Here is a 56,856-nt window from a genome sequence, read left to right on the forward strand (position 1 = left end):
CGCTGCGCGTCGGCGATGAATCGACGCGAACCTCGCGCATTGCGGACGTGCAGGTGAAATCAGGCTCGACCGGCACGCTGTGCTTCGTCTCGGTCGAGCACAGCATCTCCTCGCCGCGCGGCATCGCCGTCCGCGAGCGGCAGGACATCGTCTATCGCGAGATGACGACGACGCCCGCGCCGGCAAAGGCCCCGCCTCCGCCGCCGAAGGCGCAGCATCGCGAAACGCATGTCTCCGACCCCGTGCTGCTGTTTCGATATTCCGCGCTGACCTTCAATGGCCACCGCATCCATTACGACCGCGACTACGTCACCAAAGTCGAGGGGTATCCGGGCCTGATCTTCCACGGCCCGTTGCAGGCAACGTTCATCATCGAGATGGCGGCGAAGCTGCGCGGCGGCAAGGCGCCGAAGAAGTTCACCTATCGCGGGGTGCAGCCGCTGTTCGAGGGTAGCGAGTTCTCGATCAACGCCAACGAGACCGAGGCCGGCATGGAGCTGTGGACCGCGAACGCGGAGGGACAGCCGACGATGAAGGGGACGGCGGTGTGGTAGGTTTGTCATTCCGGGGCATCGCGCAGCGATGAACCCGGAATCTCGAGATTCCGGGTTCGATGCTTCGCATCGCCCCGGAATGACGCCACGACAATAAGCATTCGGGGACGGAAACCATGGCGAAGAACGGCAAGAGCGGCAGCAAATCCGTCACCGTCAAGCAGGCGACGCTCGACCTGCTGCGCTCCTTCGGCATCAAGAAGGTGTTCGGCAACCCAGGCTCGACCGAGCTGCCGTTCCTGAGCGACTGGCCCGACGATATCGACTACGTGCTGGCGCTTCAGGAAGCCTCCGCGGTCGGCATGGCCGATGGTTATGCGCAGGCGACGCGCAATGCCGGCTTCGTCAATCTGCATTCGGCCGCCGGCGTCGGCAACGCGCTCGGCAACATCTATACCGCACATCGCAACCAGACGCCGCTGGTGATCACCGCGGGCCAGCAAGCGCGCTCGATCCTCCCGTTGCAGGCGTTCCTGTATGCGGAGCGTGCGTCCGAATTCCCGCGGCCCTATGTGAAGTACAGCGTGGAGCCGGCGCGGCCCGAGGACGTGCCGGCCGCGATCGCGCGTGCCTATTACACCGCGATGCAGCCGCCATGCGGCCCGACCTTCGTCTCGATCCCGGTCGACGACTGGGCGCATGCCGCAGCTCCTGTCGAATCCCGCAAGGTCAGCCGCGAGATCGGGCCCGAGGCTGATGCGATGAAGGCGCTGGTCACAGCGCTCGGTTCGGCCAAACACCCTGCCCTCGTCGTCGGCCCCGGCGTCGATCGCGCCGGCGCGGTCGACCTGATGGTGCGCGTGGCCGAGAAGGCCAGGGCCAGTGTCTGGGTCAGCCCGTTTTCGGCGCGCTGCTCGTTCCCGGAACGTCATCCCCAGTTCGCGGGCTTCCTGCATGCCTCGCCGGCGCAATTGTCGGACGCGCTGCGCGAGCACGACCTCGTCATCGTGATCGGCGCGCCGGTGTTCACCTTCCACGTCGAAGGCCACGCCGCGATCTTCGACGGCGGCGCGACGATTTTCCAGATCACCGATGACCCGGATGCCGCAGCGGTGACGCCGGTCGGAACCAGCATCATCGCGACGATGAAGCCGGCGCTCACGGCGCTGCTCGATCTCCTGCCCGAGAGCAAGCGCGCGGCACCGGAGGGGCGTACGCTGCCGCCGGCCCCGCAAGCCGGCGATCCGCTGCCGGTCGAATTCCTGCTGCATTCGCTGTCGCAGGCGATGCCGGAAGGCGCGTCGCTGGTCGAGGAAATCCCCTCGCATCGACCGGCGATGCAAAAGTTCATGCCGATGCGCGGTCAGGACAGTTTTTACACCATGGCGAGCGGCGGCCTCGGTTACTCGCTGCCGGCCGCGGTCGGCATGGCGTTGGGCAAGCCGAACAGCCGCACGGTGTGCCTGATCGGCGACGGCTCGGCGATGTATTCGATCCAGGCGCTGTGGACCGCCGCGCAGCGCAAGCTGCCGCTCACCATCGTCGTCATCAACAATTCCGGCTACGGCGCGATGCGCTCGTTCAGCCAGGTGATGCAGGTGAGGAATGTGCCGGGACTCGAACTGCCGGGGATCGATTTCGTCCGGCTCGCCGAAGGCATGGGTTGCCATGCGGTGCGGGTGAGCAAGGCGGCGGAGCTGGGCGAGGCGCTCAAGCGCGGGATGGCGCACGAAGGCACGAGCCTCGTCGAGGTGATCGTGGATTCGGCGGTGCCGGTGTTGTACGGGCAGAAGCATTGACGACGTCGTCCCGGCGAAGGCCGGGACCCATAGCGCGCAATTCATCGATTGTGCGCGGCGCCAATCCCGAACAACCAATCTTCACCAAACGTCTCCCTGAGGTTATGGGTCCCGGCCTTCGCCGGGACGACACCAGGTTTTTGGCCAATGCCGCCGCGCAAATCTAAGACGCCAGGAATCCGCCATCGGCTGCCAGCACATGCCCGACGACATAGGACGACGCGTCGGACGATAGCCACACCACCGCCTCGGCCACCTCCTCCGGGCTCCCCATCCGCCGCAGCGGCAAACCCGCGCTGACGGTTGCGACATCGCCGACACCGGCGCGCAGCATCATGTCCGTGACGACGCGGCCGGGGGCGATGGCGTTGATGCGGATGCCGCGCGGCGCGTTCTCCATCGCAGCCGAACGTGTCAGCGAGATCGCCGCAGCTTTGGATGCCGAGTAGAGCGAGAACCCGGGATTGGGATTGCGCACGCCGCTGACGGAGGCGTTGACGACGATGCTGCCGCGGCCTTTCGCGAGCATGACCGGCAATTGATGGCGCAGGCACAGGAACAGCGCGCGGACATTAGTGTCGAACACGCTGTCATAGACATCCATGCCCTGCTCCCCCAGCGGGGCGCGGCGCTCCTGGAAGCCGGCATTGTTGAAGGCGACGTCGAGCCTGCCGCATCGCTCGACCGCCGTGGCAACGAGGCGTGCGACGTCGTCCTCGCGCGTGATATCGGTCTTGATCGCGATGGCGTCCGCACCGAGTTCGCGGCACGCCGCGGCGGTGGCGTCGATCTCGGCTTCGCGTCGGCCCGCCAGGACAATCGCCTCCGCGCCTTCGGACGCCATTCGCAACGCCGTGGCACGGCCGATGCCGCTGCCGCCACCCGTCACCAGGCAGACCTTGCCCCTCATCCGCGCTCCCGCCGGCAAAGTTCCGCACATGGCTCGCTCCAAAACGCTTGCGCGCGCCGTTGCGCGCATATAGTTGTATGATACAACTATATGCGGAGAGTCAAGCATGACCGGGCTTTCGCTGATCGACGACATCCGCGCGGCCTCGCGCCTGATGGTGCGCGAGCTCGGCTTCATGGATGCGACCGTGGCGGCATCGGACTATCCGCCGTCGGCCGTGCATACGATCCTGGAGATCGGTATTCGTGGGCCGATGAATTCGGGCGAGCTCAGCGATTTCCTGCGGCTGGAGAAATCGAGCGTCAGCCGCCTGGTGCGCAAGCTGGTCGACTGCGGCGAGTTGCGGGAGACGCCCGATGACGCCGACGCACGCAGCAAGGTGCTGTCGCTGACGGCGAAGGGCCGCCGCACGCTGGAGGCGCTGCACGCGTTCGGACGGCAGCAGGTGAGTGGCGCACTCGCGGCGCTGACGGAGGCCGAGCAGCGCACGGTGCGGGAAGGGATGATGCTTTATGCGCGGGCATTGCGGCAGAGCCGGGTGGAGGACGAGGTGGAGTCGGCGGCGTGACCACCAGCGTCGTCCCGGCGAAGGCCGGGACCCATACCCACAGGCGGATGTGGTCACGAGGACTCGGAGTTTACGGCCGAGCCAAACAACTACTCCCTGGGATTATGGGTCCCGGCCTTCGCCGGGACGACAGCGAGTGTTGGCGCCCGCCTTCCCTACGTCCCGAAGTCGTCCCGCATCCTGGCCTGGATCTTGGCCATGCCGCCGATCCAGCGGTCGTAATTCTCGGTCTTCTTGCGCATGTAGCCGAGCACCTGCGGGTGCGGCAGGATCAAAAACGTCTCCTGCGCGAGGCCGGCGAGCACGTCCTTGGCAACCTGCTCGGGCGAGAGGTCACCGTCGCCGGATTGCGGGCCCTTGGGAATCGAACGCAGCATGTTGGTGTCGACGCCCTGCGGACAGAGGATCGAGACACGGATGTTGTGTGCCTTATGTGAGATCGCGAGATTTTCGGCAAAGCCGACCGCGGCATGCTTGGTGGTGGAATAAGCCGGACTGCCGACCTGCGACAGCAGTCCCGCGGCCGAGATCGTGTTGAGGAAATAACCGCCGCCACGCGCCTTCATGCGCGGGATCAGATGCCGCGCCGCATAGACGTGCGCCATGACGTGAATAGCCCAGCTGCGCTGCCACGGCTCATCCGAGGCACCGCCGGCATTGACCGACATCGGATCGAAACCGCCGCCGATGCCGGCATTGGAGCAGAACAATTCGATTGGGCCGAACTGCCGCTCGGTCTCATCGATGACGTGGGAAATATCCTTTTCCTGCGCGACATCGCATTTGAACGCCGCGCCATCCACTGTGGCAGCGACCGCCCGCGCGTTGTCCGCGTCCATGTCGGCGACGACCACCTTGGCCGCACCCGCCTTGTGAAACGCCTCGCACAGCGCCTTGCCGATGCCGTTGGCGCCGCCCGTGACGACCACGACCTTGCCGGTCACCTGCATGCGACGTCTCCTCTTATACCGCTACGCTTATTCCGCTTCGCGGAGCTTGCTCAGCTCAACACGAGGTCGAGCACCGCGGTATAATGGCATGCCGCGCCGGCCAAGACAAAGCCGTGCCAGATCGCATTCTGGAAGCGCAGCCGCCGCCAGGCATGGAAGATCACGCCAAAGCTGTAGAGCAGGCCGCCGGCAAGGATGAAGCCCAGCACCAGCGCAGGCAGCGCCTTGACCACGGAATCGTAGAGCATGATGCCGCTCCAGCCCATGGCGAGATAGATGCCGACCGCAACGCGGTCGAACCGGCCGGGGTAGAGAAGTTTCAGCACGATGCCAAGCATCGCCACGCACCAGACGCCGGTGAGCAGCACCAGCGCGAAGCCGCTGTCCTTCACCTCCAGGATGAACGGCGTGTAGGTCGCCGCGATCAGGAGATAGATCGCCGAATGGTCGAATCGCCGCAGCAGCCATTTGGCCGGTGAGATCGGCCACAGATTATAGGTCGCCGACAACACCAGCATCGAGAGCAGGCCGGCGACGTAGATCGCGACGCCGACGATGTCGGTCGCGTCGGCATAGAGCACCGTCAGCACCACCAGCACGGTCGCGGCAATGATGCCGCAGAGCACGCCGATCGCGTGGATCACGCCGTCGGCGATTAACTCGGCGCGGTCGTAGTGCCAGCCGATCGCGTCGGCGGCGGCGTGGACGGAGGAGGATGCGAGCTGTTTCAGGTGGAAGACGGTCATGGCAATCCGCAAAGTGAGACAATACCCTCTTGTATGGGTGTTTCGGGATCGGCGCGTCGTTCAAACGGCTGATTTGCCGACAAAGACGGTGGAAGTATGAAGCTTGATTTTCCTCAGGCAGTTGCCACTTTTGTGACTAGTCCTTTTTGCGTATCCGCCCCCGCCCGGGATTCCCAACGTTCATATGGCATTTAGTTTCCAGGATATGTTCGAGGAGGCGCGCCTGTCGGCTCGGGCGCTGATCGACTACGGCGAGCATTTCTTCAATCCGACGGTACGATTGGGGGTCACCGGCCTGTCGCGGGCCGGGAAGACGGTGTTCATCACCGCGCTGATCCACGGTCTGACGCGCGGTGGGCGGTTTCCGGTGTTCGAGGCCTATTCATCCGGGCGGATCGCACGGGCGCATCTGGCGCCGCAGCCGGACGACGCCGTCCCCAGATTTGCCTATGAGAGCCATCTGCGCGCGCTGATCGAGGAGCGGCGCTGGCCGAGCTCGACTGTCGACATCAGCGAGCTCAGGCTCGTCATCGACTACCAGCGCCAGAACGGCGCCGACCGCACGCTGACGCTCGACATCGTCGACTATCCCGGCGAGTGGCTGCTCGACCTGCCGCTGCTTCAGAAGAGTTTTGAGCAATGGTCGGCCGAAAGCCTGGCGTTGTCGCGCGAGGCGCCGCGCGTCCATCTTGCCGCGGATTGGCACGCGCATCTCGCAACGCTCAAGCCCAAGGCGCGCGAGGACGAGCAGGCGACGCTCACGGCCGCAAAGCTGTTCAGGGGCTATTTGCAAGGCTGCCGCGACGAGCGGTTTGCGATGAGCCTCTTGCCACCCGGCCGCTTCCTGATGCCGGGCAATCTGGCCGACACACCGGCACTGACCTTTGCGCCGCTCGACGTTCCCGCGGGCGGCCAGGCGCCGGAGGGATCGCTGTGGGCCATGATGGTGCGCCGCTATGAGGCCTACAAGGACGTCGTGGTGCGGCCGTTCTTCCGTGATCATTTTGCCCGGCTCGATCGCCAGATCGTGCTGGCCGACGCGCTCGCCGCGTTCAACGCCGGCCCCGAAGCGCTGCATGATCTCGAAGCCGCACTCGCGGGCATTCTCGACTGCTTCAACATCGGCCGCAGCACGTTCCTCAGCGGCCTGTTTCGGCCGCGCATCGACCGCGTGCTGTTCGCGGCGACCAAGGCCGATCATTTGCATCATTTCAGCCACGACCGGCTCGAGGCCGTGCTGCGCCGCGCGGTGACCCGCGCCGTTGCCCGCGCGGAAACTACCGGCGCGGAAATCGACGTCGTCGCGCTCGCCGCCGTCCGCGCCACGCGCGAGGCGCAGGTCGCGCATGGCCGTGACAAATTGCCGTCAATTTTGGGAACACCGGCCGCGGGCGAAAGCGCCGGCAGCGAGTTCTTCGACGGCAATACCGAGGTCGCTACCTTTCCGGGCGATCTGCCGCTGGATCCCGAGCCGCTGTTCAACGGCACCGATGCGTTCCGCGGGCTCTCGACCGAGGCCGCCGAGAAGAGCGATTTTCGATTCCTGCGCTTCCGTCCGCCAAAGCTCGAACGCGAGGGGAGCGACCAGCCGGCGCTGCCTCACATCCGCCTCGACCGCGCCTTGCAGTTCCTGATCGGAGACAAATTGTCATGAACGACCGATCGAAGCCACGGCGGCCGGCGACGTTCCGGCTCGACGACCCCGGCGTCGTCGTCACCGAGGCCGACGAGACGACCCGGCTCGGCCGCACCACCATCCAGATCACGCCGGAGCCCGATCCACTGACGTTGCCGGTGCCGATCGCAGCGATGCTTCCGGCGCGGCGCGGCTTTCCCTGGGGCACATTGTTCTGGTCCGGCGTTGCCGGGCTGACGCTGCTCGGGGTCGGGCTCGGCGTCGTTCGTCTGATCGAGGATCTGTTTGCGCGCAGCGAAAGCCTCGGCTTCGTCGGACTCGCGCTTGCCTCCGTCACCGCGCTTGCGCTCGCGGTGGTGACCGGACGCGAGGCGTTCGGACTGGCGCGGCTGGCAACGATCGAAAAGCTGCATCAGCGCGCAGCCGCCGTGCTTGCCAGCGACGACCGCAAGGAGAGCCGAATCATCGTGCAAGATCTGCTCAAGATCGCACACCAGAACCCGCAGCTCGCACGCGCCCGTGCCGCACTGGAGAGCCACGCCGGCGAGATCATCGACGGCGCCGACATGATCCGGCTCGCGGAGCGCGAATTGATGTCGCCGCTGGACATTGAGGCGCGGCGGCTGGTGTCGTCAGCCGCGCAAAAGGTCTCGATCGTCACGGCGGTGAGCCCGCGTGCCGCAATCGACGTGTTGTTCGTATTCGTGGCGTCTCTGAGATTGATACGCCAACTTGCGCGGCTCTATGGCGGCCGCCCCGGTGCGCTCGGCATGATCCGCCTGCTCCGCCACGTCATCGCCCATCTCGCCATCACCGGCGGCATGGCGGCGAGCGACAGCCTGGTGCAGCAGATGCTCGGCCACGGCATTGCGGCGAAGCTGTCGCAGCGGCTGGGCGAAGGCATGCTGAATGGATTGCTGACGGCCCGGCTGGGCCTCGCCGCGATCGACGTCACACGGCCGCTGCCATTCGCGGCCCTGCCGCCGCCAAAACTGTCGGACCTCGCGACGGATCTGCTGCGGAAGAAGGATGAGGAGGAGTAGCGTTCTGTTCGCGACGCGAGCGCTGTTCCCTCTCCTCTTGCGAGAGAGGGTGGCTCGCCGCAAGGCGGCGAGACGGGTGAGGGGTCTCTCTCCGCGCGCGCCTCTCGCAGTCGTCTTAGCCGATAGAGACCCCTCATCCGGCGCTTCGCGCCACCTTCTCCCACAAGGGGAGAAGGAAGAAGCCCGCCTTTGCTAGGCGAGCGTACGCAACTCAAACTCGCCCGCCAGCACGCGCCACTGGAACAGCGGTGAGTCCTTCGGTGGCGACAGCTCCGGGGTCCAGCCTGACAGCTTCTCCACCACGTACGTGTCCATCACGAGGCCGCGCCAGCGTCGTTCGACCTGGCCGAGTTGCTCGCGCTTGGCGGGGATGATCTCCCACAGCGGCGAACGATTGTCCGGCTCGCGTCCGACATAGATGCCGGCGTGCCCCCGGATCCGGTCCAGGCCGGGATCGCGAAAGTCCTGGAAGCGGCCGCGCTCGTTGATCTCGATCACGGGCACGCGGCCCCTGAACAGCCAGCGCATCATGGCATAGGTGCGATAGTCCGTCGTGGCGATCCAGGTCGCGCCGGTTTCGTCCAATGCGGCCTGTGCGCGCGCGGCGACCTGCTCGTAGCCGGACTCGGCACCGATCGGATCGATCTTGCCGAGCAAATTCCAGGGCGTGGCGACGTAATAGAGGAACACGACCACGACAAAAGCGATTCCCGAGACCACCGCCGTATTGGCCCAGAACAGCGACGACCTGATCATTCGCGCCGACCACTTCTCACGCGGCAGCATGGTGAGGTTGATAGCGGCGGCGGCAAAGCCGACCGGCCACATGAACATCGGCCAGGTGTCGCCGACGCGGAGGGTCAGCGATTTCGCCAGGAAATAGAGAAATGGCACCAGCACCGCGGTCGACAGCAAAATCGCGACCGGCTCGCGCGTGCGATAACCGCGCCACGCCGTCAGCACCACCCCTGTGAGCACCACCGGCAGCATGACGAAGCCGACCAGTCCGAATTGCAGGCCGATGTAATCGCCGAAGGTGCGGAGCGAGAAGCCGTAGCTGGTGGTGGCGCGCACGCCCTGGAAGCGGATCGCGGCCCAGTCGTGCTGCACGTTCCAGATCAGGACCGGCGAGAACACGGCGATTGCGATCAGGACCGCTAGATACGGATAGGGGCTGCGCAGCGAGCGCCAGCGCCAATCCGGCACCAGCAGAAAGGCGGCAACCGCCGGCGCGAACATGATCACGGTGAATTTCGACAGCATCGCCAGCCCGGCGAACAGGCCGGCCGCGAGCCACCAGCGACCGTGGCCGCCCTGCGCAAGCCGCACCAGGCACCACATCATCGCCACCGCAAGCGGGATCATGGCGACATCGGGCGCAACCTTCGCCATCAGCAGGCCGTAATAGAGCGCGGCTTCCGGCATCAGTACCGCGAGCACGACGGCGCGCACATCATGGGTGAGGCGGCGGACGATGTCGGCGAGCAGGAGCTGCGTCACCAGCATCGCGACGATGCCGCCGAAGCGCACACCGAGCGTGGTGTCGCCGAAGATCACAGTGCCGAACCGGATCAGCCAGGCGATGCCGGGGGGATGATCCAGGAAGCTGAGCGCCGTCTCCTGCGACCACGTCCAGTAATAGGCCTCGTCCGTACGCAGCTCGATGGCGGAGGCGTAGACCATGCGCAGCAGCGTCATCGCAGCAATGATCGCCGCGGCCATGACGAGCGGCCGGCGCGCCGCGCCTACGGGGGGCATCGTGATGTCGGGAGCTGTCGTCACGGCGGCGCTTTTCGCCAACCTGGGAGGGGGAGTCAATGTTGAGGGAAGAAACCTGTCATCCCGGGGCGCGACGTAGTCGCGAGCCCGGGACCCATAGCCACAGGGAGTGGCGTGGCACGAGCTGATCGCCACGAGTCGTCGCCAAACCCGGTCCGGTGGCTATGGGTCCCGGATCTGCGCGCGCCCAAGGGCGCGCTTGTCCGGGACGACGTCGAGTGAGCGGCGGCGTGCCGCGGATGTGATCCCGCAAGCGGGCCATCCCCGGAATTAAACGCGACGCTGGCTGTTCTCCTTCATGAACTGATACAACAGAATCATGGCCGCAACCGCATCCTCACGATTTTCCGAGCTTTCCCGCGCCATCAGCTTGCGCCAGCTGCGGCTGGTCTGCGGCGTCATCCTGTTCGCCTATGTCATCAGCCATTTCCTCAACCATGCGCTCGGCAACATCTCGGTCGATGCCATGGAGATCGGGGTCTACTACCACACGCTGTTCTGGCAGTTCCTGCCTGTAACGATCGTGTTCTACACGGCGGCGCTCACGCATATGGGGCTCGGCATCTATGCGCTGTATCAGCGCCGGCAGTTCCGCTGGCGGACGGTCGAGCCGCTGCAGCTCGTGCTGGGGCTCAGCATCCCTGCCCTCGTCATGGGGCATGTGATCGGCGTACGCCTCGGCCAGACGCTGTACGGACACCAGAAACTCTATCCGCAAGAACTCTATCTGTTCTTTGTCGCATCGCCAGGTCGGATCTGGACGATGACGATCCTGCTTCTCATCGCCTGGGTGCACGGCTGCATCGGCATCTATTTCTGGCTTCGCCTCAAACCGCTCTTCACGCGCGCGGCGCCCTATCTGCTCGCGGCGGCCGTGCTGATTCCGACGCTGTCGCTGCTGGGTGTCTACCAGGGTGGCCGTAGCGTCGAGATCGAGGCCGATGATGGGGAATGGCGGACGCATAATCTCACACGCCGCCAGGTCGGCACGACGGCCGAGGCCACGACGCTCGACCGCATCACCGGCGGCCTCACCGCCGGTTATCTCGGATTGCTCGCCCTGGCGCTGGCCGCACGCGGCGTACGGGCCTTGCGCGAACGACGCGGTGGCATGATCGCGCTGTCCTACGGCAACGGCAAGACGGTGCGCGTCCCAAAAGGCCTCTCCGTGCTGGAGGCGAGCCTTCGCCACAATGTGCCGCATGCCAGCGTCTGCGGCGGCCGCGCCCGCTGCTCGACCTGCCGCATCCGCATCATCGGCGATCATGATGCCCTGCCCGAGCCGTCGCAGCGCGAGGCGTTCGTGCTCACCCGTGTCGGCACCAGCGACCCCTCGATCAGGCTCGCCTGCCAGCTGCGGCCGACGTCGGATCTCTCCTTCTTCCAGCTCTTCACCGCGCATACCCTGACAGCGAGCGCGCAGGCCTCGACGCCCGCCAGAATCGGCCAGGAGCGCTATCTCGTCAGCCTGTTCGTGGACATGCGCGGCTCGACACAGCTCGCCGAGAAGCGGCTGCCGTTCGACACTGTGTTCATCGTCAACCGCTTCCTCGGCGCCGTCTCGCAGGCCGTGATTGAGAACGGCGGCCAGCCAAACCAGTTCGTCGGCGACGGCATGCTGGCGCTGTTCGGACTGAGCGCCGATCCGCAAGAAGCCTGCCGGCAGGCGCTGAAAGCAGCAGCCGGCATCGCCGTGCATATCGACGAGCTCAACGAGCTCCTGAGCCACGATCTGCGCCAGCCGATCCGCTTCGGCATCGGCATCCACGGCGGCGAGGTCATCATCGGCGACATCGGCTATCGCGATCACATCGTCTTCACGGCGCTGGGCGATGCCGTCAACGTCGCGGCCCGGCTCCAGGACATGACCAAGACACTGGCCTGCGAAGCGGTCGTGTCGGAGGAAGTCCGCCGCACCGCCGGCCTTGCCGACGATGCACTGCCGCAGCAGGAGGTCGCGATCCGCGGCCGCGACGAACCGATGGCCGTGCGCGTCGTCGCGGACGCCAGGGAGCTGTCGGCGCTGGTCGATCACGGCGAACGCGTCGCGGCGTAACACCGGCTTGCTGCAACGCAGCGGCATGGGCCTGCTGCGAAAGCACGAATTGACTTCATCCGAGTCGTTGCGACAGATGAGCGCGAGATTGCGGTGATGACCGCGATCAACGAAAAGCTCCGGGAGGAGACCACATGTTCGATCGACGCGACCTGCTCAAAGGAGCGGGCCTTGCCGCTGTTGCGACTGCACTGAACTCCACCAAAGCGCTGGCACTCGACACCGTCACCCTTCCCTTTGCCAATGGCGAACGGCCCTTGGTGAAATATCCGCAGAAGCGGCCGATGATCGGCCTGACCAGCCGCCCGCCGCAGCTCGAGACGCCGTTCGCGGTGTTCAACGACGGCCCGATCACGCCGAATAACGCGTTCTTCGTGCGCTATCACCTTTCCGACCTGCCCTACAGTCTCGACCCCGACAAGTTCACGCTCGAGGTCAAGGGCAAGGTCGACAAGCCGCTCAAGCTGTCGCTCAAGGACATAAGGAAGATGAAGGCGACCGAGATCGTCGCCGTCAACCAGTGCTCCGGCAACAGCCGCGGCTTCCTGGATCCGCGCGTGGCCGGCGGCCAGCTCGCCAACGGGGCGATGGGCAATGCGCGCTGGCGCGGCGTACCGCTGAAGGCCGTGCTGGCGATGGCGGGCGTGCAGAGCGGCGCCAAGCAGGTCACCTTCAACGGCATGGACGGTCCGATCAGCGACAAGACGCCCGATTTCGTCAAGGCACTCGATATCGATCATGCCAGCGACGGCGAGGTGATGCTGGCCTATGGCATGAACGGCGAGGACCTGCCCTTCCTCAACGGCTTTCCGCTGCGCCTGATCGTGCCCGGCTATTTCGGCACCTACTGGGTCAAGCACCTCAACGAGATCACCGTCGTCGACAATGTCTATGACGGTTTCTGGATGAAGTCGGCCTATCGCATTCCCGACACGCCCAACAATGCGGTCGAGCCCGGCACCGCACCGAAGGCGACGATCCCGATCAACCGCTTCACCATCCGTTCCTTCATCACCAGCGTCCCCGACGGCGCCAAGCTGAAAGCAGGCGGCACCACGCTGCGCGGCATCGCCTTCGACGGCGGCAAGGGTATCAAGGAGGTCGCGGTCTCCACCGATGGCGGCAAGACCTGGACCAGCACCAGGCTCGGCAAGGATCTTGGCAAATACTCGTTCCGCGAATGGACACTGCCGGTGAAGCTCGCGGCGGGCTCCCACGAGCTCAAGGTGCGCGCCACCGGCAATGGCGGCGAAACCCAGCCGGATACGCCGCGCTGGAATCCGGCGGGCTATCTTCGCAACGTCGTCGAAACCGTCCGCGTCACCGTGGCTTGAGGGGAATGATCATGCAGCGCACCGTTTTCCTCGCCATCGCACTCGCCCTCGCCGCCGTGGTGGGTGCGGCACTTGCAGCACCGGTCAACTACAAGACCCCCGATGAGGTCGCGGCGTTCAAGCCCGGGCCCAATCTCGAAGTGGTTCAGGGCAATTGCACGGCCTGCCATTCGTCCGACTACATCAACACGCAGCCGCCAATGAAGGACAAGAAAGGTTTCTGGCAGGCCGAGGTGACCAAGATGATCAAGGTCTATGGCGCCCCCATCGACGATGCCGATGTCGGCAAGATCGTCGATTATCTGGCCGCGACTTATTGACGGATGGCGCGCGGCGCGCGGACCAAGTGACCGCGAAACGGGCAAATCCGGCAAAAACGCCGCGAAGTTGAGCGGAATTCGGCGAAATGCCGATGTGGTTTGAGCTACCAAGCCAGCCACATTCCGCGTATCGTATTAGGACCGAACCGGCCGGTTGGCGGGGACTGGCGGTTCGAGATCTCGGAGGAAGACCCGCGGAGAAGTCGTGATGGCTAAAGGTACGGTCAAGTGGTTCAACCCGACGAAGGGTTATGGATTTATCCAGCCTGCGTCGGGCGGCAAGGATGTGTTCGTGCATATCTCGGCAGTGCAGAAAGCCGGTCTGTCGTCCCTGAACGAAGGACAGACGGTGGAATATGAAGAGATCGCAAACCGAGGCAAAAGCTCCGCAGAGAACCTCAAAGTATAAGCCCGCCGGCTGTTGCTAACTCCCGGATCGATCCGGGAGCCGGGCCAAGAAATTTCAGAAGACGGTCAGTGCACTCGACGACAGGCGTTGCGATTGCACACGGAGAACTATTTGCCCGCGAAGACCGCCCGTTCGACGCCCCAGCAATGACAATCGCGACGGCACTTCGTTAGTCCACCGGCAATGGTGCGTCGCGCTTGATCTCTTCCATCACCGCATAGGTTCGCGTTTCGCGCACGCCCGGCATCGACAGCAGGGTCTCGCCGAGGAAACGTCGATACGCGGTCATGTCCGCCAGCCGCGCCTTCACAAGATAGTCGAAGCCGCCGGCAACCATGTGACACTCCAGCACTTCGGGCGCGAGTTTCACCGCGCGGGCAAAACGCTCGAAATTGTCGGGCGTGGTCTTGTCGAGCAGCACTTCGACGAACACCAGGAGCCCGAGGCCGAGCCGGTGCGGGTTCAGCCGGGCGCCATAGCCCTCGATAAAACCCTCTCGCTGCAAACGCTTCAGCCGCTCGCCGATCGAGGTCGGCGACAGCCCGATGCGTTCCGCGAGCTCGACATTGGCGATTCGCCCGTCCTGCTGCAAAATCGAGAGGATTTTCCGGTCGATGCGATCTAATTCCATAATTCATAAGGCCAAATAACTCGATAGCTTCATTTTCTAAGCCGAATGAGCTAAATTGTCTATCGAGCTAAGGTCGCGTGGGCATTATCCTGGATTGGAGCCACAGGATACGCCATGCCGAACATTCCACCTCCCTTCATCGCTCCCTACGCGCCCGATGATGCCGACATCGCCGCGCGCCTTTTGCCATCTGCGCATCTCGGCGCGCCGCAGGAGGCGCGGATCGATCGCACCGCGACCCGGCTGATCGAAGCGATCCGCAAGCGCGACGACCGGCTTGGTGGGGTCGAGGACATGCTGCGGGAGTTCGCGCTCTCGACCAAGGAAGGGCTGGCCTTGATGGTGCTGGCCGAGGCGCTGCTGCGCGTGCCGGATGCGCACACCGCCGACCAGTTCATCGAGGACAAGCTCGGCGAGGGCGACTTCATCCACCACGAGACCAAGTCTACCGCCTTCCTGGTCAACGCCTCGGCCTGGGCATTAGGCCTCTCGGCGCGGGTGATCCAGCCCGGCGAGACGCCCGACGGCACCATCGGCCGGCTGGTGAAGCGGCTGGGCGCACCGGCCGTGCGCACCGCCACGCGCCAGGCGATGCGGCTGATGGGCAATCATTTCGTGCTGGGGGAGACCATCGAGCAGGCCCTGGAGCGGGCCCGGCCACGCTCCGGTGAGAGGCAGCGCTATTCTTTCGACATGCTCGGCGAAGGCGCGCGCACGGCCACTGACGCCAGGCGCTATTTCGACGCCTATGCCAGTGCGATCGAGACCATCGGCAAGACGGCCGGCAACCATCCCCTGCCCGACCGGCCCGGCATCTCCGTCAAACTCTCGGCGCTGCATCCGCGCTTTGAGGCGATCAGCCGCGACCGCGTGATGGCTGAGCTGGTGCCGCAACTGCTGGACCTGGCGCAGCGCGCCAAGGCCCATGATCTCAACTTCACCGTCGATGCCGAGGAAGCCGACCGGCTGGAATTGTCCCTCGACGTGATCGCGGCAACGCTCGCCGATCCCTCGCTTGCCGGCTGGGACGGATTTGGCCTCGCGATCCAGGCCTATCAGAAGCGCGCCGGCGCCGTGATCGACTATGTCGATGCGCTCGCCCGCGCGCACGACAGCAAGCTGATGGTGCGGCTGGTCAAGGGCGCCTATTGGGACACCGAGATCAAGCGCGCGCAGGAGCGCGGGCTCGACGGCTACCCTGTGTTCACCCGCAAGGCGATGACGGATCTGAACTACGTCGCCTGCGCCCAAAAGCTGTTGAGCCTGCGGCCACGCATCTTCCCGCAATTCGCCACCCACAACGCGCTGAGCGTCGCGACCGTGCTGGAGCTTGCCGGTGAAAACGGCGGCTTCGAATTCCAGCGCCTGCATGGCATGGGCGAGGCGCTCTATGAGCAGCTCGCCAAGGACCACCCCGACATCGCCTACCGCACCTACGCCCCGGTCGGCAGCCATCGCGACCTGCTCGCCTATCTGGTGCGGCGACTGCTGGAGAACGGTGCCAATTCCTCCTTCGTGGCGCAGGCCTCCGATTACCGCGTGCCTGTTACGGCGCTGTTGCAACGTCCGGCGGATGCCGTTGTCCGGCCGCAGCAGGCGGCCCATCCCAAGATTCCGTTGCCAGGCGATCTGTTCGCGCCGGAGCGGCGCAATTCACGCGGCGTCGAATTCGGCGCGCGAGCCGCGCTCGACCGGTTGCTGACCGACGTCAAGGCCGAGAGGATCGATCTCAAGCCGATCGCCGATGCAACGCCGGATCAGGCCAACGCGGCCGTGACGGCTGCGCGCGCGGGCTTTGCCGCCTGGAGCCGGACACCCGCAGCCACGCGCGCAGCGGCGCTGGAGCAGGCCGCGCATCTTCTGGAGAACCGCGCGCCCCATTTCATCGCGCTGCTGCAACGCGAGGGCGGCAAGACGCTCGACGATGCGCTGTCGGAGCTGCGCGAGGCCGCCGACTTCTGCCGCTATTACGCCGCGCTGGGCCGCAAGCTGTTCGGCAATGATGTGGCGATGCCGGGTCCGACCGGCGAGAGCAATGCGCTGGCCATGCGCGGCCGCGGCGTCTTCGTGGCGATCTCGCCATGGAATTTTCCGCTGGCGATCTTCCTCGGCCAGGTCACGACCGCGCTGATGGCCGGCAACAGCGTGGTGGCCAAGCCCGCGGAGCAGACCCCGTGCGTCGCGGTTGAGACGATACGGCTGCTGCACGAGGCCGGCATCCCCGCAAGCGCGCTCCACCTCGTCGTCGGCGACGGCCGCGTCGGCGCCGGGCTGACCGCGCACCCCGATATCGCCGGAATCGTCTTCACCGGCTCGACCGAGGTCGCGCGCAGCATCAACCGGGCGCTGGCGGCCAAGGACGGGCCGATCGTGCCGCTGATCGCGGAGACAGGCGGCATCAACACCATGATCGCGGATGCGACTGCGCTGCCCGAGCAGGTCGCAGACGACGTCGTCACCTCGGCGTTCCGTTCCGCCGGCCAGCGCTGCTCGGCGCTGCGGCTGCTGTTCGTGCAGGAGGACGTTGCCGACCGCATGATCGAGATGATCGCGGGCGCGGCGCGCGAGTTGAAGATCGGCGATCCGAGCGACGTCGCGACCCATATCGGCCCGGTGATCGATGTCGAGGCCAAGCAGCGCCTCGATGCGCACATCGCACGAATGAAGACCGAGGCGCGGCTGCACTTTGCCGGCAGCGCGCCGGAGGGCTGCTTCGTCGCGCCGCATATTTTCGAGCTTGGGGATGCCGGCCAGCTGACCTCGGAGGTGTTCGGCCCGATTCTCCACGTCGTGCGCTATCGTGCCGAAAATCTCGAACGCGTCCTGCAAGCCATCGAGCGCACCGGCTACGGGCTGACGCTCGGCATCCATTCCCGTATCGACGATACGATCGAGGCGATCGTCGACCGTGTCCAGATCGGCAACATCTACGTCAATCGCAACATGATCGGCGCTGTCGTCGGCGTGCAACCGTTTGGCGGCAACGGCCTGTCCGGAACCGGTCCGAAAGCCGGCGGCCCGCACTACCTCGCGCGCTTTGCGACCGAGCAGACCGTAACGATCAACACCGCAGCAGCCGGTGGCAACGCTGCCCTGCTCGCAGGAGATGAGTGAGGCGCGGCGAGGAGCGTTGCATCCCGCCGAAACATCGGTCTAATGCTGCCGTGACGTGGCCCTCGCCAATTCCAGCGCGCGGGAAACAACACGAGCGAGGGAGCGACGCCGCAATGGAAAAGGGCATTTTTGCAGGGCTCAAGGTGCTGGATTGCGCGAGCTTCATCGCAGCACCAGCCGCCGCGACCGTGCTGTCGGATTTCGGTGCCGATGTCGTCAAGATCGAGCCGCCCGGCGCCGGCGATCCCTACCGCAACCTGCCCAACATTCCGGGCTATCCGAGCAGCGAGCACAATTTCGCCTGGCTGCTTGAGGCCCGCAACAAGAAGAGCATCGCGCTCGACCTCTCAAAGCCCGAGGCGCAGGCCGTGCTCTACAAGCTGGTGGAAGAGGCCGACGTCTTCATCACAAACATGCCGCCGCCAGTGCGCGCCAAGCTCGGCATCACCTATGACCATCTCGCCCATCTCAACGACCGCCTGATCTACGCCTCCTTCACTGGCTATGGCGAAAAAGGCGAAGAGGCCAACAAGCCCGGCTTCGACAGCAACGCCTATTGGGCGCGCTCCGGCCTGATGGACCTCGTCCGCGCCGACACCGACACGACGCCGGCCCGCTCGGTCGCCGGCATGGGCGACCATCCCTGCGCGATGGCGTTCTACGGCGCCATCGTCACCGCGCTGTACCAGCGCGAGAAGACCGGCAAGGGCTCGCATGTCGCCTCCAATCTGATGGCGAACGGCGTGTGGGCCGCTAGCGTGCTGGCGCAGGCTAAACTCTGCGGCGCCAAGTTCGCCGAGCGGCGGCCGCGCGAACGCGCGTTGAATGCGGTCGCCAACCACTACCAGTGCAAGGACGGCCGCTGGCTGATCCTGTCGCTGCTGAGCGAGGAGAAGCAGTTTCCGACGCTGGCCAAGTGTCTCGGCCGCGAAGACCTCATCACCGATCCGCGTTTCGCCACCAAACCCGACCGCCACGCCCGCTCGGTCGAGCTGATCAAGATCTTTGACGAGACCTTTGCGACCAAGGATCTCGCCGAATGGCGCAAGATCCTCGACGGCAACGGGCTGGTGTTCGGCATCGTCGGCATTCTGGACGACATCCCGAACGACAAGCAGATGCTCGACAACGAAGTTCTGGTACCGTTCGAGAACGACACCATGCTCACCATCTCCAGCCCGATCTGGATCGACGGCGCCAAGAAAGTGCAGCCGCGCAAACCGCCCGGCGTCGGCGAGCACAGTGACGAGATTTTGCGTGGCGCGGGATACGACGAGGCGGCGATCAAGCAGCTGCGGTCGCAGGGGGCGGTTGAGTAAGGCGACACGCTGACGCAACCCCGTCCTTGCGAGCGCAGCGAAGCAATCCAGAATCCCACCGCGGATGCATTGCTGGATTGCTTCGCTGCGCTCGCAATGACGACATCGGAACATTGCGGTATAAAGATTGGCAAAGCCATCACGAGGTCACATGCCCAGCTACCGCCTGCACTACTTCCCCGAATCCGGCAACAGCTACAAGCTGGCGCTGATGCTGACGCTTTGCGGCGAGAGGTTCGAGCCGGTCTGGACCGACTTTGGCGGCGGCGTCACGCGCACGCCGGAATGGCGCAAGAGCGTGAACGAGATGGGCGAGATTCCCGTGCTCGAAGTCGACGGTGTGAAGATGACGCAGACCGCGCCTCTCCTGCTCAAGCTTGCCGAGCAGTTCGGGCAGTTCGGCGCCGAGACCGAGGAGGAAAAGTTCGAGCTGCTGCGCTGGCTGTTCTGGGACAACCACAAGCTCACCGGCTACATGGCGACCTACCGCTTCATGCGCGCCTTCACGCAAAACAACGATCCGCAGGTGCTGAAACATTTCCGCCGGCGGCTCGAGGATTTTCTCGGCATCCTCGATAGCCATCTCCAGCGCAATGAATTCGCGATCGGCACCAGGCCGACGGTCGCCGATATCTCGATGATGGCCTATCTGCACTATCCGAGCGACGAGCACGGCTTCGATTTCGCGGAAAGCTATCCCGCCATCCACGCCTGGCTTGGCCGCATGGCCGCACTGCCCGGATGGAAGCCGGCCTACGAGCTGCTGCCCGGCAAGCGGATGACGAACTACGCGAAGTGAGGGCGCCGACTACTTCAGCGCCAGCCAGCCGAGCGTGACCAGGATTCCGCCGATGATGACGACGACCGCGACCGCCCAGGTGCTGACGCGGACGCTGCCACTGACCTGCTTGGCTTCTTCATTCTGCGCGATCTCGCGATTGCGCTCCTTGTTGGCTTCGCTGGAGTCCGTCATCGGTCATCCAAATCGGTTGCAAGCGGCCTAACGCGTCTTGATGAAGCACATGCCGATGCGGCGCGAGGCCGCGGCAGCCTGGCAGGTCAGCCCTTTAGCACAGCTCCACGACGTAAAACTCCTGTCGGCCGATCCCGATCCCGCATTTTCCAGGGAACAATGCGCGCCCCAGCCGTCCTGATATTCGGTCCCGGCCAACTCAGTGCTGCCGCGGGTCTGCGGCCGGCTGGCAAATCCACGTGAGAAATCAGGGCGTTTGCCTGCGGCCATCGCGGTCAGGATGTCGCGGCGGCGGACCTGGTCGCCAAGAAAATGCGGGGAAGCCGGCACGATGGTGGCATTGGACGGCTTGTCCGCAAGCCAATCGACGCCCGGAAAATGAAAGCCGCCGATGCCGCGGGTCTGATGGCAGCCGGCGCAACTGACGTCATTGAGGCGGCGCTGGAAGCCCGCGACGGAGCGGACGTTCAGCATGTCCCCGCGCGCAGCAGCTTGCTTCAGCGCACCAACTACGTCGTTCTCGGAGAAGACCGGCTCGCCTTGTCCCTCTCCATTGCCCTCCCCTTGCATCATCCCGAACTCCGGCTGCAACGGAGAAGCATCGAGGCCGGCTGGCGTCGGCACGATTGCAGCCTTGGCCAGGAATTTCTCGGGGATCAGCACCGTGCCGCGATCGAACTCACGAAGATGATCGGGCGCGAGCAGCCAATCCCTGAAGTCGCGCCGGAGATCATTATCGGCAAGAATACTGTCGCGGTCGATCTGGTTCTCCAGCGTCGATTCCGCGAACGTCTTCGAGACAGCGTCGTACTTGAACACCTTGAGCAGATAATCGGAGCGGAAATCGTGCAGTGCCGATTTCGCTGCAACCGAGATCTGAATGTTGGTCTCGATGCGATCGAGCATCGCATCGTAAGGATGGAAGCTGCTGCCGATCAGCCCCTGCCAGTCGCCATTGCCGAGCCAGCGTCGCGCGACCTCGGCGCAGGTGATCGGCTTGCCGCTCGCATCCGTCTGCCGCGCATCGCGCGCCTTCATCACCAGGTTGAGCGTCATCGGCAGCCGCGTGGCTGTCCTGTCGCCGTCCGGTTTGGTCTCGAAACGTGCAAGACGATAGATCAGCCTGATCTCGCCGCAGGACTCTTCCGAGACATAGGCCCGGTCCATCCGGTTGACGATGCCGGCCAGCACGAAACGGGTGTCGCGGGATTTCAGATTGGACCGATCGAACAATTGCACGTCGAAGCCTTCGCCGACGCCGATGGTCTCGGTCGGATATGCCTCTTTCTGCCGGGCGGCGTAGCGGTCGATCTCCGCCTCGATCGCGGGGCGAATTTCCTTGAGCTGCGACAGCCACGAAAACATCAGATCGGTCGTCAGCGGAAAATCCGCGTTCCGCTCCGGCCACAACAGGCGCGAGATCGTGAGTGCATCGTGCCGGTCGAGCTCGCGCAGGAGATCGGGATCGGTGATCGCCGTGCCGCGCGCCAGCTGCGCGTTCTCCGCGGCCAACGACGACACGATGCCACCGAAAAACACGGCGACGGCAACGAGAATTCGCAACGCGCGGCTCATGTCTCAGGTAACACCGCGCAGGGACGGCTATTCAAGCAAAAAGGCGCTTCACATGGTGGTGAAGCGCCTTTTCGGAAATCGGATAGCAGCCGCTCAGCGCGAGACGATCAGCCCCTTGCTGGTGACGACCACCCAGCGGCCGTCCTGACGGCGGATCGCATCGACACGGCCGACGCCGGGGATGGGGTCGCCGGCGTAGACCTCGTAGAGGCCACCGCGGCCCTCGATCAGCGCGCCGCCGTTGGAGACGTCGCGCAGCACCCAGCCTTCGACCGTCGGCAGCCGGCCGACCTCGGGCTTGGGCGCGGCGGGAGCCGGCGCAGCTGCGGCGGTCGCAACCTGGGTCGGCGCGATCGAGCCGGTGGTCTCCCTGGCTGGCACGGCGGCTGCGGCCTGGGCGGGAGCCGCCGTCGGGGTGGCGCGGAGCTTGTCGACGGTCTCCGACAGCTTCGCGATTTTGGCCATCGGCTCGGCCTGCGCCTTCTCGAGCTTGTCGAGGCGGTCGTTGGTGCGGTTGAACTGGCCGAGACCGGTCTTGGAGGTATGTTCTACGTTCGCCTTGAGCGCGACGACATCGGCATCGATCCGGGCGACCGAGGATTCCAGCGCGCTGGTGTCGGCAACCTGGGCCGGCGCGGGGCTTGCGAAGTGCATCATCCCTGCGGTCGCGAGCGCGCCGCTGATGGCGCCGACACTGGCCGCAATCGCCACCACCGCGGCCATCGCCGACAGGCGGCGCTTGCCGCCGGCCTCGCGCGGCTCGTCCGACTTCACATGCGGGGCAAACTCTTCACGGTCCCAGGACCGCTCCGCGGGTGCCATGACGATGAGCTTGCCGAGCTTTGGCTCGGACTTGGTCTCGGCTTTGGGCTCAACCTTGGCCTCGAACTTGGGCACCTCGATCCGCGAGGCCTCGATTTTTGGCGGCTCGATCTTGACCGGGTCGGGCTTCACTGGATCAGGCTTGGGCGGCGTTTCGTGGTCGGGGGCAATCGAAGGGGCCTCGATCCCCGCAGCCTCGACGGCCTGCGGCGCGGTCGCGGCGGCTTCGACGACGCCAGTATCCTGGACGGCCTGCTCGGCCATTGGTTCGCTCACGGCTCAAATACTCCAGTCTCGGTTGACCTTTTGGTAACTTTCATTGCTTGCGAATTCCTTACCTGCGGACCCGCTTACCAAAATTTTAGGAACTCATCCGGGGCCGAATTGGGCCGGGAACGTGGAACCGGTGTGGCGCTGTGCAACAAATTGTCAGCCGATGCTGCCCTGCGGCAGGCCACGCTCCCGCCGAACGGGCTGTTTGCCCGCCCCTGTTACCCCGCTAACATGACTGTCCTGTCAGCCAGAACGGCTGCAGACGGCCCTTGGGGGTGTCATGACGATCGAGAAGTGCATCAACGAATTTGGCGTCGATGACATCATCTTCGAGGAAGGCTCGACCGGCCGCGAGCTGTACGTTGTCCTCGACGGCGAGGTCGAGATCGCCAAGATCAGCGGCGCCAGCAAGACCAGCATCATCAAACTCGGCAAGGGCGAATTCTTCGGCGAGATGGCCGTGATCGACGGCTCCGCACGTTCGGCGACCGCGATCGCGGCGGCACCGAACACCAAGGTGATGAGGGTCAACCACGCCCGCTTCGTCTATCTCGTCAGCCAGCAGCCGGCGTTTGCACTGATGGTGATGGATGCGCTGTCGAAACGCCTGCGCGCCGCCAACGCGGTCAGCTACCGGGCGGCCCAATCATGAGCGACGGCAAGCCCACGGCCTTTCCGGTCCTGATGAAGAACGACACCTGCTCGCTGATCCAGGCCGCGGACGACGTCTACCAGATCCGCTTCTCCAATCGCGCCGCCAACGTCTATCTCGTGCGCGGCTCGGCGCGGACCATCCTGATCGATACCGGGCTGTCCTCGAACTATGCGGCGATGGTCGAATGCCTGAACTTCGCCGGCTGCCCGCCGGAAAAGATCGACATGGTGGTGCTCAGCCACGAGCATCTCGACCACATCGGCGCGGCCTGGCACTTCAACGAGCGCCGCACCTTCGTCGCCGCCCATCGCCTCGCCGCCAACAAGATCATGCTGCGCGACGACTTCTCGATGCTGCGAAAGATGTTCAACGAGCCGAACGTACCTGTTAATATCGACATCTGGCTCGAGGAAGGCAATCTGATCGACCTCGGCAATTTCCGTCTCAACGTCATGCACACGCCAGGACACACGTCGGCCTGCATCACGCTGTTCGATCAGGACAAGGGGCTGCTGTTTGCCGCCGATACGCTCATGCCAGGCGGCGTGATGGGCGGCGTGTTCGGTTCGGGCAGCATCGCCGACTACATCGAATCGCTGGAGCGGCTCAAGGGATTGAACGCGAAGATCCTGCTATCAGGCCACGGCCGGCTGTCGGACACGCCGCAGGAAGACGTGCGTATCGCCATCGCGCGGTCGCACGGTCTATTGGAGGACACAGCACAATTGTTCGACGCGCTGGATGCGCGCTCGAATTTCGAGCCGATCATGCAGTCGGTGCGGGATTTGAACAAGCTGGATGATTAAATGCGCCGCGGGCGTCCGTCCGCGGGGCGAAGCACCGATGCCCCCACAACGTCGTCTTGGCGAAAGCCAGGACCCATACCGCGAGGTCCATCGGTCGTACGCAGCAGGCGTACCGAACGATGAATCTTCGCCAAACTTCTCCCTGGGGTAATGGGTCCTGGCTTTCGCCAGGACGACAGCGGGACTCCGTCACCGCCTGCTTGTAGCGGCTAGATCACCACCGGCGCATCCGGCAGCTCGTTCGGGTGCGCTCCGCTTGGCGGGAAATGCCTTGCCAACTCTCGCGACACCGCCTCGATCCCGCCGATCGCGCCGCGCTCGAACTGCCCCGACCTGAACTCGACTTCCATCGCGTGGCAGATGCTCTCCCAGCCCTCGGCGCCAACCTTCGTATCGATACCGCGGTCGGCGACGATCTCGACATCGCGGTCGGCGAGCAGGAGGTAAATCAGGACGCCGTTGTTGTGCGCGGTGTCCCAGATGCGTAGTTGCGAGAAGACGTCGAGTGCCCGCTCGCGCGCCGGCTGGTTACGAAACAGCGGGCCGCCGTCGAGCGCGCCTTCGACCACGAACCGCACCTGGCCGGAATGCATGGCTTCGCCGCGCTTGATCGCCTGCTCGATGCGGTCGAGCACGCCCTTAGGGAACACCTGCTTGGCACGCCAATGGTGCTGGAGCAGATGCCGGGTGATGCGCCTGATGCTCATGACCTACCAGCTCCCCGAAGCACCGCCGCCGCCAAAGCTGCCGCCACCGCCACTGAAGCCGCCGCTCGACGACGACCCGCTGCTCCAGCCGCCGGATGACGAACCGCTCGACCACGAGCCGCGACGCGAGGATCCCGTGCCCGATCCCGCCCCAAACAGATCGGCAATAAACGTCAGGACAGCGCCGAGCACACCGACGCCCAGTCCGATCACCGCAGAGCCGATCACGAACCAGGCGATGACACCAACGATCGCTCCGGTGATCCCCGAACCGAACAGCCGCCCGAACATGGAGCGCAGGATGCCGCCGATGACCAGCGGGCCGAACAGCAGAAAGAAGAAAAGCGGTTCGATGTCGTTCCAATCGCCGAAATTCACGCTGCGCGAGGGCGTCGGGAGCGGCTCGCCATCGATGACGCGGATCATGCGATCGACGCCCGCCGTGATGCCGCCGGCGAAATCGCCACTCCTGAATTTCGGCGTGATGGCTTCATCGATGATGCGCCGCGAGGTGACGTCGGTGAGCGCGCCCTCGAGGCCGTAACCGACCTCGATGCGCAAATGCCGGTCGTTCTTGGCCACGACGAGGATGGCGCCGTCGTCGACCTTCTTGCGCCCTATCTTCCAGGCCTCAGCAACGCGGATCGCGAACTGCTCGATCGTCTCCGGATCCGTCGTCGGCACGATCAGGACGACGAGCTGGCTGCCCTTGCGGGTCTCGAAGTCCTGCAGCTTTTGCGACAGCGCGGCGATGTCGCCGCTGGAGAGCGTACCGGTCTGATCGACCACGCGGCCGGTGAGCTGGGGTATGGCGACATCGGCTGAGGCGGGGAATACTGAGCCAAGCAATAGCGACAAAAGGACTATCGTGCACCACAACCTCGCTGTCATCGCCCGGCTCGACCGGGCGATCCAGTATTCCAGAGACGCCGGCGGGATACGGTGAAGCCGCGGCGTACTGGATTCCCCGCTTTCGCGGGGAATGACGGCGGTGGGTGGGGCTAGGCGCATGCGCAAAAAAGCGCGCACTTACTTCGACGGCGCGGGCGCCGGATTGAAATCGACCTTCGGTGCGGTCGAGATTTCCTTCTCGTTTGCGACCGTGAAGTTCGGCTTCTCCTTGTAGCCGAACATCATCGCGGTGACGTTGCTCGGGAACGAACGGATGGTGACGTTGTAGTCCCGCACCGCCTTGATGTAGCGGTTGCGCGCCACCGTGATGCGGTTCTCGGTGCCCTCGAGCTGCGACATCAAATCCTTGAACAGCGCATCCGACTTGAGCTGCGGGTAGTTCTCGGTGACCACCAGCAGCCGCGACAGCGCGCCGGAGAGCTCGCCCTGGGCGGCCTGGAATTTCTGGAATGCGGCGGGATCGTTCAGCACCTCCGGCGTCGCCTGGATGCTGCCGACCTTGGCGCGGGCATTGGTGACGCCGAGCAGCACGTCCTTCTCCTGCTGCGCAAAACCCTTCACCGAGTTGACGAGGTTGGGCACGAGATCGGCGCGGCGCTGATACTGGTTCACGACCTCGGACCAGTTGGCCTTGATCTGCTCGTCCTCGCTCTGGATCGCGTTATAGCCGCAATTGGTGAGGCTCAACGAGGCCAGCGCCGCCAGCACGGTCAGGATCTTGCGCATCAAATTTCTCCCGGTGGAATCGGGCGCAAGCTACCAGATTGCATGCGCGAGATGCCAGACATCTTGCGTCCGGGCCGAGGCCGCCAAAAGCAGCCGATGTACGCAAGCCTCTTGCTTAATCCCGGCTGTAATAGTCAACTCAAGGGAACAATAAACCGGTTCGGGAACGCCAGGGGAACGCGATGAGCTCGTTCGAGACCATCCTCGTGGAGAGGCCGGAGCCGGCGATTGCCCGGGTCGTGATGAACCGGCCCGACGCGCGCAACGCGCAGAACCTGCAAATGACCTACGATCTCAACGCCGCCTTCGATGAGGCGGTGCAGGACGATACGGTCAAGGTCATCATTCTCGCCGGCAATGGTCCGCACTTCTCCTCGGGCCATGACCTGCGACCCGGCAGCAAGAATGAAGCAGGCGTGGATTTTCCGCCGATCGGAAATTGGGGCGGCTTCGCCGAATCAAACGCCCATGGCCGCTTCGCGCGCGAGCAGGAGATCTATCTCCAGATCACGCGGCGCTGGCGCAACCTCGCCAAGCCCACGATTGCAGAGGTGCACGGCAAATGCATCGCCGGCGGGCTGATGCTGGCCTGGGCCTGCGATCTCATCGTCGCCAGCGACGACGCGCAGTTCTGCGATCCCGTGGTCACCATGGGTGTCTGCGGCGTCGAATGGTTCGTGCATCCCTGGGAGCTCGGCCCGCGCAAGGCCAAGGAATTTCTGTTCACCGCAGACAGCTGGAGCGCGCAGGAGGCGCACCAGCTCGGCATGGTCAACCGGATCGTGCCGCGCGCGGAGCTTTCATCGCGCGTGCTGGAGCTGGCGCGCCGGATCGCATCAAAACCGTCCTTTGCACTGAAGCTGACCAAGGAGGCGGTGAATCGTTCGGTTGACGTCATGGGCCAACCGGCGGCAATCGACCAGGCCTTTGCGCTGCATCAGCTCTGTCACGCGCATAATCTTCAGGAATTCGGCATGGTCGTCGATCCATCCGGCCTGCACCCCTCCGTGCGCAAGCCGCCGGCGGCCGCGGACTAGACGGGATGGATCTCAATCTCACCGACGAGCAACGGCTGCTGCGCGAAAGCGCGGAGCGTTTCGTGGCCGAAAGCTACGATGCCGATCACCGCCGCAAGATGGCGAACGACCCGCTCGGCTTCAGCCCGGCGGTGTGGACGCAATTCGCCGAACTCGGCTGGCTTGCATTGCCGATCGCGGAGGAGTTTGGCGGGCTCGGCGGCAGCGCGGTCGAGATCGGCATTTTAATGGAAGCATTCGGCCGCGGGCTGGTGTCGGAGCCGTATGTCGCGACAGTCGTGCTTGGCGCTGCGTTGATCGAGCGATGCGGCAGCACGGCGCAGAAGCAGGCAATCCTGCCGAAGATCGCGGACGGATCGTTGAAGCTCGCGCTCGCGCATTCCGAGCGCGCGGCGCGGTTCGACCTTGCCAAGGTCGCAACCACCGCCCACAAGACGGCGCAAGGCTGGCGCCTTGCCGGCAACAAGATTGCCGTGCTTGACGGCCACGCCGCCGACGAGATCATCGTCTCTGCGCATATCCATGATCATCAGGGACCGTCGGCGCGGATCGGCCTGTTTCTGGTGCCGGCGACGACGCCAAATGTTGCGATCTCCGACTACGAGCGCCTCGGCGGCGGGCGGGCCTGCAACATCGTGCTGTCGGATGCGCAACTGCCGGAGGATGCGCTGCTCGGCAATGGCCACGACGCACTGCCGGCAATCGAATGGGCTGTTGACCGCGCCATGGCCGCGGTCGGTGCCGAGGCCGTCGGCATCATGCAGGTGCTGCTGGACACCACGCTGGAGTACACCAAAATCCGAAAGCAGTTCGGCCGGCCGCTCTCGGCCAACCAGGTGATCCGCCACCGCCTCGCCGACATGGCGGTGCAGGTCGACGAGGCGCGCTCGATGGCGCTGCGCGCCGCGCTGAAGGTCGATGCCGATCCGGTCGAGCGCGCGCGGGCCGCCTCCGGCGCGAAGGCGAAGATCGGCAGATCCGCGCGCTTCGTCGGCGAGCAGGCAATCCAGCTTCACGGCGGCATGGGTGTCACCGAGGAGCTCGAGGTCGGCGCCTATTTCAAGCGGCTGGTCGCGTTCGACACGCTGTTCGGCGGCAGCGCCCACCATTATGGCCGCCACGCCCGGCTTGGCCGCACCACCGTGCCGGCCTGATACAAGGACCGCATCATGGACCTGTCGTTCAATGCCGAGGAGCGCGCCTTCCAGGACGAGGTGCGCGGCTTCATTGCCAAAAATCTCACCGAAGAGATGAAGCGCGCGACTGCGCTGACGCCGTCGGTGTTCTCCGACCCCGATATCGGCATGGCCTGGCAGCGCACGCTGCACAAGCAGGGCTGGGGCGCGCCGGGCTGGCCGGTCGAGCATGGCGGTCCCGACTGGACGCCGGCGCAGCGCTGGATTTTCGAGACCGAAAGTGCGCGGGCCGGCGTGCCCAACGTCAACGTGATGGGCGTGAAGATGGTCGGCCCCGTCATCATCGGCTTCGGCTCGCCTGAGCAGAAGAACTTCTACCTGCCGCGCATTCTCTCCGGCGAGGATTATTGGTGCCAGGGCTATTCCGAGCCGGGCTCCGGCTCCGATCTCTCCTCGCTGAAGACGCGCGCGGTGCGCGATGGCGACGACTACATCATCAACGGCACCAAGATCTGGACCACGCATGCCCACCACGCCAACCGCATGTTCGCGCTGGTGCGCACCAGCGACGGCCCGCGGCAGCAGGATGGCATCAGCTTCATCCTGATCGACATGAAGACACCGGGCATCACGACCCGCCCCATCCTCACCATCGGCGGCGACCACGAGGTCAACCAGGTATTCTTCGACGACGTGCGGGTGCCCGTGGCCAACCGCGTCGGCGAGGAAGGCAAGGGCTGGACCTACGGCAAATATCTGCTCGAATTCGAACGCGGCTCCGGCATCGCCTCCGCAAAATTGCGCGAGGGGCTGAAGGCGATCGCGGATCTCGCCGAGTCCGACCTGACGGGGCGCGCGATCGACAGCCTCGATATCGCGACGCGCATCTCCGAGGTCGAGGTCGACATCGACGCGCTGGAGATGACCGAGCTGCGCGTGCTGTCGGCATTGCAGACCGGACAGAATCCCGGTGCGGTGTCGTCGATCCTGAAGCTGCGCAATAGCGAGATCCGGCAGGCCGTGACGCGGCTCGGCGCCGACGTGATCGGCCACGACGCCCTCGCGGTCGAGCCGATGCGCCCGCTCTACAGGCTCAACCATGAGCCGCCGATGCCGGAGGAGATGCTGACGGTGGTACCGGAATATCTCAACGGCCGCGCCTATACGATCTTCGGCGGCACCTCGGAGATCCAGCGCGATATTATCGCGAAGATGATGCTGGGGATTTAAGGGGCACTGGCGCTACACACTCGCTGTCGTCCCGGCCTGGTGCGCAATTGCGCACAGGGGGCCGGGACCCATACGTCGTGACGAAGTGGTAGCGCGAAGCTGGTCACCACCAGCCGTCGCCAAATTGGACTCGGTGGCTATGGGTCCGGGCCCCCCGTGCGCAATTGCGCACTAGGCCGGGACGACAGCGGAAATCGCCGCCACAGCGCGGGCTACGCTTACCCTACCTTCGCGTCCCTGATCGCCTGCCAGATCTTCTGCGGCGTCAGGGGCGTGTTGAGCTGGGTGATGCCGAGTTCGGCGAGCGCATCCATCACGCCGTTGGTGACGCAGGGGGGACCGCCGATGGCGCCGGATTCGCCGCAGCCCTTGGCGCCGAGCGGATTGGTGCGGCAGGGCGCTGAACCGTCCAGCGTCACCACGATCGGCGGAACGTCGTCGGCGCGCGGGATGCAGTAGTCCTGATAGCTCGCGGTGAGGAGCTGACCGTCGGCATCGTAGGAGACGCCTTCGTACAGCGCCTGGCCGATGCCTTGCGCGACACCGCCATGGATCTGGCCGGTGACCAGCATCGGGTTCACGGCGACACCGACGTCGTCGACGGTCGTGTAGCGCACGACCTTGGAGACGCCGGTCTCCGGATCGATCTCGACCTCGCAGATATGGGTGCCGTTCGGCCAGCTCGGACCGTCGACCTCGCCTTCGGAATCGACGCTGAGTTTCGCGCCGCCTTCTTTCTCGGCAATGTCGAACAGGCTGATACGGCGGTCGGTGCCGACCACGGTGAGCATGCCGCCTTGATATTCGATGTCCTCGATCGAGGTCTCCAGCACGTTCGCTGCCTTCTCCCGTGCCTTCTGGATCAGATCGTTGGAGGAGACCGCGACCGCCGTGCCGCCGACGAACAGCGAACGCGATCCGACGCTGCCAAAGCCCGTCGCCAGATCCGTGTCGCCCTGGACCACGTCGATCTTGTCCATGGCAATGCCCAGCGTGTCGGAGATCATCTGGGTGTAGGTGGTCTGCAATCCCTGCCCCATCGCCATGGTGCCGGAATGCAGGATGACGCGGCCTTCCGACGTCGCGTGCAGGCTGACCTTCTCGGTGTGGGCGCGGCCACCAGTCCATTCGATATAGGAGGTGAGGCCGCGGCCGTAGAGCAGGCCCTTCTTCTTCGCCGCCTTCTTGCGCGCGGCAAAGCCGTCCCAGTCGGCGAGCTTCACGGCACGATCGAGCATGTGCGCGAAGGCGCCGGAATCGTAAACCTGCCCGGCAGCATTGGTGTAGGGCAGCTGCGCCGGCTTGATGTAGTTGGCTTTCCGGATCGCGCGCGGATCCATGCCGATTTTCCGCGCGGCCGCGTCGAAGAGGCGCTCGACGATGAACACGGCCTCCGGGCGTCCCGCACCGCGATAGGCGCCGACGGGTGCGGTGTGGGTCATCACCGACTTCACCTCGAAATGCACCAGCGGCAAATCGTAGACGCCGGTCTGCACGAATGGCCCCAGCACCAGCGGAATGATGTTGGCCGCGCCCGAGGAATACGCGCCGGTACAGCCGATCGAGCTGACGCGATAGGCCAGCACCTTGCCCTTCTCGTCGAGCGCGAAGGAAGCGGTCGAGGTAAGATCGCGGCCATGGGTGCCGCCGACGAATTCGTCGGTGCGGTCGCCGCGCCAGCGGATCTTCTTGTTCAGCTTGGTCGCGGCATAAGCGACGATGCCGTCCTCGGGATAGAGGTTGGTCTTCTGGCCAAAGCCGCCGCCGATATCGCCGACCAGCACGCGAACGCTGTCCTTGGGACGCTTCAGCACGGCCTCGGCCAGCACGTCCCGGGTCGAGGCCGGCGTCTGCGACTGCACATGCAGCAGAAGGCGGCCGGTCTTCTTGTCGATCTCGGCAATGGTCGAGCGCGGCTCCATGGCCGAGGGCACCAGGCGCTGGCTGACGAGATCGAGCTCGACGGTATGCGCCGCCTTGGCAAAAGCCTCGTCCACCTTGGCTGCATCGCCGTAAGCCATCGCGCCGACGATGTTGTCGGGGGCCTCCGGCCACACCACGGGCGCGCCGGGCTTGACCGCTTCGACAGGATCGACCACCGCCGGCTGCACGTCATATTCGACCACGATCGCTTCAGCCGCGCTCTGCGCGTCGGCGCGCGAGGAGGCCACCACGGCGGCCACGGCCTCGCCGGCGTAGCGCACGATGTCGTGCGCCAGCAGGCGACGTGGCGGCACCGTCATCGGCTTGCCGTCGGGGCGCTTGAAGATGCTAAGCGTCGGAATGACGCCGATGTCGTCCTTGACGAGGTCGGCGCCGGTGTAGACCGCGGTCACGCCGGGCATCGCAGTGGCAGCGCCAGTGTCGATCGAGACGATCTTCGCGTGGGCATGGGGCGAGCGCAGCAGATACAACCACAGCGCGCCATCTTCCGGCTTGTCGTCGATGAACTGCCCCTTCCCGGTGAGCAGTCGCTGGTCTTCCAAACGCTTGACGGGCTGCCCCGCTCCGAAACGCAAATTGCCGGGAAGAATGTTCATTCCGTGGGGTCCCTTAATGTCTCAAAAGCGGCTGCCTTTTAGCGGATCGAGGCATGCGAGGCCAGCCGCGGTTTTAGGCGGTATATCCACGATTTCGTCATGCCGGGCATAGGCGAGCGCAAGCGAAGCCGTCCTATGGACGGCTAGCCAAGCTCCCGCAAGGCCGCTTCCACCACCTTGCGCGCATCGGCGGTGAGAGCGGCCTGCGGCGGGACGGGATCGCCGACATCGTAACCCTGGATGGCCAATCCGGCCTTGATGCAGGCCGCCAGGTTGAAGCGGGCAAAGGCCTCGTTGATGCGCCACAGCCTACGCTGGAGCGCCATCGCCTCATCCCAGCGGCCGGCCTTGCAGAGGTCGTAGAGCGCGACGCTCTGGCGCGGGATGATGCAGGCCGGGCCCGCCATCCAGCCGAGCCCGCCGATCAGCATCACCGCGGCTGGAATGTGGGCGGAGGCCGAGAACACCCGCAAGGCATCTCCGCAGCGGTTCATGATCGAGAGCAGCCGGCCGGTGTTGGTCGAGGCGTCCTTGATGTAGCCGATGCGCGGGTGTTCGGCGAGGCGCGCGATGGTGTCGAGGGTGAGATCGGAGCGCTGGAATTGCGGATTGGTGTAGATGACGACAGGGATGTCCACGGCATCCGCTATGGCGCGGAAATAGGATTCTATTTGGGCATCGGCGAGCGGGAAATACGCTTCCAGGATCGCCAGAATGCCGTCGGCGCCGAGCTTCTGATACGCTTTCGCCTGCGCCACCGCGTCCGCCGTCGAGGTGGAGGCCACGCCCGCGACAACAGGCACACGCCCCTTGGCCGCCTCGATCGTGGTCTGCACGACCGCGGTGCGTTGGGCGGCATTGAGATAGGCGAACTCGCCGGTCGAGCCGAGCGGGGTCAGACCTTGGACGCCGGCGCCGATCAGATCGTCGCAGAGTTTTGCGAGCACATTCGTCCGCACCGCGCCGTCGGCGTCGACGGGCGAGACGAGATAGGGGAAGACGCCGCGAAAATCGGACATGTCAGATGTGAATCCCGGAAACTGCCCAGCGCCAGACCGGTATTATCAACGCTCGCGCCGGCGATCAAACCCTGATCAGCCGCACCCGCGTGCCCCAGGGATCGATCGCCTCCACGCCATTCGCCAGCGCGGTGACTTTCGCGCCGCCCTTGCGCAGGCGCTCGTCCTGCGCTGCAAGCAGGTCCGGCTTCTCCGTCACCAGCGAAAACCAGGCGAGCCCCGTTGCCTGATCGTCGCGTTGGCCGGCACCCTGGCTCTGCCAGACGTTCATGCCGAGGTGATGGTGATAGCGGCCCGACGACAGGAACGCGGCACCGTTGCGGCTGCGGGTCGGGTCCAGGCCGATGGCACCGTGATAGAAGCGCTCGGCCTGCGCGAGGTCGCCGACGCGCAGATGGATGTGGCCGATGCGCAGACCGTCCGGCGCCTTGGCATAATCAGGCACGCGCGTATTGGTCAGCGACAGCAGGTCGGGAATGTTGAGCTCGTCGGACGCCATCTTCACGCTGCCCTCGCTCCACTGCCATTGCGCGGGATCGCGGTCCGCATAGACCTCGATGCCGTTGCCTTCGGGATCGTCGAGATAGACGGATTCGCTGACGAGGTGATCGGCAAAGCCCGACAGCGGCACACGATGCGAGGCGGCTGCTACCAGCCAGCGAGCGAGGTCCTTGCGTGTCGGCATCAAGAACGCGGTATGGTAGAGGCCGGCGGCATTGCGCGGCTCGATCTCAGCGTTAGGACCGGCCTCCAGCACCAGCAGCGTGATACCGGCTGTGCCAAGCTTGGCGGCGCTCGCAGAGCGCTCCAAGACGGTAAGGCCGATCACGTCGCGATAGTACTCGGCGACCTTGTCGAGATTCTTCACCCGGAGCGTCACCATGCCGACCCGCATCGGCGTGCGGCTGGCGTAGGTCGGCCCACCGCCCTGTGGTGCGCCCTCGGCGCGCGCCGCGCCTGCGGCTGCCATTGCAAGCGAGCTGGCGCCGGCGAGTTGAAGCAGGGTACGGCGGGTCAGGCCGATGGTCATCGGTCAGGGCTCGCTGGAAACGTTTAGGGCCGTGCGGCGCAATTTCTTGATTGCTACACGTTGCCGTGAGCGGCTCCCAATCACATGTTCGTCGGCCGTGGTCTTACGGACCAGCTTTCCCGGTCACTTTCATGGTCATTTTCCTGGCCATCCGGCCAGTTTCGCAATTGCCCGCGACATCCCAGATTGAGGACAGCTTACAGGAGCCTGCTATGACCGACTCAACTCCCCTGACCTCGCTGTCGTCCGCACTCGCAGATGTGGTGGCGCGCACTGCGCCGTCCGTCGTCGCCGTGCATTCGCATCGCTCCCGCGCCACTGGCTTCGTCTGGAAACCCGGCCTGATCGTCACCGCCGACGAGGCCTTGGCCGACGAGGGCGACGTCGAGATCGGCCTCCCCGACGGCAGCACCGCGGCTGCCACGATCGCGGGTCGCGACCATACGACGGATATCGCACTGTTGCGCGCCGATACTGCGATGACCCCAGTCAAGCTGTCCACAATTGTGCCGCCCCTGGGCGCGTTGTCGGTCGTCGTCGCCACCAACCGCGATGCGCCGAGCGCCACGCTCGGGATGGTATCGGCCTCAGGCAAGAGCTGGCGCTCCTTGCGCGGCGGCGACATCGACGCGCGGATCGAGCTCGACGTCCGCTTGCGCTCCAGCCAGCAGGGCGGCCTCGCGCTCGATGCATCGGGCGACTCCTTCGGCATGGCTGTGCTCGGCCCGAGGCGTGTGCTGGTGATCCCGACGGCGACGATCGAACGGGTCGCGGCACAATTAGAGGCCCGCGGCCACATCGCACGCGGATATCTCGGTCTCGGACTGCAGCCGGTGCGGCTCGACGACGGCGTCGGCGCGATGGTGATGAATGTCGACAAGGCCGGACCTTCGGCCGCGGCCGGCATCCGCCAGGGCGACGTCATCGTCGCGGTCAACGACCAGAAGCTGTCCGGCGTACGTGCGCTGTCGCGGACGCTCGGTCCGGCGAGCGTGGGCGCGGTCGTCGACGTGACCGCGCACCGCGGCGGCGAACCGGTCAGCTTCAAGGTCACGGTCGGCGAGAGGCCCGAGGCGTGAGCGAGGACATCGCGCCCGAGATCGTGCTGTCCCTGGAGATCGACGATCCCGCCCTCGCCGATCGCCTCGCGGCTCTGCTCGGCAATATCGCCGGACTTCGCCTCGCCAACCCCGGCGAGAAGGCCGCCGCGACGATTGTCACTCGCGATCCGCGCATCATGCCCGACGATATCGCGCTGACGCAGCGCGAGCTCGACGTGCTGGCACTGATGGCGGAAGGTGGCTCCAACAAGATGATCGCGCGTCAGCTCAACATTTCCGTGCATACCGTGAAATTCCACGTCGGCTCGCTGCTCGACAAGCTCGATGCCACCGGCCGCACCGATGCGGTGGCACATGCGGCCCGCCGCGGCGTGATCGAACTCTAAGACGGGTGCGGCGGGAAGCTGAGCTGGACCGTCAGGCCCGGCGCGTTGTCGTGCAGGGCAATCTCGGCGCCATGGAGGCCGGCAACTGCCGCGACCAGACTCAGGCCAAGACCGTTACCCGGGGTGTAGCGGCTCTGCTCGAGCCGGTAGAAGCGCTTGAACACGTGATCGCGCTGATCCGCCGGAATGCCCGGACCATCGTCGGCGATCGCGATCACTGCCGCCTCGTTGGCACTGCGGCAGGTGACGGTCACCTGCCCGCCTTGGCAGCCGTGCTTGATCGCGTTGTCGACGAGATTGGCGATGGCGTCGAACAGGAGGTCGCGATCGCCAATAATCGCCACCTCGCGGTCGCCGCCCAGGCTGAGCCGCGTCGCGACCTGTTCGGCGGCGGCATCGTAGAGCTCGACGACCTCGCCGGCGATCTCGGCGAGATTGAGGGTGCGAAACGCGCTGCGGCGGGCGCGGGTCTCGATCTCCGAGATGCGGGTGATGGAGGCAAACATGCCGAGCACGGCGTCGAGATCCGCGATGGTGTCGCCGATCAGCGCTGCGTCGGTTTCGCCATTGCGAGGGGCGTGATAGGCCTTTTCCAGCCGGCCGCGCATGCGCGTCAGCGGCGTACGCAAATCATGAGCGACGTTGTCGCTGACCTGCTTGACCTCGCCCATCAAAGTCTCGATGCGATCGAGCATCTGGTTGAGGTTTTCGGCGACGCGGTCCCACTCGTCGTGACTGCCGCGCAAGGGAATGCGCTGGTCGAGGCCGGACATCATGATGGCGCGGCTGGTGGCGTTGATCTCCTCGATTCGCCCGACCGTGCGGCGCGTCACCAGCACCGCGGCGAGCCCGGCGAGCACCAGCATCAGCACGGCTACCACAGCCATTGCGAGCTCGATCATCGCGGTGAAGCCGCTGTGATCGCCGGCGTCGCCGACCCGGCTCTGCACATAGGCGATCGTGCCGAAATAGACATAGGTCATGATCGCCGCGACGATCAGCCCGAACGTTCCGATCGCGATCAGCGCAAGGCGGAAGGTCGAGGAGCGGAGCGTTTTAGCCAGGAGCACGGAGACAATATCCGATGCCGCGGATGGTGTGGATCAGCGGATAGGCCTGGGCATCATCGACCTTGCGACGGACGCGCCCGACATAGACGTCGATGATGTTCGTGGACGGATCGAAGTGCAAATCCCAGACGTGCTGGAGCAGCATCGCACGCGAAACGACGCGGCCCTCGTTGCGGACCAGATATTCGAGCAGCTGGAATTCCCGCGGCAATAGCGGAATCTTCCTGGCGCGGCGGCTGGCGCTGCGTGCAATCAGGTCGATGGCGAGATCGCCGACCCGCAGGATCGTCTCCTTGGCAACGGTGTCGCTGCGCCGGCCGAGTGCCTCCAGCCGCGCCAGCAATTCGGTGAAGGAGAACGGCTTGACGAGATAATCATCGCCGCCGGCGCGCAAGCCGCGCACGCGGTCGTCGACTTCGCCCAGCGCCGAGATGATCAGGAATGGCGCGGCGATGCCGTCGTCGCGCAACTGGCGCATCACGGTGATGCCGTCGATGTCGGGCAGCATGCGGTCGATGGTGATCACGGCATAGTCGCGCGCGGCGCCGTGGCTGAGGGCTTCGCGCCCGGTGGCGGCGAGATCGACGTCGTAGCCGGAAATCGTCAGCTCTTCGACGAGCTGGCCTGCGGTTTCCGCATCGTCCTCGACGACCAGAATGCGGCGGTGAGCTCCGGTCATGACAAACTCCGCGCGACGATCGTCACCAGACTATCCCGTTCCGGGGCTGAGCGGAACCGCCCGATGACGATCGCGACAATGGTGCGGTACGGCGATGCTAGTACCAACTGTCTCCGCACACATTGACCCATTGCCACCCATAGGGCGTCAAGCTCCTGCGCCAGCAGCCGTCATTGTAGCCGGCATAGTAATAGGGCGCGCCGAAGACGGCGAAACGACGGAAGTGATGGTGGTGCAAGAAGGCGTGATGGCCGTGCCAGCCGGCACCGGCAAAGCGTGGTCTGATCGCGCCGTGCGCGAAACGCGCCCCGCCGAAGCCTGGTCCGCCAACATGGGCAAAGCGCGCGCCGCCCATTCCGCCGACATGCATCCCGCCGAAGCCACCGGCGTGCATGCCGCCGCCGAAATGCCCACCACCGCCGAAATGCCCGCCGCCGCCGAATCCGCCATGACCGCCACCGCCGCCACCTCTGGCAAGCACCGGTGAAGCGAGCGCCATCACCGCTGCGATCGTCGCCGCGGTGAGGCCTTTGAGAAGCCGGTTGTCCATCGAAGCATCCTCCGTGCTGCGCGGGCGACACGTCGGCCGCGCGAGAAGGATCAGATGAGAGGAAGTGACAGGCACCTTCAACTTACAAACGCGCCAGATTCTGACGCGGAAGTCAGGGAGACGGACCCGCGCTCTCTCCTCGTCATTGCGAGGAGCCCTTGCGACGAAGCAATCCAGACTGTCCGGGCGGAGGCAGTCTGGATTGCTTCGCTGCGCTCGCAATGACGACGTGGAGAGAACTCTCCGCTGGTTGAGCAGCTCAACGTACGGAGACGATCCGACCTCTCCCCGCAGAAGAGCGGGGAGGGCTTAAGTACCTACGCCCGCTTGCCGCCGTTCTTCTCGGCCGCGCGGCGCAGCGCTTCGGCGAGCGCGCCGCCGCCGGAAGACTCCTGCTGGCGCGGGGCCGACGAGGTCATGCGGGAGGGGTTGCGTGGGCTGTTGTCCCGCTGCATGCCGGGCGCGTCCTTCTTGGCGCCGACCTCGTCGTCGAGCCGGAGCGTCAGCGAGATGCGCTTGCGCGCGACCTCGAAGTCCAGCACCTTCACCTTGACGATGTCGCCGGGTTTCACCACCTCGCGCGGATCCTTGATGTAGGTCTTGGACATCGCCGAGATGTGCACGAGGCCGTCCTGGTGCACGCCGATATCGACGAAGGCGCCGAACGCGGCGACGTTGGTCACGGTGCCCTCGAGGATCATGCCCTTCTTGAGGTGCTTGATCTCCTCGACGCCGTCCATGAACACTGCGGCCTTGAACGCCGGGCGCGGGTCGCGGCCGGGCTTCTCGAGCTCGCGCAGGATGTCGGTGACGGTCGGCAGACCAAACGTCTCGTCCACAAAGTCTTTCGGCTTCAGCGTGCGAACGATGTCGCTGCTGCCGATCAGCGCCTTGATGTCGCTCTTGGTCGCGCTGAGGATCCGGCGCACCACCGGATAGGCTTCCGGATGCACGCCGGAGGCGTCGAGCGGGTCCTCGCCGCCGAGGATGCGCAGGAAGCCGGCGCACTGCTCGAACGCCTTGGGGCCGAGCCGCGGCACCTCCTTCAGCGCCTTGCGCGACTTGAACGGACCGTTGGCGTCGCGGTGTGCCACGATGCTCGAGGCCAGGCCGGAGCCGACACCCGACACGCGCGCGAGCAGCGGAGCGGACGCGGTGTTGACGTCGACGCCGACGGCATTCACGCAGTCTTCGACCACGGCGTCGAGCGATTTGGCAAGCTTGGCCTGGCCGAGGTCGTGCTGGTACTGGCCGACGCCGATCGCCTTGGGTTCGATCTTGACCAGCTCGGCCAGCGGATCCTGGAGCCGCCGCGCGATCGACACTGCGCCGCGCAGGGTGACGTCGAGGCCCGGCAACTCCTCCGAGGCGAAAGCCGAGGCCGAATAGACCGAAGCGCCGGCTTCCGACACCACGATCTTGGTCATCTTCAAGTCGGGCAGACCCTTGACGAGATCGGCCGCGAGCTTGTCGGTCTCGCGCGAGGCGGTGCCGTTGCCGATCGCGATCAGCTCGACGCGATGTTTCAGCGCGAGCTTGCCGAGGATCGCCAGCGCCTCGTTCCACTGCCGCTGCGGCTCGTGCGGATAGATCACGGCGGTATCCACCACCTTGCCGGTCGCGTCGGTGACGGCAACCTTGACGCCGGTGCGGAAGCCGGGATCGAGACCCATGGTGACACGGGTGCCGGCTGGCGCCGCGAGCAGCAAGTCGCGCAGGTTCGAGGCAAACACGCGCACGGCCTCGGTCTCGGCCGCATTCCACAGCCGCATGCGCAGGTCGATGTTGAGATGCACCTGGATCTTGGTGCGCCAGGCCCAGCGCACGGTGTCGATCATCCAGCGGTCGCCGGCGCGCTTGAGGTCGGCGATACCGAACCGCTTCATGATCTTCAGCTCATAGACACTCGGCACGCCCGGCGGCGATGCTTCGGTCTCGGCCTGGATCTGAAGATCGAGGATCTCTTCCTTCTCGCCGCGGAACATCGCGAGGATGCGGTGCGAGGGCAGCTTCGTCAGCGGCTCGGAGAACTCGAAATAATCGGCAAACTTTTCGCCCTCGGTTTTCTTGCCGTCGCGCACCTTGGATGTCATGCGCGCATTGGTCCACACCTCCTCGCGAAGCGCACCGATCAGGTCGGCGTCTTCGTCGAAACGCTCGACCAGGATGGCGCGGGCACCGTCGAGTGCTGCAGCGGCATCGGCAACGCCCTTCTCGGCATTGACGAAGGCTTCGGCAACGACCTTCGGATCGTTGGTGGGCTCGGCCATGAGCTGATTGGCGAGCGGCTCGAGGCCGGCTTCCTTGGCGATCTCGGCCTTGGTGCGGCGCTTCGGCTTGAACGGCAGATAGATGTCTTCGAGGCGTGCCTTGCTGTCGGCGGCGAGAATGGAGGCTTCCAGCGCGGCATCGAGCTTGCCCTGATCGCGGACCGATTCGAGGATGGCCTTGCGGCGGTCTTCGAGCTCGCGCAGGTAACCCAGGCGCTCCTCGAGCGTGCGCAATTGCGCGTCGTCGAGCGCACCGGTCGCTTCCTTGCGGTAGCGGGCGATGAAGGGAACCGTGGCGCCGCCGTCGAGCAGCGCCACTGTCGCCTCGACCTGCTCCGCCCGAACCCCAAGCTCCTGCGCAATTTTCTGGTTGATATTTGCCACGCGAGAACCTCTCTAACCAAGCACGCATCGCGGAGGCGAACCACCGGCTGCGGGACGCCGCTTATGGACCATTCGGGGCTGATTCATCAAGGTGCGGCGGACGACCGTCGACAGGGGATTTTTTGTCGGGCCGATGCGATCTCGCCACAATCGTGGGAGCGTGGGAAGACGACGCACATCCTGCTGTCGTCCTGGCGAAAGCCAGGACCCATACCGCGTGATACATCGATTGTGGGCGGTAGGCGTGCCGAACGACGAGCCTTCGCCAAACTCCCCCTGGGGGTAATGGGTCCTGGCGTTCGCCAGGACGACGATGGGAATTGCCTCGACACCTTGACAGGCGCCCCGGTTCAGCGGCTGTTTTGTCCGCCGGACTCCTGAACCCCATGTGAGGACTATCATGCGGACGACATCGGTCGGCGTCTTCAAGGTCGCCACCAACGGCCCCGGCGACGTCTCCGGATTGATGAGCATGATCGCCTCCGGCGCGATCGATCCGACATCCATTCTGGCGGTCCTCGGCAAGACCGAAGGCAATGGCGGCGTCAACGACTTTACTCGGGAATACGCCGTTGCCGCGCTGAGCACGGCGCTAGCGCCACGGCTCGGCCTGTCGCCGCAGGAGGTCGAGCAGCGCATCGCCTTCGTGATGTCCGGCGGCACCGAGGGCGTGCTCAGCCCGCACATCACCGTGTTCACGCGCCAGGACGTTCTGCAGCGCCCGGCAGGCATCTCCGGCAAGCGCCTGAGCATCGGCATGGCGCAAACGCGGGATTTTCTCCCGGAAGAGCTCGGCCGTTCCGCTCAGATCATGGAGACAGCCGCGGCCGTGAAGGCCGCGACGGCTGATGCCGACATCGCCGATCCCGCCGACGTCCACTTCGTGCAGATCAAGTGCCCGCTGCTCACCAGTGATCGCGTTGCGGCAGCGAATGCGCGCGGCCACAAGACGGTGACGACCAGCGCCTACAGTTCGATGGCCTATTCCCGCGGCGCCTCCGCGCTCGGCGTTGCGGTCGCGCTCGGCGAGATCGCAACCGACATTCGCGACGAGGACGTGCTGCGACGCTATGATCTGTTCTCGAACGTCGCCTCGACCTCGTCCGGAATCGAGCTGATGCACAACGTCGTCATCGTGCTCGGCAATTCGATGTCTTCGACGAGCGACTTCGAGATCGGGCATGCCGTGATGAGCGATGCCATCGACGCTGCCGCCGTGCTCGCGGCGCTGGAGAGCGTTGGGCTCCGTGCCGCGCCGCAGACGACGACCGGCCGTGAGCTCGTCAACGTCTTCGCAAAGGCCGAGGCCTCGCCTGATGGCAGCGTGCGCGGCTTCCGCCACACGATGCTGGAAGATACCGATATCAGCTCGACGCGCCACGCCCGGGCTGCCGTTGGCGGCTTGATCGCCGGCCTCGCCGGCACCGGCGCGGTCTACGTCTCCGGCGGCGCCGAGCACCAGGGCCCCGCCGGCGGCGGGCCGGTCGCGGTGATCGCAAAACTCTCGAATTGATGCGTGCGCATGCAATGCGGGATTACCTCTCCATCCGGCGCAACCCTGCCCTTCGCGCCGCCTCAGTTGATTAAAATGTTCCCGTGCGAAACTAAGGTGGCGCCGCACGAAGAGGTTTGGACCGCATGACTTTTCCGATGAGCTGGAACGAATGGACGCAACACGATGGCGTGGGGCTGGCCGCGCGCGTCCGCAAGGGCGAGCTCACGGCGAAGGAATTGGCGCGCCAGGCCGCCGCGGGCGTCGCCAAGGTCAATCCGGCACTGTCGGGCGTGGTCGAGCTGTTCGATGACGTGATCGCCGATCCGGCCAAGGACGGCGCCAATCTCGCCGGCCCGTTCGCCGGCCTGCCCTTCCTGATGAAGGACCTCGGCCCGACCATGAAGGGCCGGCTCCAGGAGATGGGCTCGCTGTTGATGCGCGGCAATCGCGCCAGCGCCGACACGTTCCTGACCGGCAAATTTCGCCAGGCCGGACTGAACCTGATCGGACGCACCACGACGCCGGAATTCGGCGTCTGCAGTTCGGCCGACAATCCGGCCGTCTATGTCACGCGCAATCCCTGGGATACCGACTACACCACCTGCGGCTCGTCGGCCGGCAGCGCCGCAATGGTCGCCGCCGGCGTGGTGCCGATCGCACATGCGACCGACGGCGGCGGCTCGATCCGCATCCCCGCCGGCGTTAACGGCAATATCGGGCTGAAGGTCTCGCGCGGCGTGTTCTCGCTCGCACCGCACATGTCCGATCTCACCGGCCTCGTCTCGATCCAGGGCTGCCAGTCGCGCTCGGTGCGCGACACCGCCGCCTTCGTCGATCATGCAAGGGGAGCGGCGCCCGGCGAGTTCATGCCGTTCTGGACCACGGCGCAGCCTTATTCCGAGATGATCAAGCGCGATCCGTCAAAACTTCGCATCGCACTGTCGCACACCTGGGGCGACTACACGGCGACGCCCGAGATCGCGGCCGAGCTGGCGAAGGCCGGCCGTTTCCTCGAAGGCCTCGGCCATCACGTCGATTACGCCCTGCCCGAGCTCGACTTCCGCGCCGCGTTCGAGGCCCAGACCACCTGCTACATCTCGAATTTTGCGGTGGTGATCTCCAACATGCTCGCCGCACGCGGACTGGAACGGCCGCCGGAAGATCTCATCGAGCCGATGAATATAAGGATCTGGGAAGCCGGCCGGCATACGAGCTTCGCCGAGCGGGCGAAGATGCAAGGCGTGTTCAACACGACCTCGCGCGCCTTCGGCGCCTTCTTCGAGCAGTGGGACGTGATCCTGACCCCGATCACTGCGCTGCCGACGCCGAAGGTCGGCACCAGGGAATATCTCACCATCTCCGACAACCCCGACGTGCTCGACTGGTTCGGCAATCTCTGGCGCTTCTTCGCCTTCACGCCGCTCGCCAATCTCTGCGGCATGCCGGCGATCTCGATGCCGATGGCGACGCAGGACCACGGCCTGCCGCTCGGCATCCAGGCGATTGCGAAACAGGTCAATGACGGCCTCCTGCTGCAACTCGCCGCCCAGATCGAGCGCGCGCTCGACGGCAAGTGGAACGACGGCAGGAAGCCGAAGGTGCATGTGAGCTGAGCGCGTTGATCGCATTAACTGCGATCCGCTAACGGCCTCAGTTCTTCACCGTCGGGATCTCCTCCGGCCGGGGCTGCTGCTGGCCCTGCTGGTACATCGCCAGCGCCTTTTCGAGCGCTTCGCGCAGCGCCAGCGCGGCGGCCACGCTGCAGCGCAGATGCGCGGTCTGAACGACGTCAACCCTGACGGCGGCGCCGACCGGCATCAGGAGGTTCGCGGCGAGTTCGATCTGAATGGCGCCGTTGTGGTGTCCGAAGCAGGATGCGCCGTCGAAATAGATGATTGGCGCCCGCTCCGAGCTCGAGGTCGAAATGATGACGGGCCCCTGGCTGGTGGCGGGCATTTCGGGATCGGCCATGGGCACTCCTTGCGGCTAGTCGAACGAACGAGGCGCCCACCATCGTTGCTTCGGCCCGCCCTGTCGAGGCCAAACCGCCCCCGGCACGCCTGCCGCGGGACACGCATCCGGGGTTTTGCGCCGCGCCCGCCACTGGTCTAGAAAGTCGTCATGTCCAGCTCACCGACCACACTTTCGTTCGAGGACCTCGCCGAAGCGATCAGGGGCCGGCGCTCCGATTACGGCCAGATCAGCGGGCTTCAGCTCGACCGCGTCGCACCGCGCGAGGCCTGGTCCAGCCTGCCCTACCGGCCCGTCTTCGTCGGCGACACCGAGACCGGCGTCCTGCATGGCGGCGTCGTCACCGCGATGCTGGACGAGAGCTGCGGCATGGCGGTGCAACTCGCGCTCGACGGTACAAGCGCGATCGCGACACTCGATCTGCGCATCGACTATCAGAAGCCGGCGACGCCGGGCCTCGACATCAAAGCGCATTCGGTCTGCTACCGCACCACGCGTTCGATCGCCTTCGTGCGCTCCACCGCCTATCAGGAGTCCGAGGACGATCCGGTCGCGACCGCGACCGCCTGCTTCATGATCGGCGCCAACCGCACCAACATGCTTGCGGACCGCAGGACGGATTCGCCCGGCATTCCATCGCTGGAGGCGCCGGACGATCCGGAAGGCCCGTTCGCCAACAGCCCGTTCGCGCGCTGCCTCGGCATTCGCGTCAATGACGACGACACACTGACGATGCCGTTCTCGCCAAAGATCATCGGCAACCCGATCCTGCCCGCGATTCATGGCGGCATGACCGGCGCCTTCCTCGAGACCACCGCGATCTTCGGAGTGGCGCGCGAGCTCGGCGCCGCCGCACTGCCCAAGCCGATCGGATTGACCGTCAACTATCTGCGCTCGGGCCGCGCGCTCGACACCATCGCCAACGTCTCGATTGTGAAACAGGGCCGGCGCATCGTCGCCTTCGAGGCGCGGGCCTGGCAGGACGATGCGAACAAGCCGATCGCCACGGCCTTTGGCCATTTCATGCTGCGGCCGACGCCCGGAAACGACGAGGAATAGGCGCATTTTCCCTTGACGGCCAAGGCCTGGGCCCCAACGATAGCGCGTCTCTCACGAGAGGTATTGGGTTGAGGCATCCGCTCGACATCATCGCCATGTTCGCCGCGCTCTGGCTGCTGGCAGCGATGGTGCTCGACGCGCTGACGCCGAAGGAGCTGACGACGGTGATGATCGGCATCGCCATCGGACCCGCCGTCGTCATCACCGCCGTGTTCTACTATCTGCGCTGCCCGCGCACCGATTTCGCCGTGATGTTCGCAGCACTCTGGCTGATCTCCGACATCGGCATTGCGTTCATCTCGCCGGCGCAGCTGCCGCATTTCCTGATCGCGCTCGGCTTCGTGCCGGCGCTGCTGATCGGGATCGTCCTGCACTGGCAACGCTTCCAGCGCCGCCATGAGCGGCTGCCGGTGCCGTCGGTCAAGCGGGGTTAGCGCGGCAGCAGATTGGTCTTGGCGAGATCGACGACCTCGTCGCCGCGGCCGTTCATCACGGCGCGCAAGACCCAGAGGCTGAATCCCTTGATCTGTTCGGGCGTGATGGTCGGCGGCATCGACAGCTCCTGCTTCGCCGTGACCACGTCGAGCAGCGCCGGCCCGTCGTGGGCCAGCATGTCCTTCATCGCTCCCGGGAGCTCGCCGGGATCCTCGACGCGCCTTGCGAAGATGCCCATCGCGCGCGCCATCGCCGCGAAATCCGGATTCTCCAGATCGACATTGGTGTCGACGAAGCCGGCCGCCTTCATTTCCAGTGCGACGAAGCCGAGCACGCCGTTGTTGAAGATGACCACCTTCACCGGCAGCTTCATCTGCGTCAGCGTGATCAGATCGCCCATCAGCATGGTGAAGCCGCCGTCGCCCGAAAGCGAGATCACCTGCCGGCCGGGCCGCGCGGCCTGCGCGCCGATCGCCTGCGGCATGGCGTTGGCCATCGAGCCGTGCACGAACGAGCCGATCAGCCGGCGGCGACCGTTCATGTCGAGATAGCGCGCGGCCCACACCGTGGGTGTGCCGACGTCGGCGGTGAACACGGCATCCTCTGAGGCGTGGTCGCTGATGACCTTGGCCAGGTATTGCGGATGGATTGGTTTGGTGCCCGGCGTGCCCTTTGCGAGTGAGTCCAGGCCCTCGCGCGCCTTCTTATAGTGCGCGATCGCATCGTCGAGGTGCCTGCGCTGCGTCTTGGATTTCAGAAGCGGCAGCAGCGCCTCAAGGGTGAGCTTGACGTCGCCGACGAGGCCGAGATCGATCTTGCAGCGGCGCCCGAGATTTTCCGGACGGATGTCGACCTGCGCGATCTTCGCATCGGTCGGGAAGAACTGCTTGTAGGGAAAATCCGTGCCGAGCATCACCAGCGCGTCGCAGGCGTGCATGGCGGCATAGCCGGAGGAGAAGCCGATGAAGCCGGTCATGCCGACGTCGTACGGATTGTCGTATTCGACATGCTCCTTGCCGCCCAGCGCATGCACGATCGGGCTCTTCAAGGTTTCCGCAAGCTGCATCAGCGGCGCATGCGCGCCGGCGCAGCCGCGACCGCAGAACAGGGTAATGCGCTCGGCGCCGTTGAGGAGGTCCGCAAGCGCCTTCAGTTCATCGGCTTGCGGCACGATTTTCGGCGCGGACAGCGCAAGGCCACGCGCCGTCGACAGCGCACGCTTGGGTGGCGAGCGGAACGCGACGTCGCCCGGCATGGCGACGACCGCAACACCGCGCATGCCCACCGCCGCACGGATGGCGTTTTCCAGCACGTAAGGCAGCTGACTCGGATCCGAGACCAGCTCGCAATAATGGCTGCACTCGCGGAACAGGTTTTGCGGATGCGTCTCCTGGAAATAGCCGCTGCCGATCTCGGCGGTCGGGATTTGCGCCGCGATCGCCAGCACGGGCACGCGGCTGCGGTGTGCGTCAAACAGGCCGTTGATCAGATGCAGATTGCCCGGACCACACGAGCCCGCGCACACCGCAAGGCTGCCCGTCATCTCCGCTTCCCCGGCAGCGGCGAAGGCCGCAACCTCCTCGTGCCGGACATGGATCCACTCGATCGTGCCGCGCCGTCGCAGCGCTTCGGTCAATGCATTCAGGCTGTCGCCGACGATGCCGTAGATGCGCTTGACACCGGCCTGTTCGAGCGTTGCCACGAACAGATCGGCCACGTTGTTGATCGCCATGTCGGTCTCCTGATCTCGCTGGTCCAGCAAGATAGGATAACGCGCGGGTGTGACCGCATCACGGCTTGTTTATTGCGGGCTCAGTCTTTCGCAATCGCCCGATCGTAGGCCGCGATCGTCAATTTTGCGCGAGCGGCAACGTCCGTTGCCGTCATGCCAGGCTTGTAGAGGCTGGAGCCGAGCCCGAACACGGTGACGCCGCCCTTGATGTACTCCGCAAAGTTCTGGTCGGAGACGCCGCCGACGGCGGCAATCATCACGCCGGCAGGCAGCACGGCACGGATCGCGGCAATGCCGGACGCACCGAGCACGCTTGCCGGAAAGAATTTCAGGCCCGATGCGCCGGAGCGCGCGGCAAGCAGCGCCTCGGTCGGCGAAAACACGCCCGGCAACGTCACCATGGCGTATTGATGCGCACGCGTGAGCACCTGTGTATCGACATTCGGCGACACCATCAGCTTGCCGCCGACATCGTTGAGACGATCGACATCTGCGGTGGTCAGCACCGTGCCGGCGCCGATCAGCACGTCCGCCGGCGCCTGTTTCACGGCTGTCGCGATGGAGCGGAACGGGTCCGGCGAGTTCAGCGGGATCTCGATTGCGGTCATGCCGGCTTCGATCAGCACGCCGACGATGGCCTGCGTCTCCTCGGGCTTCACGCCGCGCAGGATCGCGACCAGTGGCCGCTTCATCGCCGGAAAGGGAACGCTCATCTCAACAGTCCTCTCATTTCGTCCAGATCGCGGCAGCCGCCATCGACAGACCGCGGCGGACGGCTTCATCGGCATCGACCGGGTTCACAGTGACCGACAGTGTGTCGAAAGCCAGCCGGTACAGCATTGCGAGCCGCCCCGAGGCAATCAGCGTGATTCCTGCTTTCGGCATCGCGCCGGACAGCCCTGCCGCCAGCTCGACGCCGATCAACGTTCCCGACAGCGTTTCGCGCGCCGCGGCCGGTGTGCCCCCGAACAAAAGCTGCCGCGACCGCGCGCCGAACAGAAAATTGGCGGCGAAGGCCGGCGCTTCATACGCGGCTTTCACCGCCGCCTGGAAACTCGCGACATCCTCGGCGTCCTCGGCGCCTGCGACCGCAAGCGACAAAATCGTCTCGCGCGACACGGCGCTGAAGAGCTCGCCGGTCATGAAGGTGGAGAAATGCGCAACCGTGCCGTCCTTCAGGCGCACCCATTTCGAATGCGTGCCGGGCATGCAGACCAGCGCTTCGCCGGCGGCATCGAGCCCGAGGGCGCCGAGCAATTGCGTCTCCTCGCCGCGCATCACGTCGGGCGCTTTTGCATCGCGCTGCGCAATACCCGGCAGGATGCGTATATCGCGCGTCTCGCCCGGCACCCGCGCAGCCTGCTTCAGAACGGCCGCGAGCGGCGCCGGTGTATCGACATATCCGGCTTCGACCCAGCCCGTCTTGGCGCCGGCCATGCCGCAGACCAGAACCGGCAGATGAGCTGGTGCTTCGACGGCGGCAAGATGCGATTGCAGCACGGCCGCGAAGCCGGTCTTTGCCGCCGCCAGCATGCCCTCATCGCTGCGCCGTTCGGCCAGCACCACGCCGGTACGATCGATCAACCAGAGCCGGAAGCTGCTGGTGCCCCAGTCCACCGCGACGTAAGCGGGTTCGGTCATCTCGGTTCTCGTCCTCGTCTCACCGGCAAGACGCCGTCTCGCGACAATGAGACAACGCCCCGCAAATCTGCCCCGGGATATCGGCTATTGCTGCCGCAAACCAGCCATTTCTCGCCAGGTCTGAGGCGCCGCTCGCGCAGGCACACCGCTCTCGAAGAGGTGGCACACCGCTTGCTAAAGTGTTCCCGCTCACGTCCGTGAACCGCGCAACAAGACGCGTCAACATCAGATGAGGAAACCCATGGAGATCGGTTATTTCACGATGCCTTCGCACCCGCCGGAGTGCGGCCTGAAGGAAGGGAACGACTGGGACCTGCAAGTCATGCGCTGGCTCGACGAGCTCGGCTATCAGGAGGCCTGGGTCGGCGAGCACCATACCGCGCCCTGGGAACCCAATCCCACGCCGGATCTGCTGATCGCACAGGCCCTGATGCAGACCAAGAACATCCGCATCGGGCCGGGCGGCTTCCTGCTGCCCTATCACCACCCCGCCGAGCTCGCCAATCGCGTCGCGATGCTCGATCATCTCTCCGGAGGGCGGCTCAATTTCGGCGTCGCGGCCAGCGGCCTGCCGAGCGACTGGGCCATGTTCAACGTCGATGGGATGAGCGGACAGAACCGCGACATGACGCGCGAGGCGCTGGAGATCATTCTGAAGATGTGGAGCGATCCCGCGCCCTGGACCTACAAGGGCAAGTTCTGGACGGTGACCAAGCCGGACACGATGTTCGACTTCCTCAAGCCCCACATCAAGCCGTTGCAAACGCCGCATCCGCCAATCGGCGTCGCCGGTCTCTCGAAGAACTCGGACACGCTGAAGCTCGCCGGCGAGCGCGGCTTCATCCCGATGAGCCTCAACCTGAACCCGGCCTATGTCGGCAGTCACTGGGATTCGGTCGTAGCAGGTGCCGCCAAGACCGGGCGCAAGCCGGACCGCGCGGATTGGCGGCTGGTGCGCGAGGTGTTCGTCGCCGATACCGACGAGGAAGCGTGGAGGCTCTCGACCGGCGACATGATGGGCCGGATGATGGGCGAGTACTTCCTGCCGCTGCTCGGCCATTTCGGCTTCAAGGACTATTTGAAGCACGCGCCCGACGTGCCCGATAGCGACGTCACCGTCGAATATTGCGCCAAGCGGAACTGGATCGTCGGCTCGCCCGCGACCGTCGCCGAGAAGATCGAGAAGATCTACGAGGAGGTCGGCGGCTTCGGCGTGCTGCTGGTGTTCGGCTTCGACTACAAGCACAAGGCTGAAGCCTGGCATCACTCGCTGTCGCTGCTCAGGAACGAGGTGATGCCGCGCCTGAAGCATCTCGGCTCCGCGAAGAAGGCGGCTTGACCCGACGCGGGTGCGGCGCGATCGTGCCGCACCCGTTCTTTCTGGAGACCATCGCGTGAGCGTGGACGCAAAGGATTTCAAGCAGGCGATGCGCCAGTGTGCCGGCGCCGTCGCGCTGGTCACTGTGGGGGCCGAGCACGGCAAGCGCACGGGGTTGACGGTGACCTCGGCCTGCTCACTGTCGGACTCACCGCCATCCCTGATCGTCTGCGTCAACCGCAACGCCAGCGCGCACGCGCGTATCCGCGAAGAAGGCGCGTTCGCGATCAACTTCCTGCACGAGGACCACGCGGCGCTGGCGCTGACCTTCAGCGGCCAGAAGGGCGTCAATGGCGACGACCGTTTTGCGTTCGGGGAGTGGACGCGCGGGGTGACCGGCGCGCCGGTGCTGAGCGATGCGGTCGCGGCGTTCGATTGCGTGCTGGCCCAGGAATTCGAGACGACGACGCATTCGATCTTCATCGGCGAGGTGCGCGGCGCATCGCATTCCGACGGCGCGGCGCCGCTCGTGTATCTGCGCAGCAGCTTCCACGCCCCTCGCGAAATCCGCGGCACCGTGACGGTCGGCGACCTCGACTCGCGGCATCTGAGCTGGAGTGATTTTTCGTAGAGAGCGACGCCGAGCGAGCTGCCGTTCCCTTCTCCCCTTGCGGGAGAAGGTGGCGCGAAGCGCCTGATGAGGGGTATCTCTCCGCATACACAAATGGCTGAGGTGAATGCGGAGACAGACCCCTCACCCGTCTCGCCACTACGCTGCGAGCCACCCTCTCCCGCAAGGGGAGAGGGGAAGAACGCTCGCCGCATGCAGCTGAGTCCTACTGCGCCGTCTCGATCTTCAACTGCTTGAGCTTGCGATACAGTGTGGCGCGGCTCAGCTTCAACGCGCGCGCCGCTTCAGTCACACGACCACCGTGCTTGCGTAGTGCCTCCACGATCGTGGCGCGCTCCGCCGCCGCGAGGTCCGCTTCCACCGCCCTTCCACCAAACGGCGGCAGATCGAGATCGGCATCGGTAATCACGCCGTCCTCCGCCGTGCAGCCGGCGAGCCGCAGCACATGCCGGAGCTGGCGCATGTTGCCGGGATAGGGATAGGCCGCGAGCTGCACCCAAGCCTCGTCCGAGAGCGAGCAGTTCGGCGCTTCCTCGCGCGCGATCTGGCGGATGACGTCGTCGCGGTCGGCGCGCTCGCGCAAGGCCGGCAGCCGCACCTCCATGCCGCGCAGACGGAAATACAGGTCGGTGCGGAAGGCGCCCTCCTCGGCCATGCGGCCGAGATCGCGATGGGTGGCGCTGATCAGGCGAATGTCGACCGGCACGGGCTTCAGCGCGCCGAGCGGCCAGACTTCGCGGTTCTCCAGCACACGCAGCAGCCGCGTCTGCAGCGCGATCGGCATGTCGCCGATCTCGTCGAGGAACAGCGTGCCGCCGTCGGCCTGCACGATCAGGCCCTTCGAGCCGTCGCGGCGCGCGCCGGTAAAGGCGCCGGCCTCGTAGCCGAACAGCTCGGCATCGATCAGGCTTTCCGGCATCGCCGCGCAGTTCAGCGCGACATAGTTGTGACGCGCGCGATTGCCGGTTGCGTGAATGGCACGAGCGAACACATCCTTGCCGACGCCGGTCTCGCCATGCAGCAGCACCGGCAGATTGTGATCGCCGACGCTTTTAAGTCGCTTCACGCTCCTGATCAGGCCGGGATCGCGGCCGGCCAGGCGCTGCAGCGCATCGATGCGATCGACCGGTGCCTCGCGGCGCGGCGCGAGCGGACGGGTCGAGGCCCTCGCCCGCAGCGGCGGCGCGACATGGCCATGCCCCAGCGGAGTGCCATCGGCCCGGCGCAGCTCGACGAGATCGTCTGCGTCGCGCGCAGCAAACTTGACGTACCGCGACAGATCGATGCCGGATGCGATCAAGCCGTCGGTGAGACCCAGCAGTGCGCGCGCCGAACGGCAGGCGCCCACGATGCGGCGATCGTCGTCATAGGCGAGCAGGCCGCTGCCGCCGTCGCCCGGGACGGTCGCGATCCAGGCGTTGCGGAAATGACCGCGGAAGATCGCACCCTCCATGCGCCGCGTCGCCTCCATCGTCACCGCCAACGCAAGCTGATGCGCGGTGCGTTCGAGGTCCTCGCGGCACGAGGTGATGTTCACGGCGCCTGCAAGCCTTCCGGCCTCGTCGAACAGCGGGGTCACGGCGCAGGAGAACATGTGCCACTGCGCGCGAAAATGCTCGTCGCGATGCACCAGGATCGGCTTTTGCTCGGCAAGTGCCGTGCCGAGCCCATTGGTGCCTTCGAAGGACTCGGAAAAATTTGAGCCGGTGTAGATCTTCCAGTCCATGAATAGTCTTGCGTCGGCTTCGCCGGGCAGGCGGCTGAACAGCATGGTTGCGTTCACGTCCGCCAGATTGACGCAATAGCCGGCATCGCGCAGCACACGGGCGAGATCGTCGAGCTCCGGTGTTGCGAGCCGGATCGTCTTCTCCATGGGTTCGGCGACGTGACGGATCTCGGCTTCGGTGAGCGTCTGCGGCGGCCCCTGACGGGCGGGATCAAGCTTGTGGCTGACCAGGCAGCGCCGCCAGGAATTGGCAATGCGCGAAGAAGCATCGACGTCGGCCACGTGGTTGGCGGCGGACAAGACACGGGCGACATGGTTCGAGGCCGAAAGGCTGGCCATCGCGGACGTCTCCACCCAGTATTATTGTGCAAAGTCTGGCACCGCAGACGGGGATGTCAATCGGGAACCGGAAACGCGGCGAAGCGCAATCAGAATTGCTGCACCGCCCTCACCACGTATCGATGCATGGGCGCTTCTTCGCGGTCCGCGCCGGCGGCTTCGGCACCGAGCGCAAGCCTGCCATGATCCACCGCCTCGTCTCAGCGGGGTCGATGACGTTGTCGATCTCGAACACCGAGGCGATCGACACGGCCTTGCCGTTGGCATAGAGCTCGGCGACCTTGTTGCGATAATAAGTCTCGCGCTCGACGGGGTCGGCGATCGCCTCCATTTCCTTGCGGAAGCCGAGGCGGACGTATCCCTCCAGGCCCATGCCGCCGAACTCGCCGGTCGGCCAGGCCGCGGTGAAGAACGAGGCGTGGAAGCCGCCGCCGATCATCGACTGGGCCCCGAGCCCATAGCCCTTGCGCAGCACGATGCCGAACAGCGGCACTGTCAGGCTCGCGCCTGTCACGAACATGCGCGAGACGTGGCGCACGATGGCCGTCTTCTCGGCTTCCGGTCCGACCATGAAGCCGGGCGTGTCGCACAGGGAGACGATCGGCAGATCGAAGGCGTCGCAGAGCTGGAGGAAGCGCGCGGCCTTGTCTCCGGCATCGGCGTCAATCGCGCCGCCGAGATGGCGCGGATTGTTGGCGATCAGGCCGAACGGCTTGCCCTCGATGCGGATCAACGCGGTGACCATGCCGACACCGTAGTCGCGGCGCAGCTCCAGCACGGAATCCTTGTCCGCGACGAGGTCGATCACGCTGCGGATGTCGTAAACGCGCAGGCGGTTCTCAGGGATCGCGCGGCGCAGCAGCCGCTGGTCGGCGGCCTGCCACTCCGTCACCGCGCCCTGGAAATAGGACAGGTATTTTTGCGCAACACGCGTCGCCTCCTCCTCGTCCTCGACGAGGATATCGATGACGCCGTTCGGTGACTGGAACGTGACAGGACCAACCTCGGCCGGATGATAGACGCCGAGCCCGCCGCCCTCGATCATCGCGGGGCCACCCATGCCGATCGAGGCGTTTTTGGTCGCGATGATGACATCGCAGCAGCCGAGCATCGCGGCATTGCCGGCGAAGCAATAGCCGGAGACCACGCCGATGACCGGCACGAGACCCGAGAGCCTTGCGAACTGCACGAAGGACGGACCATCAAGCCCGGTCATGCCGAGCCGGTCGGTATCGCCGGGCCGGCCGCCGCCGCCTTCGGCATAGAACACCAGCGGCACGCGCCAGTCTTCCGCGAGCGTCAGCATGCGGTCGATCTTCTTGTGGTTCATGTGGCCCTGCGTGCCCGCGAGCACGGTGTAGTCGTAGGCCACGACGATGCAGCGCCCGCCTTCAGGACCGAACTTTTCGGCGTTGACGGTCGCGACACCCATGACGAGGCCATCGGCCGGCGTGTTCTTGACGAGATCGTCGAGCTTGCGCCGGCGCCGCTGCGCAGCGATCGCAAGGCTGCCGTACTCCATGAACGAGCCGTCGTCGACGAGCTGCGCGACATTCTCGCGCGCCGTGCGCTGATTGGTGTTGCGGCGGCGCTCGACCGAGGCCGGGCGATTTTCGTCGAGCGTGTTGGCCTGGCGCGCGATCAGTTCGGCGAGATCGGGACGGATGTAGTCGAGATCGATATCGGCTTCTGTTGCCGACGCATCCGCCGCAACCTCGAGCGGCTCCAGATACATGATCGGCTCGCCATGCATCAGCGTGACGCCGTCGCCGGCCACGAGCTTCATGACGCGACCACCCTGCTCGGCCATGACCAGATGCTCCATCTTCATGGATTCGATCACGGCGAGCTGCTGGCCCGGGCGCACGATCTCGCCCTCCTTCACCTGAATGGTGACAATGGTCCCCTGCAAGGGTGCTGCGACCATCACCGTGCCTTCGGGCACGATCTGTGCGGTATGCGCCTCGGTGCCGGGACCGCCGCTTCGTTCCGTCGCCGCAAAATAGAGTGGTTTGGCCGCGCCATCCGCGGCTTCGACAAGCTTGCCGATGTTGCGATCGATGAAGTCTGTCGCGATGCGGTTGGAGCGGAAGTCGGGATGCGCCAACACGGCCTGGAGGAAGCCGATATTGGTGACGACGCCGTCGATCCGAAACTCCCGCAAGGCGCGCGAAGCCTTGGCGACGACATCGTGCCAGGCTTCACCGGGCGTATGCACGATGACCTTTGCCAGCAGCGAGTCGAAGGCGGCGCTGGTCTTGTAGCCGGCATAACCGAAACTATCGACGCGGACGCCGGGGCCTGATGGCGGCTCGAACACGGCAAGCACGCCGCCGGTCGGGTGCGTCGCCCCTAGCTCGTCCAGCGTCTCCATGTTGACGCGGAGCTGCATGGCATAACCGCGCGGCTTCGGGATCGAGCCTTGCGCCAGGCCGAGCGAGGCAAGCGAGGCACCGGCAGCAACCGCAAGCTGGGCGCGGACGAGATCGAGGCCGAGCACCTCCTCGGTCACTGTGTGCTCGACCTGAAGCCGCGGGTTGGCCTCGATGAAGGCAAAACTGTCGTCGGCGGTGCCGTCGACCAGGAACTCGAACGTGCCGAGATTGTCGTACGACGCAGCCACGGCGAGTTGCTTCGCCGCCTCGATGATACGGCCACGCAAGCCGTCGCCGAGCGACGGGCTCGGCGCCACCTCGATTAGCTTCTGGTGCCGGCGCTGAATGGTGCATTCGCGTTCCCAGAGGTGGGAGATCGCACCACGATGGTCACCGATGATCTGCACCTCGATATGGCGCGCCTGCCGGATCAGCCGCTCGGCATAGACGCCGTCGAAGCCGAACGCGGTCTTGGCCTCGGACTGGCAGCGCGCGTAGGCCTCCGCGAGATCGGCAGCGCACTCGACCACGCGCATGCCACGGCCACCGCCACCGGACATCGCCTTGATCACGATCGCCGCATTGCTGCCGAGCGAGATGAAGAACGCCGTGATATCCTCCAGCGAGGACGGCCCGCTGGTGCCGACGATGATCGGCACGCCGCAGCGCTTTGCCAGCTGCCGTGCCGCAACCTTGTCGCCGAACAGTTCGAGCGCCGCGGCCTTCGGCCCGACGAAGGCGATGCCTGCATCGGCACAGGCCGTGGCGAACGCAGCGTTCTCGCTGAGGAAGCCATAGCCGGGATGCACGGCGTCGCATCCAGACGCCGTTGCCGCCTTCACCACGGCCTCGATGTCGAGATAGGCCCGCGCGCCGCGGCCGGGGATTTCGACCGCCTCATCGGCAACCCGCACATGCAGCGACAGCGCGTCGTCGGCGGAATGGATCGCGGCCGTCGCGATGCCCGCGTCTGCCGCCGCACGCGCGATGCGGATGGCGATCTCGCCACGATTGGCGATCAGGAGCTTTTTGAACGACATGCAGCGTCTCCATGCCCGCGCACCCAAGCGCGGGTCGGCAGGTCCGATGGTTCTGCTTCGTCACTTTAACCGAGGTCGTCAAGGGCAAGAACGCCGGTCGCGATGACCGTTCCCGCGGGCCGGAATTTCAGTCGGTCGCGCGCGC

Annotated in this window: 50 protein-coding genes (2 of these 50 running past the window's edge); 25 read left to right on the plus strand and 25 right to left on the minus strand. The window is 65.4% G+C overall.

The genetic code is table 11. The features are described from left to right. Together ABIB66_RS17705 and mdlC are read left to right on the plus strand one after the other, a co-directional pair. On the plus strand, positions 1-554 hold the 3' portion of the coding sequence (locus ABIB66_RS17705) for an HTD2 family dehydratase (RefSeq protein WP_354207990.1). 295 nt of this gene lie to the left of the window's left edge; the window shows 554 of its 849 coding nt (coding positions 296-849); its start codon lies beyond the left edge, outside the window; the stop codon is at positions 552-554. A gap of 116 nt (positions 555-670) precedes the next feature. Then, positions 671-2,293: a benzoylformate decarboxylase gene (mdlC, locus tag ABIB66_RS17710; RefSeq protein WP_354207992.1), complete on the plus strand. Its 1,623-nt coding sequence runs from the start codon at positions 671-673 to the stop codon at positions 2,291-2,293. 163 nt (positions 2,294-2,456) lie between these two features. On the opposite strand, the gene ABIB66_RS17715 is transcribed toward mdlC, so the two are convergent. Next, a complete protein-coding gene (locus tag ABIB66_RS17715; RefSeq protein ID WP_354207994.1) occupies positions 2,457-3,233 on the minus strand; it encodes an SDR family NAD(P)-dependent oxidoreductase in 777 nt (258 codons plus the stop codon). A gap of 76 nt (positions 3,234-3,309) precedes the next feature. Between ABIB66_RS17715 and ABIB66_RS17720 the strand changes: the two genes are divergently transcribed. Beyond that, the gene (locus ABIB66_RS17720) at positions 3,310-3,771 is read left to right on the plus strand and encodes a MarR family winged helix-turn-helix transcriptional regulator (RefSeq protein WP_354255093.1); all 462 of its coding nucleotides are present in this window, start codon (positions 3,310-3,312) and stop codon (positions 3,769-3,771) included. A gap of 155 nt (positions 3,772-3,926) precedes the next feature. Here ABIB66_RS17720 and ABIB66_RS17725 read toward each other — a convergent pair whose 3' ends face one another. Both ABIB66_RS17725 and trhA read right to left on the minus strand, forming a co-directional pair. After that, positions 3,927-4,721 carry an SDR family oxidoreductase gene (locus ABIB66_RS17725; protein ID WP_354207998.1) on the minus strand — a complete coding sequence of 265 codons (795 nt, stop codon included), beginning with the start codon at positions 4,719-4,721 and terminating at the stop codon, positions 3,927-3,929. A 50-nt stretch (positions 4,722-4,771) separates the two neighbouring features. Beyond that, positions 4,772-5,467 carry a PAQR family membrane homeostasis protein TrhA gene (gene trhA / locus ABIB66_RS17730; protein ID WP_354208000.1) on the minus strand — a complete coding sequence of 232 codons (696 nt, stop codon included), beginning with the start codon at positions 5,465-5,467 and terminating at the stop codon, positions 4,772-4,774. Positions 5,468-5,651: 184 nt separating this feature from the next. Between trhA and ABIB66_RS17735 the strand changes: the two genes are divergently transcribed. Beyond that, positions 5,652-7,121 carry a YcjX family GTP-binding protein gene (locus tag ABIB66_RS17735; RefSeq protein ID WP_354208002.1) on the plus strand — a complete coding sequence of 490 codons (1,470 nt, stop codon included), beginning with the start codon at positions 5,652-5,654 and terminating at the stop codon, positions 7,119-7,121. After that, entirely contained in the window at positions 7,118-8,146 is a 1,029-nt protein-coding gene (locus ABIB66_RS17740) for a YcjF family protein (RefSeq protein ID WP_354208004.1), read from the plus strand. The genes ABIB66_RS17735 and ABIB66_RS17740 overlap by 4 nt, the downstream gene beginning before the upstream one ends. A gap of 192 nt (positions 8,147-8,338) precedes the next feature. On the opposite strand, the gene ABIB66_RS17745 is transcribed toward ABIB66_RS17740, so the two are convergent. After that, positions 8,339-9,904 carry a glycosyltransferase family 39 protein gene (locus ABIB66_RS17745; protein ID WP_354208355.1) on the minus strand — a complete coding sequence of 522 codons (1,566 nt, stop codon included), beginning with the start codon at positions 9,902-9,904 and terminating at the stop codon, positions 8,339-8,341. 340 nt (positions 9,905-10,244) lie between these two features. On the opposite strand from ABIB66_RS17745, the gene ABIB66_RS17750 reads away from it, so the two are divergent. The 4 genes from ABIB66_RS17750 to ABIB66_RS17765 all read left to right on the plus strand — a co-directional run bounded on the left by ABIB66_RS17750 (position 10,245) and on the right by ABIB66_RS17765 (position 14,044). Next, positions 10,245-11,981 carry an adenylate/guanylate cyclase domain-containing protein gene (locus ABIB66_RS17750; protein ID WP_354208006.1) on the plus strand — a complete coding sequence of 579 codons (1,737 nt, stop codon included), beginning with the start codon at positions 10,245-10,247 and terminating at the stop codon, positions 11,979-11,981. Positions 11,982-12,115: 134 nt separating this feature from the next. Further along, positions 12,116-13,315 carry a SorA family sulfite dehydrogenase catalytic subunit gene (gene sorA, locus ABIB66_RS17755; protein WP_354208008.1) on the plus strand — a complete coding sequence of 400 codons (1,200 nt, stop codon included), beginning with the start codon at positions 12,116-12,118 and terminating at the stop codon, positions 13,313-13,315. An 11-nt stretch (positions 13,316-13,326) separates the two neighbouring features. Then, the gene (gene sorB / locus ABIB66_RS17760; protein WP_354208010.1) at positions 13,327-13,635 is read left to right on the plus strand and encodes a SorB family sulfite dehydrogenase c-type cytochrome subunit; all 309 of its coding nucleotides are present in this window, start codon (positions 13,327-13,329) and stop codon (positions 13,633-13,635) included. A gap of 208 nt (positions 13,636-13,843) precedes the next feature. Continuing rightward, positions 13,844-14,044, plus strand: coding sequence for a cold-shock protein (locus tag ABIB66_RS17765; RefSeq protein ID WP_007596519.1), 201 nt, complete (start codon positions 13,844-13,846; stop codon positions 14,042-14,044). 169 nt (positions 14,045-14,213) lie between these two features. On the opposite strand, the gene ABIB66_RS17770 is transcribed toward ABIB66_RS17765, so the two are convergent. Then, a complete protein-coding gene (locus ABIB66_RS17770; RefSeq protein WP_279661271.1) occupies positions 14,214-14,675 on the minus strand; it encodes an Lrp/AsnC ligand binding domain-containing protein in 462 nt (153 codons plus the stop codon). A 114-nt stretch (positions 14,676-14,789) separates the two neighbouring features. Here ABIB66_RS17770 and putA point away from each other — a divergent pair, with 114 nt between their 5' ends. The 3 genes from putA (at position 14,790) to ABIB66_RS17785 (ending at position 19,907) form a co-directional block, all read left to right on the plus strand. Next, positions 14,790-17,789 (plus strand): bifunctional proline dehydrogenase/L-glutamate gamma-semialdehyde dehydrogenase PutA, encoded by a 3,000-nt coding sequence (gene putA / locus ABIB66_RS17775; RefSeq protein ID WP_354208013.1) that lies wholly within the window; start codon positions 14,790-14,792, stop codon positions 17,787-17,789. 113 nt (positions 17,790-17,902) lie between these two features. Further along, a complete protein-coding gene (locus ABIB66_RS17780; protein ID WP_354208015.1) occupies positions 17,903-19,108 on the plus strand; it encodes a CaiB/BaiF CoA transferase family protein in 1,206 nt (401 codons plus the stop codon). Between the two features lie 151 nt (positions 19,109-19,259). Next, on the plus strand, positions 19,260-19,907 hold the full coding sequence (locus tag ABIB66_RS17785; protein WP_354208017.1) for a glutathione S-transferase family protein: 648 nt from the start codon (positions 19,260-19,262) through the stop codon (positions 19,905-19,907). A gap of 9 nt (positions 19,908-19,916) precedes the next feature. On the opposite strand, the gene ABIB66_RS17790 is transcribed toward ABIB66_RS17785, so the two are convergent. The 3 genes from ABIB66_RS17790 to ABIB66_RS17800 all read right to left on the minus strand — a co-directional run bounded on the left by ABIB66_RS17790 (position 19,917) and on the right by ABIB66_RS17800 (position 22,742). After that, on the minus strand, positions 19,917-20,081 hold the full coding sequence (locus ABIB66_RS17790) for a hypothetical protein (RefSeq protein ID WP_275173628.1): 165 nt from the start codon (positions 20,079-20,081) through the stop codon (positions 19,917-19,919). A gap of 27 nt (positions 20,082-20,108) precedes the next feature. Beyond that, entirely contained in the window at positions 20,109-21,656 is a 1,548-nt protein-coding gene (locus tag ABIB66_RS17795) for a hypothetical protein (protein ID WP_354208019.1), read from the minus strand. Between the two features lie 93 nt (positions 21,657-21,749). Continuing rightward, complete coding sequence (locus ABIB66_RS17800; RefSeq protein ID WP_354208356.1) at positions 21,750-22,742, minus strand: hypothetical protein; 993 nt, start codon at positions 22,740-22,742, stop codon at positions 21,750-21,752. A 289-nt stretch (positions 22,743-23,031) separates the two neighbouring features. Between ABIB66_RS17800 and ABIB66_RS17805 the strand changes: the two genes are divergently transcribed. After that, positions 23,032-23,403, plus strand: coding sequence for a Crp/Fnr family transcriptional regulator (locus ABIB66_RS17805; RefSeq protein ID WP_035974430.1), 372 nt, complete (start codon positions 23,032-23,034; stop codon positions 23,401-23,403). Then, entirely contained in the window at positions 23,400-24,212 is an 813-nt protein-coding gene (locus ABIB66_RS17810) for an MBL fold metallo-hydrolase (RefSeq protein ID WP_275173626.1), read from the plus strand. Before ABIB66_RS17805 ends, ABIB66_RS17810 begins: the two co-directional genes overlap by 4 nt. A gap of 209 nt (positions 24,213-24,421) precedes the next feature. Here the strand turns inward: ABIB66_RS17810 and ABIB66_RS17815 are convergent, their stop codons facing one another. From ABIB66_RS17815 to ABIB66_RS17825, 3 genes are all read right to left on the minus strand, one after another. After that, positions 24,422-24,919: a TPM domain-containing protein gene (locus ABIB66_RS17815; protein WP_354208024.1), complete on the minus strand. Its 498-nt coding sequence runs from the start codon at positions 24,917-24,919 to the stop codon at positions 24,422-24,424. Positions 24,920-24,922: 3 nt separating this feature from the next. Further along, positions 24,923-25,810 carry a TPM domain-containing protein gene (locus tag ABIB66_RS17820; protein ID WP_354208026.1) on the minus strand — a complete coding sequence of 296 codons (888 nt, stop codon included), beginning with the start codon at positions 25,808-25,810 and terminating at the stop codon, positions 24,923-24,925. A gap of 138 nt (positions 25,811-25,948) precedes the next feature. After that, positions 25,949-26,557 (minus strand): LemA family protein, encoded by a 609-nt coding sequence (locus tag ABIB66_RS17825; protein ID WP_354208028.1) that lies wholly within the window; start codon positions 26,555-26,557, stop codon positions 25,949-25,951. 182 nt (positions 26,558-26,739) lie between these two features. Here ABIB66_RS17825 and ABIB66_RS17830 point away from each other — a divergent pair, with 182 nt between their 5' ends. The 3 genes from ABIB66_RS17830 to ABIB66_RS17840 are packed head-to-tail and all read left to right on the plus strand — an operon-like array spanning position 26,740 to position 29,960. Then, positions 26,740-27,594: an enoyl-CoA hydratase gene (locus tag ABIB66_RS17830; protein ID WP_354061783.1), complete on the plus strand. Its 855-nt coding sequence runs from the start codon at positions 26,740-26,742 to the stop codon at positions 27,592-27,594. 5 nt (positions 27,595-27,599) lie between these two features. Beyond that, a complete protein-coding gene (locus ABIB66_RS17835) occupies positions 27,600-28,748 on the plus strand; it encodes an acyl-CoA dehydrogenase family protein (RefSeq protein ID WP_354208030.1) in 1,149 nt (382 codons plus the stop codon). Between the two features lie 15 nt (positions 28,749-28,763). Further along, complete coding sequence (locus ABIB66_RS17840; protein ID WP_354255094.1) at positions 28,764-29,960, plus strand: acyl-CoA dehydrogenase family protein; 1,197 nt, start codon at positions 28,764-28,766, stop codon at positions 29,958-29,960. Between the two features lie 218 nt (positions 29,961-30,178). Here the strand turns inward: ABIB66_RS17840 and ABIB66_RS17845 are convergent, their stop codons facing one another. The 3 genes from ABIB66_RS17845 to ABIB66_RS17855 form a co-directional block, all read right to left on the minus strand. Then, positions 30,179-32,500 (minus strand): xanthine dehydrogenase family protein molybdopterin-binding subunit, encoded by a 2,322-nt coding sequence (locus tag ABIB66_RS17845; protein ID WP_354208032.1) that lies wholly within the window; start codon positions 32,498-32,500, stop codon positions 30,179-30,181. 143 nt (positions 32,501-32,643) lie between these two features. Continuing rightward, complete coding sequence (locus ABIB66_RS17850) at positions 32,644-33,519, minus strand: dihydrodipicolinate synthase family protein (protein ID WP_354208034.1); 876 nt, start codon at positions 33,517-33,519, stop codon at positions 32,644-32,646. A 64-nt stretch (positions 33,520-33,583) separates the two neighbouring features. After that, complete coding sequence (locus tag ABIB66_RS17855; protein ID WP_354208036.1) at positions 33,584-34,549, minus strand: VOC family protein; 966 nt, start codon at positions 34,547-34,549, stop codon at positions 33,584-33,586. A 212-nt stretch (positions 34,550-34,761) separates the two neighbouring features. On the opposite strand from ABIB66_RS17855, the gene ABIB66_RS17860 reads away from it, so the two are divergent. Continuing rightward, entirely contained in the window at positions 34,762-35,628 is an 867-nt protein-coding gene (locus ABIB66_RS17860) for a S1C family serine protease (RefSeq protein ID WP_275173616.1), read from the plus strand. Further along, positions 35,625-35,996 carry a response regulator transcription factor gene (locus ABIB66_RS17865; protein WP_275173615.1) on the plus strand — a complete coding sequence of 124 codons (372 nt, stop codon included), beginning with the start codon at positions 35,625-35,627 and terminating at the stop codon, positions 35,994-35,996. Before ABIB66_RS17860 ends, ABIB66_RS17865 begins: the two co-directional genes overlap by 4 nt. On the opposite strand, the gene ABIB66_RS17870 is transcribed toward ABIB66_RS17865, so the two are convergent. The 4 genes from ABIB66_RS17870 to ABIB66_RS17885 form a co-directional block, all read right to left on the minus strand. Next, positions 35,993-37,066, minus strand: coding sequence for a sensor histidine kinase (locus tag ABIB66_RS17870; RefSeq protein ID WP_354208039.1), 1,074 nt, complete (start codon positions 37,064-37,066; stop codon positions 35,993-35,995). The genes ABIB66_RS17865 and ABIB66_RS17870 overlap by 4 nt on opposite strands. Beyond that, positions 37,053-37,745 carry a response regulator transcription factor gene (locus ABIB66_RS17875; RefSeq protein ID WP_354208041.1) on the minus strand — a complete coding sequence of 231 codons (693 nt, stop codon included), beginning with the start codon at positions 37,743-37,745 and terminating at the stop codon, positions 37,053-37,055. Before ABIB66_RS17875 ends, ABIB66_RS17870 begins: the two co-directional genes overlap by 14 nt. 97 nt (positions 37,746-37,842) lie before the next feature. Next, positions 37,843-38,295 carry a hypothetical protein gene (locus ABIB66_RS17880; RefSeq protein WP_354255095.1) on the minus strand — a complete coding sequence of 151 codons (453 nt, stop codon included), beginning with the start codon at positions 38,293-38,295 and terminating at the stop codon, positions 37,843-37,845. Between the two features lie 317 nt (positions 38,296-38,612). Further along, entirely contained in the window at positions 38,613-40,949 is a 2,337-nt protein-coding gene (locus ABIB66_RS17885; RefSeq protein ID WP_354208045.1) for a Tex family protein, read from the minus strand. A 400-nt stretch (positions 40,950-41,349) separates the two neighbouring features. Here ABIB66_RS17885 and atzD point away from each other — a divergent pair, with 400 nt between their 5' ends. Beyond that, positions 41,350-42,462 (plus strand): cyanuric acid amidohydrolase, encoded by a 1,113-nt coding sequence (gene atzD / locus ABIB66_RS17890; RefSeq protein WP_354208047.1) that lies wholly within the window; start codon positions 41,350-41,352, stop codon positions 42,460-42,462. Between the two features lie 125 nt (positions 42,463-42,587). Then, positions 42,588-44,057 (plus strand): amidase, encoded by a 1,470-nt coding sequence (locus ABIB66_RS17895; protein WP_354255096.1) that lies wholly within the window; start codon positions 42,588-42,590, stop codon positions 44,055-44,057. Between the two features lie 37 nt (positions 44,058-44,094). Here ABIB66_RS17895 and ABIB66_RS17900 read toward each other — a convergent pair whose 3' ends face one another. After that, complete coding sequence (locus ABIB66_RS17900; RefSeq protein ID WP_354208051.1) at positions 44,095-44,415, minus strand: hypothetical protein; 321 nt, start codon at positions 44,413-44,415, stop codon at positions 44,095-44,097. Positions 44,416-44,565: 150 nt separating this feature from the next. On the opposite strand from ABIB66_RS17900, the gene ABIB66_RS17905 reads away from it, so the two are divergent. Both ABIB66_RS17905 and ABIB66_RS17910 read left to right on the plus strand, forming a co-directional pair. Then, on the plus strand, positions 44,566-45,474 hold the full coding sequence (locus tag ABIB66_RS17905) for a PaaI family thioesterase (protein ID WP_354208053.1): 909 nt from the start codon (positions 44,566-44,568) through the stop codon (positions 45,472-45,474). 68 nt (positions 45,475-45,542) lie between these two features. Further along, on the plus strand, positions 45,543-45,908 hold the full coding sequence (locus ABIB66_RS17910) for a hypothetical protein (protein WP_354208055.1): 366 nt from the start codon (positions 45,543-45,545) through the stop codon (positions 45,906-45,908). Here the strand turns inward: ABIB66_RS17910 and poxB are convergent. The 3 genes from poxB to ABIB66_RS17925 form a co-directional block, all read right to left on the minus strand. Continuing rightward, on the minus strand, positions 45,905-47,641 hold the full coding sequence (gene poxB, locus ABIB66_RS17915; protein ID WP_354208057.1) for a ubiquinone-dependent pyruvate dehydrogenase: 1,737 nt from the start codon (positions 47,639-47,641) through the stop codon (positions 45,905-45,907). The two genes, ABIB66_RS17910 and poxB, sit on opposite strands and share 4 nt — an antisense overlap. An 80-nt stretch (positions 47,642-47,721) precedes the next feature. Beyond that, the gene (locus ABIB66_RS17920; RefSeq protein ID WP_354061754.1) at positions 47,722-48,354 is read right to left on the minus strand and encodes a 2-dehydro-3-deoxy-6-phosphogalactonate aldolase; all 633 of its coding nucleotides are present in this window, start codon (positions 48,352-48,354) and stop codon (positions 47,722-47,724) included. 13 nt (positions 48,355-48,367) lie between these two features. Beyond that, positions 48,368-49,282: a 2-dehydro-3-deoxygalactonokinase gene (locus tag ABIB66_RS17925; protein ID WP_354061752.1), complete on the minus strand. Its 915-nt coding sequence runs from the start codon at positions 49,280-49,282 to the stop codon at positions 48,368-48,370. Between the two features lie 241 nt (positions 49,283-49,523). Here ABIB66_RS17925 and ABIB66_RS17930 point away from each other — a divergent pair, with 241 nt between their 5' ends. Then, positions 49,524-50,621, plus strand: a complete 1,098-nt coding sequence (locus ABIB66_RS17930) for an LLM class flavin-dependent oxidoreductase (RefSeq protein WP_275173603.1) — start codon at positions 49,524-49,526, stop codon at positions 50,619-50,621. 55 nt (positions 50,622-50,676) lie between these two features. Next, positions 50,677-51,231 carry a flavin reductase family protein gene (locus ABIB66_RS17935; RefSeq protein ID WP_354061750.1) on the plus strand — a complete coding sequence of 185 codons (555 nt, stop codon included), beginning with the start codon at positions 50,677-50,679 and terminating at the stop codon, positions 51,229-51,231. Between the two features lie 205 nt (positions 51,232-51,436). Here ABIB66_RS17935 and ABIB66_RS17940 read toward each other — a convergent pair whose 3' ends face one another. The 3 genes from ABIB66_RS17940 to ABIB66_RS17950 all read right to left on the minus strand — a co-directional run. After that, positions 51,437-53,296: a sigma-54-dependent Fis family transcriptional regulator gene (locus ABIB66_RS17940; RefSeq protein WP_354208060.1), complete on the minus strand. Its 1,860-nt coding sequence runs from the start codon at positions 53,294-53,296 to the stop codon at positions 51,437-51,439. Positions 53,297-53,405: 109 nt separating this feature from the next. Then, positions 53,406-56,711, minus strand: a complete 3,306-nt coding sequence (locus ABIB66_RS17945; RefSeq protein ID WP_354255097.1) for an acetyl-CoA carboxylase family protein — start codon at positions 56,709-56,711, stop codon at positions 53,406-53,408. 127 nt (positions 56,712-56,838) lie between these two features. Beyond that, positions 56,839-56,856, minus strand: the 3' portion of a protein-coding gene (locus tag ABIB66_RS17950; RefSeq protein ID WP_354208064.1) for an aspartate/glutamate racemase family protein. Its footprint extends 666 nt past the window's final position; only the last 18 of its 684 coding nucleotides appear in the window; its start codon lies off the right edge, out of view — the gene reads right to left on this strand; it ends in the stop codon at positions 56,839-56,841.

It is taken from the genome of Bradyrhizobium sp. F1.13.3 (assembly GCF_040548265.1).
Classification (GTDB): domain Bacteria; phylum Pseudomonadota; class Alphaproteobacteria; order Rhizobiales; family Xanthobacteraceae; genus Bradyrhizobium.

Bases quoted from the DNA above. Each gene is read 5' to 3' on its own strand.
- mdlC (WP_354207992.1), top strand. From the start codon at position 671: ATGGCGAAGAACGGCAAGAGCGGCAGCAAATCCGTCACCGTCAAGCAG.
- ABIB66_RS17715 (WP_354207994.1), bottom strand. From the start codon at position 3,233: ATGTGCGGAACTTTGCCGGCGGGAGCGCGGATGAGGGGCAAGGTCTGC.
- ABIB66_RS17720 (WP_354255093.1), top strand. From the start codon at position 3,310: ATGACCGGGCTTTCGCTGATCGACGACATCCGCGCGGCCTCGCGCCTG.
- ABIB66_RS17725 (WP_354207998.1), bottom strand. From the start codon at position 4,721: ATGCAGGTGACCGGCAAGGTCGTGGTCGTCACGGGCGGCGCCAACGGC.
- trhA (WP_354208000.1), bottom strand. From the start codon at position 5,467: ATGACCGTCTTCCACCTGAAACAGCTCGCATCCTCCTCCGTCCACGCC.
- ABIB66_RS17735 (WP_354208002.1), top strand. From the start codon at position 5,652: ATGGCATTTAGTTTCCAGGATATGTTCGAGGAGGCGCGCCTGTCGGCT.
- ABIB66_RS17740 (WP_354208004.1), top strand. From the start codon at position 7,118: ATGAACGACCGATCGAAGCCACGGCGGCCGGCGACGTTCCGGCTCGAC.
- ABIB66_RS17745 (WP_354208355.1), bottom strand. From the start codon at position 9,904: ATGCCCCCCGTAGGCGCGGCGCGCCGGCCGCTCGTCATGGCCGCGGCG.
- ABIB66_RS17750 (WP_354208006.1), top strand. From the start codon at position 10,245: ATGGCCGCAACCGCATCCTCACGATTTTCCGAGCTTTCCCGCGCCATC.
- sorA (WP_354208008.1), top strand. From the start codon at position 12,116: ATGTTCGATCGACGCGACCTGCTCAAAGGAGCGGGCCTTGCCGCTGTT.
- sorB (WP_354208010.1), top strand. From the start codon at position 13,327: ATGCAGCGCACCGTTTTCCTCGCCATCGCACTCGCCCTCGCCGCCGTG.
- ABIB66_RS17765 (WP_007596519.1), top strand. From the start codon at position 13,844: ATGGCTAAAGGTACGGTCAAGTGGTTCAACCCGACGAAGGGTTATGGA.
- ABIB66_RS17770 (WP_279661271.1), bottom strand. From the start codon at position 14,675: ATGGAATTAGATCGCATCGACCGGAAAATCCTCTCGATTTTGCAGCAG.
- putA (WP_354208013.1), top strand. From the start codon at position 14,790: ATGCCGAACATTCCACCTCCCTTCATCGCTCCCTACGCGCCCGATGAT.
- ABIB66_RS17780 (WP_354208015.1), top strand. From the start codon at position 17,903: ATGGAAAAGGGCATTTTTGCAGGGCTCAAGGTGCTGGATTGCGCGAGC.
- ABIB66_RS17785 (WP_354208017.1), top strand. From the start codon at position 19,260: ATGCCCAGCTACCGCCTGCACTACTTCCCCGAATCCGGCAACAGCTAC.
- ABIB66_RS17790 (WP_275173628.1), bottom strand. From the start codon at position 20,081: ATGACGGACTCCAGCGAAGCCAACAAGGAGCGCAATCGCGAGATCGCG.
- ABIB66_RS17795 (WP_354208019.1), bottom strand. From the start codon at position 21,656: ATGAGCCGCGCGTTGCGAATTCTCGTTGCCGTCGCCGTGTTTTTCGGT.
- ABIB66_RS17800 (WP_354208356.1), bottom strand. From the start codon at position 22,742: ATGGCCGAGCAGGCCGTCCAGGATACTGGCGTCGTCGAAGCCGCCGCG.
- ABIB66_RS17805 (WP_035974430.1), top strand. From the start codon at position 23,032: ATGACGATCGAGAAGTGCATCAACGAATTTGGCGTCGATGACATCATC.
- ABIB66_RS17810 (WP_275173626.1), top strand. From the start codon at position 23,400: ATGAGCGACGGCAAGCCCACGGCCTTTCCGGTCCTGATGAAGAACGAC.
- ABIB66_RS17815 (WP_354208024.1), bottom strand. From the start codon at position 24,919: ATGAGCATCAGGCGCATCACCCGGCATCTGCTCCAGCACCATTGGCGT.
- ABIB66_RS17820 (WP_354208026.1), bottom strand. From the start codon at position 25,810: ATGACAGCGAGGTTGTGGTGCACGATAGTCCTTTTGTCGCTATTGCTT.
- ABIB66_RS17825 (WP_354208028.1), bottom strand. From the start codon at position 26,557: ATGCGCAAGATCCTGACCGTGCTGGCGGCGCTGGCCTCGTTGAGCCTC.
- ABIB66_RS17830 (WP_354061783.1), top strand. From the start codon at position 26,740: ATGAGCTCGTTCGAGACCATCCTCGTGGAGAGGCCGGAGCCGGCGATT.
- ABIB66_RS17835 (WP_354208030.1), top strand. From the start codon at position 27,600: ATGGATCTCAATCTCACCGACGAGCAACGGCTGCTGCGCGAAAGCGCG.
- ABIB66_RS17840 (WP_354255094.1), top strand. From the start codon at position 28,764: ATGGACCTGTCGTTCAATGCCGAGGAGCGCGCCTTCCAGGACGAGGTG.
- ABIB66_RS17845 (WP_354208032.1), bottom strand. From the start codon at position 32,500: ATGAACATTCTTCCCGGCAATTTGCGTTTCGGAGCGGGGCAGCCCGTC.
- ABIB66_RS17850 (WP_354208034.1), bottom strand. From the start codon at position 33,519: ATGTCCGATTTTCGCGGCGTCTTCCCCTATCTCGTCTCGCCCGTCGAC.
- ABIB66_RS17855 (WP_354208036.1), bottom strand. From the start codon at position 34,549: ATGACCATCGGCCTGACCCGCCGTACCCTGCTTCAACTCGCCGGCGCC.
- ABIB66_RS17860 (WP_275173616.1), top strand. From the start codon at position 34,762: ATGACCGACTCAACTCCCCTGACCTCGCTGTCGTCCGCACTCGCAGAT.
- ABIB66_RS17875 (WP_354208041.1), bottom strand. From the start codon at position 37,745: ATGACCGGAGCTCACCGCCGCATTCTGGTCGTCGAGGACGATGCGGAA.
- ABIB66_RS17880 (WP_354255095.1), bottom strand. From the start codon at position 38,295: ATGGACAACCGGCTTCTCAAAGGCCTCACCGCGGCGACGATCGCAGCG.
- atzD (WP_354208047.1), top strand. From the start codon at position 41,350: ATGCGGACGACATCGGTCGGCGTCTTCAAGGTCGCCACCAACGGCCCC.
- ABIB66_RS17895 (WP_354255096.1), top strand. From the start codon at position 42,588: ATGACTTTTCCGATGAGCTGGAACGAATGGACGCAACACGATGGCGTG.
- ABIB66_RS17900 (WP_354208051.1), bottom strand. From the start codon at position 44,415: ATGGCCGATCCCGAAATGCCCGCCACCAGCCAGGGGCCCGTCATCATT.
- ABIB66_RS17905 (WP_354208053.1), top strand. From the start codon at position 44,566: ATGTCCAGCTCACCGACCACACTTTCGTTCGAGGACCTCGCCGAAGCG.
- poxB (WP_354208057.1), bottom strand. From the start codon at position 47,641: ATGGCGATCAACAACGTGGCCGATCTGTTCGTGGCAACGCTCGAACAG.
- ABIB66_RS17920 (WP_354061754.1), bottom strand. From the start codon at position 48,354: ATGAGCGTTCCCTTTCCGGCGATGAAGCGGCCACTGGTCGCGATCCTG.
- ABIB66_RS17925 (WP_354061752.1), bottom strand. From the start codon at position 49,282: ATGACCGAACCCGCTTACGTCGCGGTGGACTGGGGCACCAGCAGCTTC.
- ABIB66_RS17930 (WP_275173603.1), top strand. From the start codon at position 49,524: ATGGAGATCGGTTATTTCACGATGCCTTCGCACCCGCCGGAGTGCGGC.
- ABIB66_RS17940 (WP_354208060.1), bottom strand. From the start codon at position 53,296: ATGGCCAGCCTTTCGGCCTCGAACCATGTCGCCCGTGTCTTGTCCGCC.
- ABIB66_RS17945 (WP_354255097.1), bottom strand. From the start codon at position 56,711: ATGTCGTTCAAAAAGCTCCTGATCGCCAATCGTGGCGAGATCGCCATC.